Below are 56439 nucleotides of genomic sequence, written 5' to 3'. Positions count from 1 at the left end.
GGATCCGCGGCGCGCCGGTGGCCTCCTCGGACAGCAGATACGGCCAGGGGTGGCCGCAGTTGAGCGCGGTCGTCTCGCCGTCCGGCCCGACCTCGAGGAGCAGTACGGTCACGAACTCCTCCGCGACCGGGGTGCCGGGCTCCTCGCCGGCCGGGGGATCGCCCAGGGCGCGCTCGCGCAGATGCCGCTGGAGGGCGCGGTCCAGGCGGCGCAGTACGCCGGCGAGTTCGGGTTCGTCGTGGGCGGCCTCGCGGAAGCTGCCGAGCACGGCGGCGACGGTGCTGATGGCGGCGAGGCCGTGGCCGCGCGCATCGCCGATGATCACGCGCACGCCGTGGGGGGTGGCCAGCACCTCGTACAGGTCGCCGCCGACCACGGCGCCGCGGCTGGCCGACAGATAGCCGCCCGCCACCTCGATGCCCTCCAGGCGGGCGGGCAGCGGTCGCAGCACCGCGTCCTGCGCGGCGGTCGCCACCGCCCGCATCTGCTCCAGTTCCCGCACCAGGCGCAGCCTGCGGCCGCCTGTGAGGTAGCTGGCGACGGCGACCGCGAGGATGGCGCCGCAGCTGACCAGGCCGGCGTGCGGTTCCTCCGCGTCGCCGTCGGGTTCCAGGGCGGTGGGCGGGGCGAGGGCGAACAGCAGGCTCGCGCCGCCGAGCAGCAGGATGCATCTGCGGCGGCCGCTGCTGGCGCAGGCGATGGCGGGGGCGGCGGCGAGGAGCGGGACCACTTCGGTCTCGTGCGGGGTCAGCAGCTCCCAGCAGATCACGCCGAGCACCCACAGGCAGGGGACCGCGCGGTTGACGGCCTTCAGGCCCCGTGCTCTTTGTACGAACGCGCCGCCGACTACCCAGGTCCCGATCATGTGTCGCCCCCCAACGCCGGCCAATGAGGCGGTCGGCCGGGCCCCTGGACGGTCGGTGCTGCGTGGGCCGTGCGACCGGGACGATTCTGGCGACAGCTCCTGTCAAAATGAGTAGTCGGACTCCGATTCTCACCTGATCGGGTGAGCGTCACTCGGTCTTGTTGTCGAACGACGCGCCGAGGCGGCGGAAAGCGTTCCCCCGAACGCGGTGGGGCGCATCCCGCGCGACGGGATGCGCCCCACCTTCTCGGAGCACGCCTCAGGGCTCCACCGGTCCTCAGGCGCCGCGCAGTACGGCGCCGGTACGGGTCACCGCCGCCGCGACCGCGGCCTCGCGGGCCGCCGAGGCCTCCTCGGCGGTCAGCGTGCGGTCGGGGGCGCGGAAGCGGAGCGAGTAGGCCAGGGACTTCTTGCCCTCGCCGAGCTGTTCGCCGGTGAAGACGTCGAACAGCCGCAGCGACTCGAGGAGTTCGCCCGCGCCGGACCGCAGTGCCGCCTCGACGTCGGCCGCCGCGACCGAGGCGTCGACGACGAGCGCGACGTCCTGGGTGGCCACCGGGAAGGGGGACACGTGCGGGGCCTGGACCGGGCCCGGGGCCGCCTGCTCCAGGCGGTCCAGCTCGATCTCCATCGCGCAGGTGCGCTCGGGCAGGCCGAGCGCCTTGGTGACCCGGGGGTGCAGCTCGCCCGCGTTGCCGACGAGGATCTCCTGGCCGTCGACGAGGGCCAGCAGCGCGGCGCAGCGGCCCGGGTGCCAGGGGTCCTGCTGGTCCTGGCGGACGATCAGCTCCACCCCGGCCGCCCGCGCCACGGTCCGGCCGGCCTCGACGGCGTCGGCCCAGCTCGCCGGGGTGCCCTTGCCCCACCAGCCGGCCTGCTCGCGGGCGCCCGTCAGGACGACGGCGGCGCGTCGCGGCTGGCTGGGCAGCGCGGCGTCGAGCGCGGCGATCTCCTCGTCGGAGGGGCGGCGGTCGACGGGCAGGCTGAGCGCCGCCGGCTCGTCGCCGGTGGCGCGGAAGACCAGACCGGTCTCGAAGAGCGCGAGGTCGTGCGCCCCGCGGCCGTCGTTGCGCCGCAGCGCGGCGAGCAGCCCCGGCAGCAGGGTGGTGCGCAGCGCCGGCTCGGCGTCGGAGAGCGGGTTGACCAGGCGGACCGCGTCGCGCCGCGGGTCGTCCGCGGCCAGGCCCAGCTGGTCGAGCACCTCGTCGCCGATGAACGGGTAGTTCAGGACCTCGGTGTAGCCGGCGCCGGCCAGCGCCCGGCCGACCCGGCGGTGCAGCCGCTGCCGCTCGGTCAGCCCGCGGCCGGCGGGCGGCTGGGGCAGGGTCGAGGGGAGGTTCTCGTACCCCTCGAGCCGGATGACCTCCTCGGCGAGGTCGTTGGGGTCCCTGAGGTCGGGCCGCCAGCTGGGGACGGTGACGGTGAGGGTGTCGGCGCCGTAGACGTCGCAGCCGACCTGCTGGAGCCGGCGCACCACCGTCTCGCGGCCGTAGGCGAGGCCCGCGACCCGGTCCGGGTGGTCGGCGGGGAGCGTGATCGTGTGGGGCGCGCTGGGCGCAACGATCTCGGTGACGCCCGCCTCCGCGGTGCCGCCCGCCAGCAGCACCAGCAGGTCGACGGTGCGCTGGGCGGCCGCCGAGGCGGCCTCGGGGTCGACGCCGCGCTCGAACCGCCGGGACGCCTCCGAGGAGAGCTTGTGGCGGCGCGCGGTGCGGGCGATGGAGACCGGGTCGAAGTGCGCGGCCTCGATGACCACGTCGGTGGTGCCGCGGACGGCGCCGGTCTCCGGGTCGGCCTGGGCGTCGGCGATCTCGGTGTTGGCGCCGCCCATGACCCCGGCGAGCCCGATCGGGCCGTTGTCGTCGGTGATCACCAGGTCCTCGGCGTCCAGGACCCGCTTGGTGCCGTCGAGGGTGGTGAGCTTCTCGCCCGGCTCGGCGCGGCGCACCCCGATGGACCCGCTGAGCCGGGACCGGTCGTAGGCGTGCAGCGGCTGCCCGAGCTCGAGCATCACGTAGTTGGTGACGTCGACGGCGAGCGAGACCGGCCGCATCCCGGCCTTCTGGAGCCTGCGCTGCAGCCAGATCGGGGAGTGCGCCTCGGGGTCGAGGCCGGTGACGGTGCGCGCGGTGAAGCGGTCGCAGCCGATCCGGTCGGAGACCGTGACCGGGTAGCCGTGGGCGTTGGGCGTGGGCACGTCCAGCAGGGCCGGGTCGCGCAGCGGCAGCCCGTAGGCGGTCGCGACCTCGCGGGCCACGCCGCGCAGCGACAGGCAGTAGCCGCGGTCCGGGGTGACGGCGATGTCCAGGACCTCGTCGACGAGCTCCAGCAGCTCGATCGCGTCGGTGCCCACCTCGTACTCGGGGGGCAGCACGATGATGCCCGAGTGGTCGTCGGCCATGTCGAGCTCGGCGGCCGAGCAGATCATGCCCTCGGAGACCTTGCCGTACGTCTTGCGGGCCGAGATCGCGAAGCCGCCGGGCAGCACCGCGCCGGGCAGGGAGACGACGACCTTGTCGCCGACCGCGAAGTTGGTCGCGCCGCAGATGATGTTCTGCGGCTCGCCGCTGCCGTTCGCCTGCCCGACGTCGACCTGGCAGTAGCGGATGGGCTTCTTGAAGCCCTCCAGCGTCTCGATGGCCAGCACCCGGCCGACCACCAGGGGACCCTTGAGGCCGGCGCCGAGCTGCTCGACGGTCTCGACCTCCAGCCCGGCCGAGACGAGTTTGGCCTGCACGTCGCGGCCGGTCTCACCGGCCGGCAGGTCGACGTACTCCCGCAGCCAAGAAAGCGGGATCCGCATCAGATCTCCATCCCGAAGGGCCGGGTGAAGCGCACGTCACCCTCGACCATGTCTCGCATGTCTTCCACGTTGTGCCGGAACATCAGCATCCGCTCGATGCCGAAGCCGAAGGCGAACCCGCTGTACTTCTCCGGGTCCACGCCACAGGCGATCAGCACCCGGGGGTTGACCATCCCGCAGCCGCCCAGCTCGATCCAGCCCTCGCTGGAGCAGGTGCGGCAGGGCCGGTCGGGGTTGCCGACCGAGGCGCCGCGACACACGTAGCACTGCATGTCCATCTCGGCGGACGGCTCGGTGAACGGGAAGAAGTTCGGCCGCAGCCGGGTGGACATGCCCTCCCCGAACAGCGCCGTGACCATGTGGTCCAGGGTGCCCTTGAGGTCGGCCATGGTCAGGCCCTCGTCGATGGCCAGCAGCTCGACCTGGCTGAAGACGGGGGTGTGGGTGGCGTCCAGCTCGTCGGTGCGGTACGTCCGGCCGGGGCAGATCACATAGATGGGCGGCTTCCGCTCGAGCATCGAGCGGACCTGCACGGGCGAGGTGTGGGTGCGCAGCACCACCCCGGACCCGGCGCCGTCCCGCCCCTTCGCGCCCTGCACGAAGAAGGTGTCCTGCATCTCGCGGGCCGGGTGGTCCGGCGGGAAGTTGAGCGCGTCGAAGTTGAACCACTCCGCCTCGACCTCCGGCCCCTCGGCGACCTCGTAGCCCATGGCCACGAAGACGTCCTCGATGCGCTCGGAGAGCGTGGTGATGGGGTGGCGGGCGCCGGCCGGGACCCGGTCGTACGGCAGCGTGACGTCCACCGCCTCCTCGACCAGCACCCGGGCGTCCCGCTCCGCCTCCAGCTCCGCCTGCCGGGCCGCCAGCGCCTTGTTCACCGCGCCGCGCGCCTGGCCGACGCGCTTGCCCGCGTCGGCCTTGGCGTGCGGCGGCAGCGCGCCGATCTCGCGGTTGGCCAGCGCCAGCGGCGAGCGGTCGCCGGTGTGCGCGACCTTCACCTCGCGCAGCGCCTCGAGATCCCCGGCGGCGGCGACGGCGGCGAGCGCCTCGTCCCGCATCCGGGCGACCTCTTCTGGTTTCAGTACCTCGACCTCGACAGGGTCGTACGACTTATTCGGTGCCGACATCTCTTCCCGTGCTTCCGATTGGCTGTGCGCGGCCTGCCTCGACCACTGGCGCGCCAAAGGTGCCAAAAGCCGAGTCTAGAGGGCGCTGGTCCGCGCTGTTCCGGGGGACGCCCCGGGCCCCGGGTGGCTGGTGTGGCCCGCGGGCTCCTCAGGCCAGGTAGGCCGGGGTACCCACGGGCAGGGTAAATCGGAACTCCGCGCCGCCGCCGTGGGCCCGGCCGACGGTGATCGTCCCGCCGTGTGCCTCGACGATGCCCTTGACGATGTACAGGCCCAGGCCGGTGCCGCCGCGCTTGCTGCCCCGCCAGAAGCGGGTGAAGACGCGGCTCATCGACTCCTCGGGGATACCGGGGCCCTCATCGCTCACGGTGACGGCGGTCCTTTCGACGGCGGGGCCTTCCGCGGCAGGCCTGGCCTGCTCGGGTGCCACCTCAATGGTGACGGTTCCCTCGCCGTGGCGCACCGCGTTTTCCAGGAGGTTCCCCAGCACCTGGTCGATCTTGTCCGGGTCGGCCCACAGGCCAGGCAGCGGTTCCCTGACCTTGATCAGGAAGCGCTCGGACGAGTGACCGGCGGCGGTCAGCGCCTGGACGTGGCGCCGCACCGCGGCCGCGATGTCGACCGGCTGGCGGCGCACCTCCAGGCGGCCGGAGTCGATCCGCGATATGTCGAGCAGCTCGGCGATCAGGCGGGTGACCCGGTTGGCGTCGGCGTCGACGGTCTCCAGCATCAGCCGCTTCTGGTCGTCGGTGAAGCGCTCCCATTTCGCCAGCAGCGTCGCCGTGAACCCCTTCACGGAGGTGAGCGGGGAGCGCAGCTCATGGGCGACGGTGGCGATCAGCTCGGCATGGCTGCGCTCGGTGCGGCGGCGGGCCTCGGTGCCGCGCAGCGAGACCACGACCCGGCGCACCGGGCCCATCGGCCGCTCGCGCACATAGCGGGCGGAGACCAGCACCTCACGGCCGCCGGGGAGCAGGAGGTTCCGCTCGGGCTGGCCGACGCGGGTGGCCAGGCCCCCGTACGGGTCGGTCAGCGCCCACCAGCGGCGCCCCTCCAGGTCCTCTAACGGGAGCGCGCGCTCCAGCTTGCGCCCGAGCGCGTCGGCCTGGCGGGTCGCGGTGATCCGGGCCGCCGCGGCGTTGAAGCAGGTCACGCGGCCGGTCTCATCGGCGATGACCAGACCGTCGGGCAGGTCGTCCGGGTGCACGCCGAGGCCCGCGGCCTCGTCCGGCTCCCATCGCGCATATCCCTGGCCCGGCGCTCCCAGGCGCGTCCCGGGCGCACAGGCGTCACTCGACCTGGCGCCGGAGGTCCTGACGTCCATCCCCGCACCCCCTCTTCAAGCCTGTCGGCTCGCGGCCGGACGCCCCCTTTGACGACAGACCCTGGGCCCCCAGAGGGGGCAACCCTACTAGGTCGATGTGACGGAGCGGCACCCTCCGGGAGCGCGCTGCGCACGAGCGGAGGCATAGAGGCACACGGCGGCGGCCGTGGCGAGGTTGAGGCTTTCGGCTCTGCCGTGGATCGGAACGCGCACCACCTCGTCCGCGAGTGCGCGGGTCGCCTCCGGCAGCCCCCACGCCTCATTGCCGAAGATCCAGGCCGTGGGCGCGCCCAGAACCCCCTCGTCGAGCTCGGTGTCAAGGTCCCGCTCCCCCGCCCCGTCGGCGGCCACCACCCGCGCCCCGGCCTGCCGCAGCCCGCTCACGGCCCGCTCGACGGGCACGCCGACGGCGACGGGCAGATGGAAGAGGGAGCCGACGGAGGCCCGCACGGACTTGGGGTTGTACAGGTCGACGGAGGCGTCGGTGAGCACGACCGCGTCCGCCCCGGCGGCGTCCGCGCAGCGCAGCACGGTGCCGGCGTTGCCCGGGTCGCGGACGTGCGCCAGGACCGCGACCAGCCGGGGGCGGGCCGCGAGTATCTCCTCGAACGGCACGTCCAGGAAGCGGCACAGCCCGACGATGCCCTGCGGGGTGACGGTGTCCGACATGGCGGCGACGACCTCGTCGGTCGCGGTGAGCACGGGGGCGCCAGCGGCGCGGGCGGCGGCGACGATGTCCGCGTGGCGCGCGGCGGCCTCCACGGTCACGTACACCTCCACCAGGTGCGCCACCGCCTCACGGACGGCCTGGGGGCCCTCGACGAGGAATCGGCGCTCCCTGCCGCGGAAGCTGCGCTTGGCGAGCCGTCTCGCCGCGGTGACGCGCGGCGATTTCAGGGAGGTCAGCTCGGGGGTCGCCATCGGGTGTGCTCTCGCTTCTGTTGTCCGGTGCCCGCCGACACGCGCGGACCCGCAGGTGACAGGTCACCTGCGGGTCCGTTTGCCGGTCGGGCTCAGCGCCGCGGTCAGGCAGCCTTCGGGGCGTTGACGTCGCTCGGCAGCGCCTTCTGGGCCGCCTCGACCAGCGCGGCGAAGGCGTTCGCGTCGTTGACCGCGAGGTCGGCCAGGATCTTGCGGTCCACCTCGATGTTGGCGGCCTTCAGACCCTGGATGAAGCGGTTGTACGTGATGCCGTTGGCGCGGGCAGCGGCGTTGATCCGCTGGATCCACAGCTGACGGAAGTCGCCCTTGCGCTTCTTGCGGTCGTTGTAGTTGTAGACCAGGGAGTGGGTGACCTGCTCCTTGGCCTTGCGGTACAGGCGGGAGCGCTGGCCCCGGTAGCCGCTGGCCTGCTCGAGGATCGCCCGGCGCTTCTTGTGGGCGTTGACTGCCCGCTTGACGCGTGCCACTTGTTTAACTCCTTGTACGGGGCCGCGGCTGACTCACGCGGCCCGGAAACGAATAGGTCCCGGTCGGCTCGGCGCACGCCCCGCCGCAGCGGGGCGGGGCGTCACTTGCCGAGAAGCTTCTTGATCTTCTTGGCGTCGGCCGGGGCCATCTCGGTCTTGCCGGCCAGGCGGCGCGTCAACGTGGACGGCTTGTGCTCGAGAAGGTGGCGGCGACCGGCGCGCTGGCGCATCACCTTGCCGGAGCCGGTGAGCTTGAAGCGCTTGCTGGCACCACTGTGCGTCTTGTTCTTCGGCATGTCGCCGTTCTCTCCTCGTCGGGACGCCGTCCGGCCGCACAAGGGCAGGCTCAAGCGTCGGGATGTTTCTGGTTGTGTCCGGGGCGCGCGGCCCCGGGGCGAGGCTCGCGCCTCGACATCACGCCTCGGCGGGCTCCTCCGCGGGGCTGGTGCCCTGCTGGCGCTCCGCCTTGCGGGCGGCCTGCGCCTCGCGGGCTTCGGCCATCGCCTCGGTCTTCTTCTTGTGCGGACCGAGGACCATGATCATGTTTCGGCCGTCCTGCTTCGGGTTGGACTCCACGAAGCCGAGCTCCTGGACGTCCTCGGCCAGCCGCTGGAGCAGCCGGTACCCGAGCTCGGGCCGGGACTGCTCACGGCCGCGGAACATGATCGTGATCTTGACCTTGTCGCCCTGCTTGAGGAACCGGACGACGTGACCCTTCTTGGTGTCATAGTCGTGCGGGTCGATCTTCGGCCGGAGCTTCATCTCCTTGATGACCGTGTGCGCCTGGTTCTTGCGCGCCTCACGGGCCTTCATGGCCGACTCGTACTTGAACTTTCCATAGTCCATGAGCTTGCAGACCGGCGGGCGTGCGGTCGCCGCCACCTCGACGAGGTCGAGGTCGTACTCCTGCGCAAGCTCCAGGGCCTTGGCAAGCGGCACGATGCCGACCTGCTCGCCACTGGGACCGACGAGTCGCACCTCGGGGACGCGAATCCGGTCGTTGATGCGGGGCTCGGCGCTGATGGGGCCTCCTCGGTTGCACCACGCGACCGCCTGGCGGGCAGCCACGTAACGTCTGTTCTCTGTGGGACCACCGAGCCGTGACGTGGAAAACGCCCCGGACGGTACACAGGCGGGGCTCCTCATTGACCGGGAGCACCGCCGCGATATCACCGCGGGGCGCAGCCTGACCGATGACCTGCCGACCCGGGGGTCGGTCAGGTGGGAGTTCGGAGCCTCCACTTGCGGGCCGGACACGCGAGTGACCGGCCGGTCGTTTCTCTACGATACCAGGACCCGCGGCATACGCTCACCGGCCCGCCACGCGCCCCCTGGCGAAGGCCCGTCGCGCCCCCTGGCGAAGGCCCGCCGCGACCCCGCCTAGGCTGGGTCGCACCACCCATCAGGAAGTGAGCCTCCAGCACCATGAGTGACGCCAACGCCGGGCAGCAGCAGGCGCCCGACTTCGAACAGATGACCCGCGACATCGCGGACGTGCCCGCGGTCGAGGTGATCACGACGGTCGCGGTGCACCTGATGAGCGCGGCGGCGGTCAATCTGGGGCTGGCCGAGGAGGGCCCCCAGCACAAGGACCTGGACGAGGCGCGGAAGCTGATCAACGCCCTGGCCGGGCTGGTCACCGCCAGCGCCACGGAGATCAGCTCCTTCCACGCGGCGCCGCTGCGCGACGGGCTCAAGTCGCTGCAGCTCGCCTTCCGCGAGGCGTCGGTGGTGCCGGACGAGCCGGGCCAGGGTCCGGGCGAGAAGTTCACCGGGCCGGTCTTCGGGCGCTGAGCGCCTCACCTGAAGCCTTTGCCTGAAAGCTTTGGCTGAAGGCTTCGGGGGGCTTCCACCGGGGCTTCGGAGGGGCCGCGGGGCCCGGCTCACGCGGCCTCCGGCGGCTTGGTCTCCGGTCCGCCCGGCTCGGGTCCTCCGGCCTCCGGACCGCCCGCCCCGGGGCGCCTGCCGCCCAGCCGTCTGCCCCAGGGCATGTGCGGCCGGGGGCCGGTGACCTGCTCCCGCTCCTCCTCGGCGACCGGATGCCCCGGGTGGGTGAGCATGTGCAGGCCCGCCGCCAGCACCCCGCCGATCATCGGCGCCACCAGGAACAGCCACAGCTGCGAGAGCGCGCCGCCGCCCGCGAACAGCGCCGGGCCCAGGCTGCGCGCCGGGTTCACCGAGGTCCACGTCAGCGGGATGCCGACCAGGTTGACCGCCGTGAGGGCGAGGCCCACCGGCACCGGCTCGGCGGCGACCATCGTGACCTTGCCGGTCACCGTGAGGTAGATGAACACCAGCAGCAGGGTGAGCAGCACCTCGGCGAGGAAGGCCCCGCCGCCGCCGATGCCCACCGGCGACCGGCCCCCGTAGCCGTTGCTGCCGAACGCGTCGTCGGTCACCAGCCTCGGGACCTGCTTGGCCAGCAGGAAGAGCAGGGCCGCGCCGACGATCCCGCCGACCAGCTGGGCCACCCAGTACTCGATGGCCGCACGGATGTCCATCCGCCTGGCCAGCAGCATCCCCAGGGTGACCGCCGGGTTGATGTGACAGCCGGAGATCCGGCCGAAGGCGAAGGCGACCACGATCAGGGTGAAGCCGAAGGCGAACGAGATGCCGACCGCGTTGATGTAGTCGCCCGCGAGGACCAGGGAACCGACCCCGAAGAAGACCAGCATCGCGGTTCCGACGAATTCGGCTACGACCGTCCTCGTCTCCGTGGCTCTCGTCTCCGTCGTACTCGTATCCATTGGCGCTCTCCTCGATCGGATCGATCGCCAGTTGTCGTCCTAGCATTGTGGGACGAATGGGGAGATTTCGCCTGTCGGAGATCGCACAGAAGATCGGGGAAACGCGGGCCCGGCGGCTCGCGCGGGCTCAGGGTCCCCGGACGCTCAGCGGCTGAAGAGCGGCTCCCCGGGCACCGGCGTCCCGGGCGGCAGCAGCGCCAGGTCGAGACCGCGCACCAGCCGGGCCCGCAGCGTCTCGTCGGCGGCCAGGGCCTCGGCGACCCGCCGCACGGTCTCGGGCGCGGGGGCGCCGGATTCCAGGGTGAGCGCCAGCATCCCGTCCGCGTCCGCGGCGGGCGTCAGATGGGCGCGGAGCACCCCGGGCTCGGCGGCCAGCACGGTGCGCAGCGCCGTGGCGACCGCCGGGTCGGCGAGCGGGTCGGCGCTGGTCCGGCCCTCGGCGAGGGCGAGCAGGGCCGGCCCGGTCAGCTGGTACGGCACCGGCCCGGCCAGGTCGAGCACCACGGTGTCCGCCTTCTCGTGCGCGGCGGCCTCGAGCGCCTGGCGCAGCGGTACGGCCACCGGCCGGGCGTCCGGGCGCCAGCGGGCCAGGGTCTCCAGGGAGGTGAAGGCGGGCAGGGCGCGCCGGCCGTCGGGGGCCTGCAGCGTGGGCACCGCCATGTCGCTGGTCTTCTCCCGGCGCAGTCCCCCGGGGCCCTCCTCGACCTCGCCGAGGAGCGCGACCACCGGCACCAGCAGCCGTGCTCCGCTGAGCGCGCCGAGCACCTCGGGCTCGGTCGCGGGGTCGTCGGCCCAGGCGGCGAGCGCCGCGGTCAGGCGGGGGTCGGCTGAGCCGTCGTCGCCGGAGAAGCCGGGGTCGGGGATGTTCTTGAGCGCCACCCGACGAGGGTATCGGTGGCGGGGAGGAGACAACTGCGGCGGGGGCCCGGGAGGGAGCGGCATGGAACGGGTGAGCAGGAGGGACGACGCGCCAACGGGAGCGGGGCCGGCGTCGGAGGCACCGTCGGCCGCCGCGCTGGACGCGGCGCTGGCCGACGCGCTGAGCGCCCTCGCGGACGGCACCGACGCCCGGTTCTCGGTCGCGGTCCTCGACACCGGCTCCGCGGCGCGCGCGGTGTGCGGCGCCGACGCGTACGACACCGCGAGCATCGTCAAGGTGGACATCCTCGCCGCGCTGCTGCTGCGGGCGCAGGACGCCGGGCGGGAGCTCACCGCCCAGGAGCGCTCGCACGCCGCGGTGATGATCGAGCGGAGCGACAACGACGCCGCGACCACGCTGTGGCGGGAGATCGGCGGCGCGGAGGGTCTCCACGCCGCGAACGAGCGGCTCGGGCTGACGGACACGTACGGCGACGCCTCGGGGAGATGGGGGCTCACCCGGACCACCGCCGCCGATCAGCTCACGTTGCTGCGTCAGGTCTTCACCGAGGGACCACATGTCTTCACCGAGGGGCAGGCGGGCGGCGAGGCGACGCTCGGCGAACGGTCGCGGGCGTACATACGGCGGCTCATGGGGCAGGTGGTGCCGGAGCAGGCGTGGGGCGTCTCGGCCGCCGCCGACGACCCGGCGCTCACCCGGCTCAAGAACGGCTGGCTGCCGCGCACCGCCACCGGCCTGTGGGACGTCAACAGCATCGGCCAGGTCACGGCGAAGGGGCGCACGTACCTCGTGGCCGTGCTCTCCGATGGCCACCCGGACAAGGACAGCGGCGTCGCGCTGGTGGAGCGCGCCGCACGCGCCGCCCTAGGGGTCGCCCTTTCCTGAGGCGCGGGCAGTTCTTGAGGCCCGGGCACCTCCTGATGCCCGGGCAGTTCCTGAGGCGCGGGCACTTCCTGAGGCCCGGGCGCTTCTTGGGGCTCGGGTCAGTCGCCGAACGGGCGGCCGCGCCGGGGCCGGAGGAACGCCGGCGCGCGGAGCGGCCCCGCGCCGCGCCACAGCGTCACCGCGGCGGCCAGCAGGCCGGCGCCGGCGAAGGCGGCGGTGAGGGCCAGGCGGTTCGGGCCGCCGTCGTCGCCGCCGGCCGCGGAGGCGCGCTGCGGGCCCGGGCCGAAGTAGCGCTGCGGGGAGGCGCCCACGGCGGGCCGCTGCGCCCGGGGCTTCAGCTTCTCCCCCGCCTTGATCGCCGCCGCCGGGTCCACCAGGCCCGCGCCGAGCTCGTCGCTGCGGCCGCCCTTCGGGCGGTCCTGGGCGGTCTCGGTGAGCAGCTGCCGGATCTGGAGGGGGCTCAGCTCGGGGTGGGCGGCGCGGACGAGCGCGGCCGCCCCCGAGACGAACGCGGCGGCGGCGCTGGTCCCCCAGCCCGCGTAGTAGCGCCGGTCGGGGTCGGCGATGACGACATCGACGCCGGGCGCGCAGACCGTGGCGTACCAGCGGCGAGTGGAGAAGGAGGCGCGTGAGCCGTAGCGGTCCACGGCGGTCACGGCGATCACCCCGGGGTAGGCGGCCGGGTAGGAGGCCCGGTCGCCTTCCTTGCCGCCGTTGCCCGCCGAGGCCACCACGACCACGCCCTTGCGCAGCGCGTACTGCACGGCGGCGTCCTCGGCGGGCTCGGGGTGCGCGGACTCGCTGTCGTCGCCCAGCGACATGTTGATCACGTCGGCGCCGTGGTCGGCCGCCCAGCGGATGCCGTTCGCCAGCGCGCCGCCGCGTTCCTTGCGGGCCTTCTTGCGAGCCGGGTCGTCCTCTTCGAGGATCACCCGCACCGGCAGGATCCTGGCCTCGGGGGCCACGCCCACCACCCCGTCGCCGCCGGCGGCGCCGTGGCCGTGGCCCGCGATGATCCCGGCCATCGCGGTGCCGTGTCCGGCCCAGGCGGCGTCGCCGCGCCCGGCGCCGAAGCCGATCAGGTCCTTGCCCGGGAGCACCTGGCCCGCGAGGTCGGGGTGCCGGTCGTCCACCCCCGTGTCGAGCACGGCGACCGTGACGCCCGCGCCCTTGGTCGTCCGCCAGGCGGTCGGGGCGTGGATGGCGTCCAGCGCCCACTCCTGCGCCTGTATGCCGTCCGCCTGGGCGGGTACGGCGGGCAGCAGGGCCAGCCCCGCCGCGGCGAGACCGGCCCCCAGGGTGCGCCACAGCCGCCGGCACCGGGTCATCGCGGGGCCTCCGTCTTGGCCAGGGCGCGGTGGAAGGCGCGCTCGATCTCGTCGGCGATGCCGCGCGCGTCGTGGCCGAGGCCCGCCTGGGCCGGGGCCGTCGTGGCGCCGCGGCGGGTGGCCTCGCCGGCCGGCTGCGGGGCGGTGACCTTCCGGCCGTCGGCGAAGCCGGTCACGGTGTACACGACGGCCGGGGCGTCGGTCAGGACCTTGATCCGCCAGCTGGCGCGCTGGGCGTCGCCGAAGTCGGCGGCGGCGGTGCCCTTCGCCGCGTACGGGCGGGGCATCAGGTCGGCGCGTTCGCCGAGCCCCTCGGAGTCGAACCGCTCGCTGAGCCCGCGCATGGTCCCGGGCCCGGCCTTGGCCACCAGCAGGCCGACGGTGGTCACGCTGGTGCTGGTCGCGTCCGTGTAGGTGGCACGCAGCAGTCGCTTGCAGCCCACCGGGGACAGGGCCTTGGCGAGCAGCGGGTCGAAGGCGCCGCCGCAGCTGCTGTCCGGGGCGACCGCGATCCGGGTCCAGGTGCGGTCGGCGCCGCCGGGGCCGTGGCCGCGCAGGGTGCGCGGGAAGAGGTCGTCGACGGGGACGCTGTGCCAGGCGGTGCGGGCCCGTGCGTAGCCGTCCGCGGCCGCCGGGCGGGAGCCGGAGTCGCCGGTCAGCCAGGATCCGGCCGCCGCGCCGCCGAGCAGTCCGAGGCCGAGGACCAGGCACGCGGCGGCGGCCGCGACCCGGCCGGGGCCGCGCCGGCCGGCCGTCCCCCGGGAGCCGGTGCTGTCTCGCGGGCCCGTGCTGTCGTACGGGTCGTAAGCCGGGGCCGGGTCGGGGCGGCGCCAGGGGCCGAATCCGGCGGGCTGGGGGCCGCGCGGGGCCGGGGCTGCGGGCGGCGCGGTGGCGGGGCGCGGGGCTGCGGGCGGCGCGGTGGCGGAGCGCGGGGGGAGGCCGGTGGGGCGCGCCCGCGATATGCCCGCGCCGGCGCCCGGATTCGCGCGCGGCGTCCGCAGCGGCACGCCCAGGATCGGGGTGTCCGGGTCGATCGGCGGCGCGGCCTTGGCGGCGGCGCCCGGGGGCGCCGCGGGGCGCGGCGGGGGCGCGGTGTGCGGCGGGTGGGCGGGGCGGGGCGGGGGGATGCGGGGGATGTGTGTCTGTTCCGCTTCGGTGCTCACCTGCACCCCCTCGCACCCTCGGAAGACGTGTTCATCTGATCGCACCCGGCCGCGCGCCCTCCCGTCGGCCTTTCGGACAGGCGGGACGGTATGCGGACATCACGCCGCTGACCTGCCGGTCGTGGTGTGCGCGACACTTTACGGGTCGCCGGGCGCCATCCGCACCGGCTGCCCTCTACCCGGTGGTAACGGCCGTCTGGCAAGCTTCGCCCATGTCCGCGCATCCCGCTGCCCTCTCCGCCGACCGCGCCCGGTACGACCGGGCCACCGCCCATCTCGAGGCGCCGCTGGCGATCGTCGATCTGCGGGCCTTCGACGACAACGCCCGGGGCCTGGTGCGGCGGGCGAACGGCAAGCCGATCCGGGTGGCGAGCAAGTCGGTGCGGTGCCGCGCGCTGTTGGACCGGGCGCTGGCCAAGGAGGGCTTCGCCGGGGTCATGAGCTTCACGCTCGCCGAGTCGCTGTGGCTGGCGCGCGAGGGGTACGAGGACGTCCTGCTCGCCTATCCGTCCGCCGACCGGGAGGGGTTCGCGACGCTGACCGGCGATCCCGGGCTCGCGGCCGCCGTGACGGTGATGGTGGACGACATGAGCCAGATCGAGCTGATCGAGAGTGTTCGCGCGGGCTCCGAAGAGGTCCGGGTCTGTCTGGAGTTGGACACCTCCCTGCGGCTGCTCGGCGGCCGGGTGCGGATCGGCGCGCTGCGCTCGCCGCTGCGCGACCCGGCCCGGCTGGCGGAGCTGGCGGAGGCGGTCCAGCGCCGCCCGGGCTTCCGCGTGGTCGGGCTGATGGGCTACGAGGGCCATGTGGCGGGCGTGGGCGACTCGGTGGCCGGGCGGCCGCTGCGGTCCCGCGCGATCCGGCTGATGCAGTCCGCCGCGCGCCGGGAGCTGGCCGGGCGCCGGGCGGCGGCGGTGCGGGCCGTGCGGGCGGTGGCGGACCTGGAGTTCGTGAACGGGGGCGGCACGGGCAGCGTGCAGCACACCGCCGCCGAGGACGCGGTGACCGAGATCGCCGCCGGGTCCGGGCTCTACCAGCCGGGGCTGTTCGACCACTACACGTCCTTCCGCGGCCGCCCGGCGGCCCTCTTCGCCCAGCCGGTGGTGCGCCGGCCGGGCGTGGGCGTGGTGACGGTGCTCGGCGGCGGCTATCCGGCCTCGGGCGCGGCGGGCCGGGACCGGCTGCCGGTGCCGTATCTGCCGCAGGGGCTGGCCTACGACCCGATGGAGGGCCCGGGCGAGGTGCAGACCCCGCTGCTGGGCTCGCCCGCGGACGACCTGCTGATCGGCGACAAGGTGTGGTTCCGGCACGCCAAGGCCGGGGAGCTGTGCGAGCGCTTCGAGGTGCTGCATCTGGTCGACGGCGACCGGGCGGTGGACTCGGTGCCCACCTACCGGGGCGAGGGCCGCACGTACCTGTGAGCTCGTACCCGTGAGTCCCTCCCCATGAGCGCGAACGCGGGCCGGACGGTACGCGCGGCCGCCGGGCTCAGACGGACTGGCCGTCGCCGTTGTCGCCGAGCGCCTTGATCCCCTTCACGATCTTGTCCATCTCGGACAGCGTCGGCGCCTTGTCGCTGACGTCGAAGCCGAAGCGCACCACGACCATGGTGTCGTGCAGGAGGGGGGACGGGAAGGCCACCGTCTGGACATAGCCGTCCGGGCCCTTCTCCGTGATCACCTTCCAGCGCACCAGGTAGCCCTTCTGCCCGGCGACGGTGACCGCCTCCGACTTGAGCTGCTTGTGCGAGGTGATCCCGCCGTACGACTCCCGCTTGTTCTGCGGGTTGGTGCCGTAGGAGCTCTCGGCGGCCTGCTCGATGTCCTCCTTGGCGATGCCCTTGGCGGTCTTGGCCTTGTAGCCCGACGCCGGCATGGAGAAGACACCGCCGCGCAGGCACTGGCTGCCCGGGTCGTTGGGGCAGGGGTAGCGGTCCTCGGTGGTGATGCCCGCGCCGCCCGAGCTGCTGCGGGTCTCCTCCCAGCCGTCCGGGACCGGCAGGCCGATGCCGTTCAGGGCGTCCTCGGCGACGGTCGGGTCGTCGGTGGGCGCGGGGGCGCTGGGGGTCTCGGAGGGGCCGGTCGGCGAGGCGCCGTCGTCGCCGCCGAAGCCGCCCCCGTCGCCGCTTCCGCCGTCGTCCCCGTCCGGAGCGGGCGCGGTGGCGGTCGGCCGGGGCTTGGCCCGGTCGCCGCCGTCGCCGGACCCGCCGTCGTCGCCCAGCAGCGCGACGCCGCCCGCGATGGCGGCGGCCACGACGGCCGCCACGACGACGGCCGCCGCGATCTTCGGGCCGCGGCCCCGCCCCGCCGGGCCGCCGGGCTCCCCCGGCGGGTAGACGGGGACGGGCGGGCCGAACGTCTGGCTCGTCGGCCCCGGGGCCTCACGGGTGTGCTCGGTCCAGGCGAACCCGTCCCACCAGCGTTCAGGGGCGGGGCCGGGGCCGGTGTAGCCGGGGTCCGGGTACCAGCCCGGGGGTGTCGTCATGCTCACGGCGTCACCTTATGACCACACGTCGTCCCCGTACACCGCCCCTGCCTGGCCGGCCCCCGCCCGCCCGGTCACACCGGGGTGACGTACGCCCCCGCGATACCGCCGTCCACGAGGAACTCCGCCGCGTTGACGAAGGAGGAGTCGTCGCTGGCGAGGAAGGCGACCGCGGCCGCGATCTCCTCCGGCTCGGCGAAGCGCCCCACCGGCACGTGCACCAGGCGGCGGGCGGCGCGCTCGGGGTCCTTGGCGAACAGCTCCTTCAGCAGCGGGGTGTTGACCGGCCCGGGGCACAGCGCGTTGACCCGGATGCCCTCGCGGGCGAACTGCACGCCCAGCTCGCGCGACATGGCCAGCACCCCGCCCTTGGACGCCGTGTAGCTGATCTGCGAGGTCGCGGCGCCCATGACGGCCACGAAGGAGGCCGTGTTGATGATCGACCCCCTGCCCTGCCGCTGCATGTAGGGGAGCGCGGCCTTGCAGCACAGGTAGACGGAGGTGAGGTTGACCTCCTGGACCCGCTTCCAGGCGTCCAGCCCGGTGATGAGGATCGAGTCGTCGTCGGGCGGCGAGATGCCCGCGTTGTTGAAGGCGATGTCGACCGAGCCATAGGTGTCGTACGCGGTCCTGAACAGCGCCTCGACCTGCTCGGGGTCGGTGACGTCCACCCGGACGTACAGCCCGCCGACCTCGTCGGCGGCGGCCTTGCCCGCGCTCTCGTCGATGTCGGCGCACACGACCCGCGCGCCCTCGGCGGCCAGGCGGCGCGCGGTGGCCAGGCCGATGCCGCTGCCCGCGCCGGTGATGACGGCGGTACGGCCCACCAGGCGGCGGCACACCGGGGCCTCGGGGGTGTTGGGGGTCTCGGTCATGTCACTGCTCCTCGGTGCTGATGAAGACGTTCTTGGTCTCGGTGAAGGCGGCCAGCGCGCCGGGGCCCAGCTCCCGCCCGAGCCCGGACTGCTTGTAGCCCCCGAACGGGGTCCAGTAGCGCACGCTGCTGTGCGAGTTGACGGACAGGTTCCCGGCGGCCACGGCCCGCGAGACGCGCACCGCGCGGCCCACGTCGCGGGTCCAGATGGAGCCGGACAGGCCGTACTCGGTGGCGTTGGCCAGGCGTACGGCGTCGGCCTCGTCCTCGAAGGGCAGCACGACGGCGACCGGGCCGAAGATCTCCTCCACGGCGGCGCGGTGGGTGGGCCCGACGCCCTCCAGGACGGTGGCCGGGTACCAGAAGCCCTTGCCCGCCGGGGCCTCGCCGCGGATCGCGACGCGCGCGTCCTCGGTGACGTAGGACCGCACGCGCTCGCGCTGGGCGGCGGAGATCAGCGGGCCCATGGCGGTGTCCGGCTCGGCCGGGTCGCCCACCACGACGGACCGCACGGCCGGCTCCAGCAGCTCCATGAACCGGTCGTAGACGCCGCGCTGGACCAGGATGCGGCTGCGGGCGCAGCAGTCCTGGCCGGTGTTGTCCAGGAACGAGCCGGGGGCCGAGCGCGCGGCGAGTTCGATGTCGGCGTCGGCGAAGACGATGTTGGGGCTCTTGCCGCCGAGTTCGAGGGTCACGCGCTTCACGCCCGCCGCGCACTTGGCCATGATCCGCTTGCCGACGGCCGTGGACCCGGTGAAGACCACCTTGACCACGCCGGGGTGCTCGACCAGCGCCTCGCCCGCGACCGGGCCGGCCCCGGGCAGCACCTGGAAGAGGTCCTCGGGGAGCCCGGCCTCCAGGGCGAGTTCGGCCAGCCGGAGGGCGGTGAGCGGGGTGGTCTCGGCGGGCTTGAGGAGGACGGCGTTGCCGGCCGCCAGGGCGGGGGCGGTGCCCCAGGCGGCGATCGGCATGGGGAAGTTCCACGGCGCGATGACGGCGACGACGCCGAGCGGCTCCTGGAAGGTGACGTTCAGTCCGCCGGGGACGGGGATCTGGCTGCCGCCGAGCCGCTCCACTCCCCCGGCCGCGTACTCCAGCAGGTCGCGGACGTTGCCCGCTTCCCAGCGGGCGTTGCCGAGGGGGTGTCCGGCCTCGCGGACCTCCAGGAGGGCCAGCTCCTCGAGGTGGTCGTCGACGGCGGCGGCGAAGCGGCGCAGCAGCCGCGCCCGGTCGCCGGGTGCCAGGGCGGCCCAGCCGGCCTGGGCCCGGGCGGCCCGGGTGACGGCGGCGTCGACGTCGGCGGGGCCGGCGGCGGGGACGGTGGCGACGACCTCTTCGGTCGCCGGGTTGAGTACCTGGTGCTCGTGCGGGTGCTCGTTGCTCACGGGGTGGTTCCTCACATGCGCTCGAAGGACCGGAAGCGCTCCCAGTCCGTGACGGCGGTGTCGTAGGCCTCCTGCTCGACACGCGCCATGTTGAGGTAGTGCTCGACGACCTCCTCGCCGAAGGCGGCCCGCGCTATGGGGCTGGTCCGCCACAGCTCGGCGGCGTCGCGCAGGGTGGCCGGGACGTGTTCGGCGTCGCCGTTGTAGGCGTTTCCGGTGCACACCTCGGGGAGCTCCAGCTCCTCCTCGATCCCGTACAGTCCGGCCGCGACCATGCCGGCGACGGCGAGGTACGGGTTGACGTCGCCGCCGGGGAGGCGGTTCTCCAGCCGGTGGGAGGGGCCGTGGCCGATGACGCGCAGCGCGCAGGTGCGGTTGTCCGGGCCCCAGGCGACGGCGGTGGGCGCGAAGGAGCCGGGGCGGAAGCGCTTGTAGGAGTTGATGTTCGGCGCGTAGAGGAGGGTGAAGTCGCGCATCGCGGCGAGCTGTCCGGCGAGGAAGTGGCGCATCGTCTTGGACATGCCGTACGGGCCGTCGTCGTCGGCGAGCACGGGGGCGCCCGACTCGTCGCGGAGGGAGAGGTGGATGTGACAGGAGTTGCCCTCGCGCTCGTCGTACTTGGCCATGAAGGTCAGCGCCATGCCCTCCTGGGCGGCGATCTCCTTGGCGCCGGTCTTGTAGACGGTGTGCTGGTCGCAAGTGGTCAGGGCGTCGTCGTAGCGGAAGGCGATCTCGTGCTGGCCGAGGTTGCACTCGCCCTTGGCCGACTCGACGGTCATCCCGGCCGCGCCCATCTCGTTGCGGATGCGGCGCAGCAGGGGCTCGACGCGTCCGGTGCCGAGGACGGAGTAGTCGATGTTGTACTGGTTGGCGGGGGTCAGCCCGCGGTAGCCGGCGCCCCAGGCCTGCTCGTAGGTGTCCTTGAAGACCATGAACTCCAGCTCGGTGCCCGCGTAGGCGGTCCAGCCGCGCTCGGCGAGCCGGTCGAGCTGGCGGCGCAGGATCTGGCGCGGGGAGGCGAGCACCGGCGAGCCGTCGTGCCAGGCCAGGTCGGCGGTGATGAGGGCGGTGCCGGGGTTCCAGGGGGTGCGGCGCAGGGTGGCGGTGTCGCCGTGCATGGCGAAGTCGCCGTAGCCGCGCTCCCAGGAGGACATGGCGTAGCCGTCGACGGTGTTCATGTCGGCGTCGACGGCGAGGAGGTAGTTGCACCCCTCGGTGCCGTGCTCCAGGGCCTCGTCGAGGAAGAATCGGGCCGCGAACCGCTTGCCCTGGAGTCTGCCCTGCATGTCGGTGAAGGCGAGGACGACGGTGTCGATCTCTCCGGTGTCGACGAGTCTCCTCAACTCGTCGACGGAGAGCGGGGGCGTACGGTCAGCCACGGTGGTGCCTCCTGTCGGGTACGACTCGGTGCCGCGGGAGCCATAAGGTATTCCGGTAGACCATTGATTGGGAAGTGGGGGCGGAAGTTTCCATGAACGGCGACGGAAGCGGCGGCGGCGCCGCGGGCACCACCACCGACGGCGGCACGGGCGGAACCGGGGGCGGCGGCGCGGGCGACCGGCTGGCTCCGGTGCTGCGGCCGGTGCGGGCCGGCAACGGCTTCGAGGAGGCGCTGGAGCAGATACTCCGGATCCTGCGTCTCGGCCTGGTCCCCGAGGGCGAGCGGCTCCCGGCCGAGCGGGAGCTGGCCGAGCGGCTGAGCATCAGCCGGGTGACGCTGCGCGAGGTGCTGAAGGTGCTGGCGGACCAGGGGCTGGTGGAGAGCCGGCGCGGCCGCTACGGCGGCACCTTCGTACGGGCCCGCCCCGAACCGGCCGCCGCCGGCGGGGACGCGCTGCTGCGCCGGGTCCGGGAGGTGGACGTCGAGGACACCCTGCGCTTCCGCGAGGTCCTGGAGGTGGGCGCGGCCGGGCTGTGCGCCGCCCACGGGCTGACCGCCGAGCAGGCCGACCGGCTGCGGGCCGCCCTCGACGCGACCCGGGACGCCCCGCTCGCCGACTACCGGCGGCTGGACACGCTGCTCCATCTGACGCTCGCCGAGCTGGCGGGCTCCCCGTCGCTCGCCGCCCAGTACGCGGCCGTCCGCGCCACCGTCAACGACCTGCTGGACCGCATCCCGCTGCTGGTGCGCAACCTGGAGCACTCGCAGGCCCAGCACACGGCGCTGGTCGAGGCGGTGCTCGACGGGGACGCGGACGGGGCGCGCGAGGTGATGCGGGAGCACTGCGAGGGCACGGCGGCGCTGCTGCGCGGCTTCCTGACCGACGCGCGGGAGGGCACGCGCCCGGCGGATCGAACGACGGATCGAACGACGGATTGACCCACGTTTTACGCAGAGGTCTTGCGCGGGGACACCGACCACGGCAAAGGTATGCGTCCAAACCTTTGCCCTCGCCTCTCGTGTGGACCAGGAGCACCCATGGCCGACGGAACCGAGTCCCCGCGCCTCTCCCCCAGCCCGCCCGGCGCCGCCGCCGGCGCCCCGCCGGGGAGCGGCCCCGCCTCCGGTGAGGACGCCTACCTGGAGCGCCGCACCCTGCGCCGGGGCAGCGCGGGCCCCCTGCTGCTGACCGGCCTCGGCGTCGCCTACGTCGTCTCCGGCGACTTCTCCGGCTGGAACTTCGGCCTGGCGGAGGGCGGCTTCGGCGGCCTGGCCATCGCCGCCGTGCTGATGGGCCTGATGTACACCTGCATGGTCTTCGCCCTCGCCGAGCTGGCCGCCATCCTGCCCACGGCGGGCGGCGGCTACGGCTTCGCCCGGCGCGCCCTGGGCACCTGGGGCGGCTTCCTGACCGGCACGGCCATCCTCATCGAGTACGTCCTGGCGCCCGCCGCAATCTCCATCTTCATCGGCGACTACGTCGAATCGCTCGGGCTCTTCGGCCTGGAGTCCGGCTGGCCCGTCTACCTGGCCTGCTTCGTCATCTTCATCGGCATCCACCTGTGGGGCGTCGGCGAGGCCCTGCGCTTCAGCCTGATCGTCACCGCCGTCGCCGTCGCCGCGCTCCTGATCTTCGCGTTCGGCGCCCTCACCGACTTCCACTCGGGCTCCCTCGACGACATCCCCGTGGACCACTCGGCCCTCGGCTCCAGCTCCTGGCTGCCGTTCGGGCTGCTCGGCATCTGGTCGGCGTTCCCCTTCGGCATGTGGTTCTTCCTCGGTGTGGAGGGCGTACCGCTCGCCGCCGAGGAGACCCGCGACCCGGCGCGCACCCTGCCGAAGGCCATGGCCTGGTCGGTGGGCATCCTGCTGGTGCTGGCCCTGCTCACCTTCCTCGCCGCGACCGGCGCGCGCGGCGCCCACGCGGTCCAGGGCGCGGGCAACCCCCTCGTCGAGGCGCTCCAGCCGGACGGCCACGCGACCACGCTGTCCCGCATCGTCAACTACGCAGGCCTGGCCGGCCTCGTCGCCTCCTTCTTCTCCCTCATCTACGCCGGCTCCCGGCAGCTGTTCGCCCTCTCCCGCGCCGGCTATCTGCCCCGCTTCCTCTCCCTCACCAGCCGCCGCAAGGCCCCCTACCTGGGCCTCCTGGTCCCCGGCGCCCTCGGCTTCGCCCTGGCCGCGGCCACCGGCGACGGCGCCCGGATGCTCAACGTCGCGGTCTTCGGCGCCACGATCTCCTACGCCCTGATGTCGCTCTCCCACATCGTGCTCCGCCGCCGCGAGCCCGGCCTGCACCGCCCCTACCGCACCCCGGGCGGGGTGCTGACCTCGTCCGTCGCCTTCGTCCTGGCCTGCTCCGCCCTGGTGGCCACCTTCCTGGTGGACAAGGACGCCGCCTTCATCGCGCTGGGCGTCTACGCCGTGGCCCTCGCCTACTTCGCCCTCTACAGCCGGCACCGTCTGGTGGCGGCGGCCCCCGAGGAGGAGTTCGCGGCGCTCGCGGAGGCGGAGGCGGAGCTGTCCCGCGACTGAGCTGCCCCGCGACTGAGACCACCCGGACCGGCGACAGCACCCGGTCGGCGAAAGATTGGACCCCCGTTGTCGAAGCCCCTCATCGGCATCAGCACCTACCTGGAGTCATCCGTCCGCTGGGGCGTCTGGCACCAGCCCGCGGCTCTGCTCCCGGCCGGATACCACCGCCTCGTCCAGCGCGCGGGCGGCCTGGCCGCCCTGCTGCCCCCCGACGACGCCCCCACCTCGGCCGCCTCCGTGGTCTCCCGCCTCGACGCCCTGGTCATCGCGGGCGGCCCCGACGTCGAGCCCCTCCGCTACGGCGCCGAACCCCACGAACGCACGGGCCCGCCCGCGCGGGAACGGGACGCCTGGGAGCTGGCACTCATCGATGCGGCCCTGGCGGCGGGCCTGCCCCTGCTGGGCATCTGCCGCGGCATGCAACTCCTGAACGTCGCCCTCGGCGGCACGCTCGTCCAGCACCTGGAGGGCCACGTGGGCCCGCCGGGCGTCTTCGAACACCACGAGATCAAGCCCGTCCCGGGCACCCTCCTGGCCCGGATCACGCCGGACGCGGTGTCCGTGCCGACCTACCACCACCAGGCGGTGGACCGCCTCGGCGAGGGGCTGGTGGTCTCGGCGCACGCGACGGTGGACGGGACGGTGGAGGCGGTGGAGCTGCCGGGCTCGGGGTTCACTCTCGGGGTGCAGTGGCATCCGGAGGCGGATTCCGGGGAGGACGTGCGGGTCATGCGGGCGCTGGTCGACGCGGCGGCCGCGGCAAGGGACTGAACGTCCAGCACCTCGCCGATCCCCGGCTATGGGCGATCGGGCCCGCCGGAGCAGCTCCGGCGGGCCCGATCAGAAGAGAAAAGAGGACGCCGACTACGCCCAGAACACGGCCGAGTCTTCGTACTCGTAGGGGTGGCCGGACTTGCTGAGGTAAATCTTGATGGAGTAGCCCGCGCCCTCCGTCAAGTCGTGGCCATTCGAGGCACTGTGAGTGACACAGTTTCCGTTTCCGCCCACGGAAAACGCGTCGTAATAGTGGTAGCCAGAGACCTCCAGGTTGACCTTCCAACCGTCGGCCTCGATGTCGCACAGCTCCATGACGTCGCCGTTCGCCCTGAAGCGGACGCGACCGCCCGGGTCGCCGTCGTTGGTGTGCAGCTGATTGTCCCAGGTAGCGGTGGTGGCCGCCCCGGCGGTGGGTGCGCCGAGCAAGGGCACACCCGCCGCGGCAACGGCCACGGCAAACGCGCTGAGGGTCCTGCGGAACTTCATGTCACTCCCCAAAAGGAAACAAAGCAAAGCAGTGTGCCCGGGGATGTGCACTTTCAACGCCTTTGCCATTCACCGGAGTTGAGTGCGGCACATTTGCCTGCTGAGTGGTTGCCGCGAGGAATATAAGAGGCTGGCACAACCATGGTCAACTCCTGTGTCCGATGGTTGCGAGCACGGCCGGCCTCGATGACGAAATCCTGCAAGGGGGCATGGGCGATCGGCCCGCCGGAGGCAGCTCCGACGGGCCGATCGGCAAAGAGAAATCGGGAGACGAGGCGCCGGCTACGCGATCCAGTCCGACGAGTCGTCGTAGTCCAGCGGGGTGCCGTCCTTGCTGAGGTAGATCTGGAAGTAGTAGTGCTGCCCCTCGGTCAGGTTGTGACCGTTGGAGGCGCTGTGGGTGACGCAGTTGCCGTTGCCGCCCACGTCCATGCGGTCGACCACGTTGCCGGTGAAGCCGTGAACGATCGTCAGCTTGACCTTCCAGCCGTCCGCCTCGATGTCGCACAGCTCAACGACGTCGCCGTTCATCTTGAAGCGGACACGGCCGCCCGGGTCGCTGTCGTTGGTGTGCATCTGGTAGTCCCACCAGTCGGCGGCGCTGGCGGAGGGGGCGGTGAGCAGGGACGCTCCTGCCGCGGCGACGGCCACGGCGAACGCGCTGAGGGTCTTGCGGAACTTCATGTCACTTCCCAAGAAGAAACACAGCGAAGCAGTGTGCCCGGGGGCTCACGCCAACGCCCTGTTCCGACAGGGAGTTGAGCGCCGCACGGCTGCGTGCTGCGTGGTTGTCGCCGTGAATATAGGAGGAGGTAACAACGATGGTCAATGTGTAAAAGTCGTGGTGCCCACGTGATGCTCCGCACGTCGCGACCGCCTCGGCGCGCCCTTCAACTCGCCGCTCGCCCGTCCACACTTGAGCGCCGGAGATCCGGGCGGCCTTGGCCGTCGTACCGCCCGGACCGAACGAGGCGGAGGGTCAGGAGTCGATCTGGTACGGGTCGCCGTACACCTTCCACTTCAGCGGGGGTTCGAGCCCGAGGTTGCCCTCGTTGAGGAACTTCCGCTGCTCGGTGTCCACCCGGCTGGTGTCGCTGTGCGCTTCCTCGCTCTGCATGGCCTTCTTGCGGGCGTCCAGGAAGGCGTGGAGGTACGTCTTCTCGTCGCCGCCCTGCGCCGGGGTCTTGGCCCGCGACATGGCGGTCTTGCGGATGCCGCCGAAGCTGTACTTGCTGTCACCGGGGCCGTGCATGACGATCGCGTCGTAGTAGATGAACTGGCCCAGCGTGCCCAGCCCGTCGGCCTTGCCCCGGCTGACCGACGGGTTGAAGTAGACCCGGTCGCGCTCGTGTTCCTGGGCGTCCTGGAACGCCTTGTCCTTGGCGGCGGTCTTCCAGTCCTTGGTGAAGTCCGGGTCGAGACCGGCGTGCGAGTCGCTGCCGTTGACCTTGCGCAGCGCCGGCAGGTACTTGGCCAGTACGTTTCCGGGCTTGACCTGCGTGTAGTACTCGACGAGTTCGAGCATGTCGCCGGTGCCCGAGCAGAAGCCTATGATCCCGGCGGTGTAGCCGCGCCCGTCGTCTATGTCCTCGATGTACTTGAACTGCGCCCGCCAGTCCAGCGAGGAGTTCTCGGCGCTGGAGACCAGCTTCATGGCGATCTCCTTCTTGGCGGGATCGTCCAGGTTCTTCACCGCGGCCGCCCGGCGCTCCGCCTTTCCGGCCGCCTGCTTCCCGGCGTGGTTCGCGGCCTGGTGGGAGACCGTCGGCGTCTGGTCGGCGGCCTGGCCGATTCCGACGCCGATGAGGACGAGCGCCGCCGGGATGGCGACGGCGGCGGCCGCGAGGGCGATCCTCTTGGGCATGTGGATCTCCGTTCCTTGTCGACTGTGGGGGAGGCGCGCGCGGGTCGTCGTCACAGTGACGATCCGTTAGGAACCTTTCCTAACCATTCAACCGAGCATGCCATGCCCGCGACAAGAGCCGGGACCAAAGAAGCGAGGACAGGGGCCGCGCCGTCGAGGGCGCGGCCCCCGGGGACCCTACGCCTGGGGGAGGGGGAGCGCGGCGCCGGGTCCCTCGGGCTGGTCGCCCGGGCCACCGCCCGGAGTCGGCGCGCCCCGGCCCGGCGCCTGGGGCGTGACCGCGGCAGCGGCCACCGCGCCCGTCGCCGGGCGGGCCGCGATCGACCGCCACCACGGGTCCAGCGGCAGGCCGGCCGCCGGCTCGAAGGGGGCCCCGGGGCGCGGGACGGCCACTCGTGTACCGGCCGCGCGCGCGGCGGTCACCGTGCCCTCGGCCGGCTCGTCCCACGGGTGGGGGGCGAGGTTGAAGGTGCCCCAGTGGATCGGGAGCATGATGCCCCGGCCGGGCTCGCCGCCCTGGAGGTCGGCGTGGGCCCGCACGCCCTCCTCGGGGAGCATGTGGATGTCGGGCCAGAACTCGCTGTAGGCACCGATCTGGATCATGGTCGCGTCGAAGGGGCCGTACGCCTCCCCGATGTCCGCGAAGCCGGGGAAGTATCCGGTGTCCCCGCTGTGGTAGACCCGGTGCTCCGGCCCGGCCACCACCCAGGAGGCCCACAGGGTGTGCTGGGTGTTGCGCAGGGCGCGGCCGCAGAAGTGGCGGGCCGGGGTGGCGGTGAGCCGCACCCCGGCCACCTCCGTCGACTCGTGCCAGTCCAGCTCGGTCATCCGCCGCTCGGGCACTCCCCAGCGCTCCAGGTGCGCGCCGACGCCCAGCGGCACCACGAAGTGCGTCTCCGTCCGCACCAGGGCCCGGATGGTCGGCATGTCCAGGTGGTCGTAGTGGTCGTGGGAGATCACCACCACGTCGACCGGCCCCAGGGCACGCAGCGGCACCGGCACCGGGTGGACCCGCTTGGGGCCGGCGAAGGAGAAGGGCGAGCAGCGCTCACCCCACACCGGGTCGAACAGCACCCGGCGCCCGTCGATCTCCGCCAGCACGGTCGAGTGCCCCATCCAGGTCAGCCGCAGCCCGGAGGCGGGCGGCACGGCGAGGTCGGCGACGGTGGTGGGGTGCACGGGCACGGGGGCGGCGGGGGCCCGGCGGACCCGCTCCTCCTTGCGGAAGTACGTGGGCAGGAACTTCAGCATGGAGCCGGACGGCGCGGTGCGGGCGCCCACCGGGTTCACGAACACGCCGCCCGAGAAGTTCGGCGACCGGCGGATGCGCTCCATCCGCTCCCCGGCCGGGTCCGCCCCGAAGGCGGCGGGGCGCAGGGCGGCGGCGAGCCGGGCGCGTTTGTGGCTGGAGCCGGTCACGGCACCTCCTGAGGAAGGGGCGGATCGCCCCGTACGGTCTGCGGTGTGGCAGCGCGGCGCCGCGCGCCGCGCTGCTTGGACAACTCGCGAGACCGGTGACGTTGTTCCGGGGGTCAGCAGCTCAGGTTGGATCCCGGGGTGGTTCCGAGGATCTGGACGAACCTCCGGTAGGCGTCGATGCGGCTCTGCACCTGGCCGGGGTTTCCGCCGTTGCACTCGATGCTGCCGTTGATGCTGCGGATGGTCTCGCCGAAGCCCCGCTGGTTGACCATCGCGGCGTGCGGGGTCATGGTGCCCGGGCCGGTCTGGGTGTTCCAGTACCACAGGGCGGTCTTCCAGGAGACCGCGGCGTCCCGCTCGACCAGCCAGGGGTTGTTCAGCAGGTCGATGCCGAGCGCGTCGCCCGCCGCCTTGTAGTTGAAGTTCCAGCTGAGCTGGATGGGCCCGCGCCCGTAGTACGCGGCCTGGCCCGCCGGGCAGCCGTAGGGCCGGTTCCAGTCGCAGTAGTGCGGGTAATTGGCCTGGTTCTGCTCCACGATGTGCACCAGGCCGCCGGTCTCGTGGCTGACGTTGGCCAGGAAGGCGGCCGCCTCCTGCTTCTTGACGGTGTCGCTGCCGGTGTTCGCGAAGCCGGGGTAGGCGCTCAGGGCGGCGGTCAGGCCCCGGTAGGTGTAGAACCCGTTGCGGTTCGGGAACATCTGGTTGAACTGGGCCTCGCTCACCACGAAGCCGGTGGGGTTCGGGTTTCCGGAGCCGCAGTCGTACGGGTCCCAGTACCAGGTGCTGATGGTCGGGTCGTAGCCCGGATTGTCGTGTTCGGCGCGGTAGTACCTGCCGTCGGTGTACCTCACGATGTCGCCCGCCACATACCACTTGCCGGCGACCCAGTCCGGATAGGAACAGGCCGCGGAGGCCGTGGGGGCCGCCGAGGCTGAAGCCATGGGCATGACAAACAGAAGAGCGCAGGCGGCCGCGGCGGCCGCGAGACAGGCCCGTATGCGTTTTCCTCTCAAGGCTCCTCCTTCAGGGGGGACTTGAGAACACTCAAGCGGCTTGGTCTATACCAGTCAAGGTCCAGACCAAGCCTTGTAGGGGAGTGACCAGTTTCATCCGGCCGCTCCCCCACCGCCCCTGCCCCCCGGGGCCTTGAACCGCCGACCGACGCCGGCCGGCCGACGCCGGCCGACCGACGCCAACCGCCCGCCGTCGGCCCCCCGCCGCTGGCCGCCGGTGGATCAGGTCTCGCGCTCCGGGGCGTATCCGTCCGCCTCCAGGCCGAAGGTCCAGGCGACGCCCTCCCGGGCGGTACGGGTGCGCGGCGGCACGCGCAGCCAGTACGTGCGGTGGGTCCCGTCCGGCTCGGGCGTGGAGTTGACCACCTCCACCATCGTCACCGGCTCGTCCCCGGCCATCGCGATGCGCCACAGCACCCCGGTCTCGTCGCGGTGCACCGGCCGCGCCCCGGACTCCTCGAGATAGCGGTCGTAGCCGTAGTGCTCCAGCATGACGCGGCGCAGCTCCGCGTTCTCCTCGGTGCGGATGCGCTCGGGGGTGAGCTGGGACAGCTGCTCCAGGAAGGCGGCGGGCACCGGCATGCCCCGCCACGCGTACAGCGCGAAGCCGTCGGGGTAGGCCAGGGCGGGTCCGTCGCCGCGGTCGAGGCGGCCCGCCTCGTCGCGGTGGAGCTCCAGCGGCCGCTCGGCGATGACCACGGCCGTCTCGTACGGCCACCACCAGCCGGCGGCCCGCGCCACCGCGGCCGGTCCGGCCGGCTCCCCGGCGTCCGCGGCGGCGTCGCCTTCCCCGGCCACGGCCGCGAGCCACGGGGCGTCGTGCTGGCCCAGCACCGCGTCCAGCATGGCGAGCCGGACGGCCGCCTCCCGGTCCCGCGCCCGGCTCCTGTCCCGGTCCTGGTCCTGATCCCGGCCCCGGTCCTGCTCCCCGCCCTGGTCCGGCTGTGCCGTCAATGCCTCGACGACTCCGGTCCGGACGCGCTCGGTGAGGGAGCGGGTGGTGTCCCACAGCGGCGCCCCCATCAGGGCCCACCGCTCGGCCCAGCCGGAGCCGCCGAGCGCGGCGTGCAGCCGCTGTCGGGCCGCCGCCCACGGCAGGGTGCGCACCGCCTCGCGCACGGACGCGCCCGCCGCGCCCGCCACCGGCTCGACCCCGGCCGCGCGCAGCGCGCCGGCCGCCCGGTCGGCGATCTCCCCCGGCAGGATGTCGCCCTGGCCGGCCAGCAGCAGGGCGGCCGCCGTGCCCTCCAGCGGGGAGCCGACCCACACGATCCGCTCCGGCCGCGGCAGCCCGGCCGCGTCATAGGCCAGCCGCACCCCGGCCTCCGCAGCCCCGCGGTCGGCCGGGCCCGTGGCCGCGGCCACCGCCCGCCACCGCTCGACGACACCCGTGGTGCCGGTGGGTGGGACGTCGGTGCTCATGGCGCCGGTGCTCGCGGTGCCGGTGTTCGCGGTGTCCGTGCTCACGATGTCCCCGGTGTCTTTCCTGGTGTCCGATGCCGTCGTCATGCTGTCCGCCCCCGGTCTCAGTCCGCCACGACGCGCACGGCGCCCGGCACGTACTCCCGCTGCCGCACCACGCGGTACCACCCCTTGGGCAGCGGTATCGCCGCGTGTTCCTCGTGGACCACCCGCCCGCCGTCCGGCAGATGCAGGTACGAGACGCCGAACGGCCCCGACTCGCGCACCAGCGTGCCCGGCCCGACCACCGCGTGGGCGTGTCCGGTGACCTCCCCCAGCGCCAGCACCAGCCGCCCCCGCGCGTCCCTCGGCTGCCGCGGCAGCGCCTCGGTGTTCGGCGGCAGCGCCTCCTCGGCCACCGGCACGATCAGGACGTCCCCCTGTCGGTACATGTGCCTTCCCCTTTCACGGCATTTCACGGAATTTCACGGCATGGCGCGTCGGGCCCGCCGTTCGCACGGGGGCCGGTCTCGATGTCCACGACGTTAGGGGCGGGGTCTGACAACAACGCCCGCCGACGCCGTCCGACAACGCCCGCCGACACCGCTGTCGGTGGCGCTTGGTAGAACTCTTCGCACGCCATTCGTCACCGGGCGGCTCCGCCCGAACGCATCTGGAGACCAGCGCCATGGACTACGCCGCACACCTCACGGAACTGCACGGCCTCCCGGCCTTCGACTTCCCCGCGCCCGGTGCGAAGGAGCAGCTGCCGGAGCCGGAGGCCGTGGCCTGGCGGATCTCCCACGACCCGTACGCCGGGGAGGAGGAGAAGAGCTTCGCCGAGCGCTTCCAGCGGTTCCTGGACACGGTGGACACCTCCCGCGTACGGGCGCTGATCTTCGGCATCTGGGGCGAGTCGTACGGGTGCGACTCCAGCACGGTCATCGAGCCGCTCGTCGCCGCCAAGGACCGGCTGGCCGCCCTGGAGGCCCTGTTCATCGGCGACATCGAAGCGGAGGAGGCCGAGATCTCCTGGATCGAGCAGTCCGACGTCACCCCGGTGCTCCACGCCTTCCCCGGGCTGCGGGAACTCGGCATACGCGGCGGCACGAAGCTCGCCTTCCCCGCCGTCCGCCATGAGCACCTGCGCACGCTCCGCTTCGAGACCGGCGGCCTGCCGGGCCGGGTGGTGCGCGGCGTCGGCGAGAGCGAGCTGCCGGCGCTGGAGCGGCTGGAGATGTGGCTGGGGGTGGAGGAGTACGGGGGCGACGCCACCGTGGCGGACCTCGGCGGGCTCCTCGCGGGCAGCCGCTTCCCCGCACTGCGCCACCTGGGCCTGCAGAACAGCGAGATCCAGGACGAGATCGCCGCCGCCGTCGCCACCGCGCCCGTCGTCGCCCAGCTCACCTCCCTCAGCCTGGCCATGGGCCTGCTGACCGACGCGGGCGCCGAAGCCCTGCTCGCGGGCCAGCCGCTGACCCACCTGGCCTCGCTCGACCTGCACTACAACTTCCTCTCCGAGGCGATGGAGCAGCGGCTGCGGGAGGCCCTGGAGCCGTCGGGCGTGGAGCTCGACCTCTCCGAGAAGGGCGAAGAGGAGGAGGACGAGGACGAGGACGGAGACGGCGAGACATGGCGTTACACCGCGGTCGCCGAGTGACGGCCCCGCGCCCCGGGGCCAGGACCGCCGCCCGCCACGACCACGGAAAGGACCACATCGCCTCATGATCAGCGAAAACCTGGAGTCCTTCGCGGGTCTCCCCGTCGCCGACTTCGCCACCTCCGGGACCGACGCCACCGATCTGCCGCCCGCCGACGCCGTCGCCTGGCGACTGGCCTGCGGCTGGGACGACGAGCGGCCCTTCGACCAGCTCTGGCGGGAATTCCTGGAGACCGTCCCGGCGGACCGGGTCCGCGCGATCGTCATCGGCTCCTGGTGGGGCGACGGCGAGTACGACACGGTGCGCCCGGTGTTCGACCTGCTGGTGGAGTCGGCCGGGCGGCTGCCGGCGCTGCGGTCGCTGTTCCTCGGCGATGTGGTGGCCGAGGAGTGCGAGGTGTCCTGGTTGCAGATGAGTGACGTCACGCCCGTGGTCGAGGCGTATCCGCTGCTCGAGGAGTTGGTGGTGCGCGGCTGCGGCTACGGTTCCGGCGAGGACGACCCGCTGACGCTCCGCCCGGTGCGCCACGAGCGGTTGCGGACGCTGCGGTTCGAGTCCGGCGGTCTGCCCGCCGACATCGTCCGGGCCGTCTGCGAGAGCGAACTCCCCCGGCTGGAACACCTCTCGTTGTGGCTGGGGGTCGAGCACTACGGCGGCGACACGACCCTCGCCGACCTCGCCCCGCTGCTGGCCGGCGGCCGCCTCCCCGAGCTGCGCCATCTGGGCCTGCAGAACAGCGAGATGCAGGACGAGATCGCCGCCGCCGTGGCCGCCGCCCCCGTGGTCGCCCAGCTCACCTCCCTCGCCCTGTCCCTGGGCACGCTGACCGACGCGGGCGCCGAAGCCCTGCTCGCGGGCCAGCCGCTGACCCACCTCGAGGCGCTCGACCTCCACCACCACTACCTGAGCGAGAAGCTGGCGCAGCGGGTGCGTGAGGAGCTGGAGCCCAGCGGGGTCGAGGTGGACCTCTCGGAGCCGCAGGAGGTGCGCCGGTGGGGCAACAGTGACGAGGAGTTCCGCTATGTCGCCGTCTCCGAATGAGGTGAGCCCGGAGGCGGGGCGCGGGGTGCGCTTCGCGGTGGTCGGCAATCCGGGGGGCCGCCGGGTGGAGATGTTCTCCGACGCCGTGCGGGCGGCGGGCCTGCCCGAGCCCCGGGTGCTGCCCTGGCGCGAGGTGCTGGTGGACAGCAGCCCCCGGTTCGAGCCGGGCGAGGTCGTGCGGCTGGACTCGCCGGGCGAGGACGACGAGGTGGAGCTGCTGCTGCGCGGCACCGCCGACCCGACCCGCGTCGAGGGCACCGCGCGCTGGTACGCCCGGTTCACCGGCGCCGCGCGCCAGGTGGCCGAGGCCGCCCGCGCGGCGGGCGCGACGGTGCTGGACGACCCGGACGAGCTGGCCGTGGTGTTCGACAAGCGGCTGTGCCACGGCGTGCTGAGCGAGGCGGGGGTGTCGGTGCCGCCGTCGCCGACCTCCGGGCCAACGGCGCCGCCGGTCCGCGGCTGGGATGACGTACGGGCGCTGCTGGCCGGCTCCGGAGGACTGCGCCGCGCCTTCGTGAAGCTCGCGCACGGCTCGTCCGCCTCCGGGGTGCTCGCCGTGGAGGCGGGGGCCCACGGCCGGGTGCGGGCGGCCACCTCGGTCGAGCGCACGGCCGACGGGCGGCTGTTCAACTCCCTGCGGGTGCGCCGGTACGAGACGGAGGCGGAGATCGCCGCGATCGTCGACACGCTCGCCCCCGACGGGCTGCACATCGAGCGCTGGGTGCCCAAGGCCGCGCAGGACGGGCGCGCCGCCGACCTGCGGGTGGTGGTGGTCGGCGGGCGGGCGACCCACGCCGTGGTGCGCACCAGCCGCTCGCCCATGACCAATCTCCACCTCGGCGGCATCCGCGGGGACCTGGCCGCCGCGCGCGCCGCGGCGGAGGCGGCCGGGGTGCCGTGGCAGGAGGTGCTGGGTCTGGCGGAGCGGGCGGCGGCCTGTTTCCCGGGCACGCTGTGCGTGGGCGTCGATCTGCTGCCGGGCACCGGATGGCGGCGGTTCTCGGTCGGCGAGGTCAACGCCTTCGGCGATCTGCTGCCCCGGCTGACCGGCCTGCCCGGCAGCGGCGCGGAGGGCCTGGACACCTACGGCGCGCAGGTCGCGGCCGTGATCCGGCGGCGCGAGTCCGCCGCGGGCGGAACGACGGGAGGGGGTGGCACCGATGCCGTTGGCTGAGCCCGACATGAACGGGATCGTGGGAAGCCACGATCTGCTGCTGGTCACCTTGGACACGCTGCGCTACGACGTGGCGGCCCAGCTCGCCGCCGAGGGGCGGATCCCCCGTCTGGCGAGCCGGCTGCCCGGCGGGGTGTGGGACAGGCGGCACGCCCCCGGCAGCTTCACCTATGCCTCGCACCAGGCGATCTTCGCCGGGTTCCTGCCCACGCCGGCGGCGCCCGGCCCGCACCGGCGGCTGTTCGCCGCCCGGTTCGCGGGCAGTGAGACCACCGCCGGGGGCACCTATGTGTTCGACACCCCGGACCTGGTGTCCGGGCTCGCGGCCGCCGGGTACCACACGGTGTGCGTGGGCGGCGTGGGGTTCTTCAACAAGCGGGGCCCGCTGGGCTCGGTGCTGCCCGGCCTCTTCCAGGAGAGCCACTGGGAGCCGGAGTTCGGGGTGGCGTCCCCCACCTCCTTCGAGGCGCAGGTCGCGTGCGCCGAGAAGGTCATCGCCGGGCTGCCGCGGGACCGTCGGCTGTTCCTCTTCGTCAATGTCTCGGCGCTGCACCAGCCCAACTGGTTCCATCTGCCGGGCGCGACCCGCGAGGCGGGCGACTCGCGCGCCACCCACGCGGCCGCGCTGGAGTACGTCGACCGCCACATCGACCGGCTGTTCTCCGCGATGAGCGGCCGCGGCCCCGGCTTCGCGATCGTCTGCTCCGACCACGGCACGGCGTACGGAGACGACGGCTACACGGGCCACCGGCTCGGCCATGAAGTCGTCTGGACCGTGCCGTACACCCACTTCTTCCTCGAGGCCTCATGAGCACCAGCACTACCGGCACCATCAGCACCGCCGGCACCGGGACCACCGGCGGCGGCACCGCCGCGCCGGTCCGCCCCTACCAGTCGTACGTCTACGCGTACCCGCACAAGACCGCCTACCGGCCGCTGACCCCGCGCCCCGCGCTGCGCGACCTGTGGGCGGCCGAGCCCAAGGACTCGCTGTCGCTGTATCTGCACATCCCGTTCTGCGAGGTGCGCTGCGGCTTCTGCAATCTCTTCACACGCGTCGGCGCCCCCGAGGGGCTGGTGAGCGCCTATCTCGACGCCCTGGAGCGGCAGGCGGACACGGTCCGCGAGGCGCTCGGCGAGGGGGCCCGGTTCGCCACGGCGGCCTTCGGCGGCGGCACCCCGACCTTCCTGGAGGCGGCCGAGCTGGAGCGGCTGTGCGACATCGCGGTGCGGCGGATGGGGGCCGATCTGGCGGCCGTTCCGCTCTCGGTGGAGGCCTCGCCGGCCACCGCCACGGCCGACCGGCTGGCCGTGCTGGCCGAGCGCGGCGCCACCCGGCTGAGCCTGGGGGTGCAGAGCTTCGTGGACGCCGAGGCGCGCTCGGCGGTGCGGCCGCAGCGCCGGGCCGACGTCGAGGCCGCGCTGGGGCGGGTCCGGGACGCCGGCATCCCCGTCCTCAACATCGACCTGATCTACGGCATCGACGGGCAGACCGAGGACAGCTGGCGGCGGTCGCTGGACGCCGCTCTGGCCTGGCACCCCGAGGAGCTGTATCTCTACCCGCTGTACGTCCGCCCGCTGACCGGTCTGGGCCGCCTCGGCGGCGCGGCCGGCGAGGCGGAATGGGACGCCCAGCGGCTGCGGCTGTACCGGTCGGGCCGGGACCATCTGCTCGACCAGGGCTATGAGCAGGTGTCGATGCGCATGTTCCGCCGCCGCGGCACCCCCGGCACCGGTGGGGAGGACTACGCCTGCCAGACGGACGGCATGGTCGGTCTCGGCTGCGGGGCCCGCTCGTACACCTCCGCGCTGCACTACTCGTTCGACTACGCGGTGGACATGCGGGAGATCCGCGGGATCATCGACGACTACACCTCCCGGCCCGCCGCCGACTTCGCGCGCGCAGAGGTCGGCCGCGCGATGACCGCCGACGAGGCCCGCCGGCGCCATCTGCTCCAGTCGGTCCTCCAGGCGGAGGGCATGCGGGTCGCCGGCTACCGGGCCAGGTTCGGCACCGATCCGGCCGAGGACTTCCCCGCCGAGCTGGCGCGGTTCGCCGAGCGCGGCTGGCTGGACCCGGACGCCGCCCCCGGTGTGCTGCGGCTCTCCCCGGAGGGGCTGGCGCACTCCGACGCGGTCGGTCCCGAGCTGTTCTCCCCCGCGGTGCGCGCCGCCATGGCCGCGTACGAGCTGAAGTGAGGCGGTCGGCGTGGACCTGACGATCCTCTACCGGGGCCCGCTGGCCTCGTGCGACTACGACTGCCCGTACTGCCCGTTCGCCAAGCGGCGCGACAGCACCGAGCAGCTGCGCGCCGACCGGGCCGCGCTGGAGCGCTTCACGGCCTGGGCCGCGGCGAACACGGGTGACCGGCTCTCGGTGCTGTTCACCCCGTGGGGCGAGGGTCTTGTGCGCTCCTGGTACCGGCGCGCGCTGACCGAGCTCAGCCGGCTGCCGCACATCGCGCGGGTGGCGATCCAGACGAACCTGAGCTGCCGCGTCGACTGGACGGCGCAGGCCGACCTGGACACCCTGGCGCTGTGGTGCACCTACCACCCGGGCCAGACGCCGTACGACCGGTTCGTGGCCAAGAGCCGCGGGCTGGCGGCGCTCGGGGTGCGCCACAGCGTCGGCGTCGTGGGCCTGCCCGAGCACCTGGAGCCCGCCCGGCGGCTGCGCGCCGATCTGCCCGAGCACGTCTATCTGTGGGTGAACGCCGCCGAGGGGCGCTCCTACACGGATGAGGAGGCGGCCGAGTGGACCGCCCTGGACCCGCTGTTCGGCTACAGCCGCCATCCGCACCGAAGCGCCGGCCTTCCGTGCCGGACCGGCGCCTCGGTGATCTCCGTGGACGGCGACGGCACGGTGCGCCGCTGCCATTTCGTCCGTGCGGAGCTGGGCAACCTCTACGACGGCTCGTACCGCGCGGCCCTGGCGCCCCGCGCCTGCCCGCTCGCCGTCTGCGACTGCCACATCGGGTATGTGCACCTGGAGTCGCTGCCGCTGTACGACGTGTTCGCGGGCGGGGTGCTGGAGCGGATTCCGGCCGACGCGAGCGCGGGCCCGGGGTTCACGCCCCGCCCCGCCGTGGACGCCGCCGTCCTCACGCCTCCCCTCGTCCGTTGATCGTCCGGTGATCGTGGCGGTGATCGTGCGGTGTCAGGCGAGCAGGAAATCCGCTTCGCCGGCCTTCGCGCCCTGGATGAAGCGTTTCATCTCCAGGTGCGTATAGATGAGGGCCGGTCCGTCCGGATCCGTGGACTGGCGCAGCGCCACCCGTCCGTCCGTCAGCCTCATCGCCTCGACGCAACTTCCCCCGTTGCCACCGCTCCACGGCTTGTGCCAGCCCTCGGTACCGAGGTCTGTCGCCGGCATTCCGCTGTAGACACGGTCCCTGCGAATGCGATCCATTGGTCAGATCTCCTTGCGAATGCCACTCAGAATGGCCTGAGTGGTCTGTGCAGGCGCGGCCTGCGCACTCATCCGGTCCAAGGCCTCCAGGAACGACGACACATCATCGCGCTGGTCGAAGTAGGAGCCGCTGACGAGCGTCTCCGTATACGCGATATCCGGCAGCTCCTGGATCGGGAACCGGAAGATATGGAAGGGGCCGTACATCGCCGGGTGCGGCCCGGCGTCGAACGGCATGATCTGCAACCTGACGTTGGGCACCGTCACGGCTTCGATGAGCCGCGTGATCTGATCGCGCATGACCTCGGGCCCGCCGATGGGGCGGCGCAGCACCGTTTCGTCCATCACCACCCACAGCATGGGCGGGTTCTCGCGGGTGAGGAGGGACTGCCGCTCCATGCGCAGGGCGACATTGCGCTCGATCTCCGAGTCGGGGGCGTGGGGCATCCCGGCGCGCAGCACCGCACGGGCGTAGTCCTCGGTCTGCAAGAGGCCGGGGACGTAGTGCGGCTCATAGGCCCGGATGAGGTTCGCCTCGCCCTCCAGGGCGACGAAGGTGTTGAACCACTCGGGCAGCACGTCCCGGAAGCGGTGCCACCAGCCTGGCTTGTTGGCCTCGCGCGCGAGGGAGAGGAACCCCTCGACCTCCTCCGGGTCGGTGACCCCGTACGTGCGCAGCAGCTTCTCGACGTACGGGAGCTTCAGGCCGACCTCGGCCTTCTCCATGCGGCGGATCGTGGCATGGGTGACGTCGAGGGCACGGCCCGCCTGCTCGTACGACAGCCCGGCCTTCTCCCTGAGGTCCTGCAGCCGCTTGCCGAGCACGACTCTCAGGACGGTCGGGGCGCCGCCCGCCCGCGCATCCGCCACTACCGTCCCCCTCCAACTGCCTTCACATCGCAGCAGTCTGGCATGCGCTCAGCCTCAGCGACAGACTGTCTCTTCGATTCTGCAATTTACAGACTGAACCTTGCCATACGCGAGTGGCGCAGAGCATAGTGGCGCTGTGGCTCCTTCCTATGAGGCTCTCCGGTTAGAGCGCGGCGGCTCGCTCTCCGCTCCGTGCCTGCAGGACGCGTTTCGTCTTCCGGCACTGAGCACGTCCGTCGCGGAGGCGAGAAGGCTGGTCGTGCTGCGGCTGTGCTCATGGGGCGCCGGGCAGGAGATGTGCGACAACGCCGAGTTGGTGGTCTCCGAGCTGTTCACCAACGCCGTGCGCCACACCTCGAGCGAGGAGGTCCGGTGCATGATGCAGCTCAGGGGCAAGCGCTTGCGGCTTGAGGTCGCCGACCAGGGGTGCGCGCGCACGGAGCCGCAGGCCCGGTCGGTGAGCGTGGACCAGGAGGGCGGACGCGGGCTGATGCTGGTGGAGGCCCTGTCCGAGGCGTGGGGCGTCAGGCCGGACGCCCGCGGCACGGGCCGCGCCGTGTGGGCCTACCTGGTGTAGTCCCCCGCCGGCGCGGCCCCGCGGCGCTCTCGCCGTTCGCCGCGGTTCGCCGCCGTTCTTCGTTCCGGGAGCCCGCGCGGCGCTTCGCCCTCCGGGGCCCTCCAGGTCACAGCGGCAGCAGGTCCGGCCGCTTGGGTTCCACGTGGTCGCCGGAGGACTCCCCGCGCAGCCGCCGGCCGATCCAGGGCACCAGGTATTCGCGCGCCCAGTGCAGATTGTCCCGGCGCACCTCGGCGGCCGTGCGCGGGCCCTCCGCCGGCCAGGGTTGGTCCGGGTCGGCCGGCACCTCCAGGCCGAGCACCTGGGCGGCGCGCAGCGCGACCCGGGTGTGTCCGTCGGGTGACAGGTGCAGCCGGTCCTGGCTCCAGGCCCGCCGGTCCTGGACGGAGCGCAGCGACCACAGGTCGAGCACCGGGCACCCGTACCGGTCGGCGATCGCCCGCACATGGGCCGTGTAGGTGGCGATCTTGCCGCGCAGATGACGCAGCACCGGCACGCCGCGCGTGTCGAACCCGGTGCACAGCAGCACCGTGTCCACGCGGGCGGTGAGTTGGGCGACGGCCGCCTCGTACCGCTCGGCGACGTCGTCGGGGTCGCAGCCGGGCCGCAGGATGTCGTTGCCGCCCGCGCAGAAGGTCACCAGATCGGGCCCGAGTTCCCTGGCGCGCGGGACCTGCTCCTCGACGATCTGGTCGAGGAGCCGGCCCCGCACCGCGAGATTGGCGTAGCGGAACGGGGCCTGCTCCTCGCCGGGGGCGGGCCCGCCCCCGGCATGCCGGTCGGAGAGCAGGACGGCCAGCCGGTCCGCCCAGCCGACGAACGCGCCCTCGGGACCCGGATCGCCGACGCCCTCGGTGAAGCTGTCCCCGATGGCTGCGTACGACCCGATCACGCCACTCTTGAGTCTCTTCACATCGTCTGCCACGTCCGGACATCCTCCACCCTGACGAGTGACCTACGCCACCGTAGGCAGGGGTTGACGAGGGGTGATCTATCCCACCCGGTCAGATTCGCCGAAGGTGGAATACGGCGGCGTCCAGGTCGCGGCGCAGCCCGGTCGCCAGGCCGCGGTGGGTCAGCACGGCCCCCCGGTGGACCTCGCCGGTCGCCAGGTCCTCGTACCGGCCCTCGGGGTCGAGGCCGCGCAGCCGCAGCGGAGGCTGCCGGTCGCCGAGGCTCTGGGCGTGCAGCCAGGCCAGCACCACGGTCTCCTCGCCGCGCACGTACTGCACCGCGGTGAGCCCGCCGTCCCCCGGCGGCCGCAGCCGGTACAGCTCGCCGTGCTGGACGACGGGGCGGACGCTCTTGTAGAGCGCCACCCAGTCGCGGGCCTCGGCGAGTTCCGACTCGCTCCACCGGCTCAGGTCGCCGCCCACCCCCAGCACCCCGGCCATCGAGCTGATGAAACGGAAGCGCAGCGAGGTGACCCGCTCGCTGCCCAGGGAGTTGGGGGTGTCGGTGACCCAGGCGGCCATGACGCGGGCCGGGTGCAGCTGGCTGAAGCCGTGCTGGATGGCCAGCCGGTCCAGCGGGTCGGTGTTGTCCGAGGTCCACACCTGATCGGTGAGGCCGAGGACGCCCAGGTCGATCCGGCCGCCGCCGCCCGAGCAGGACTCGAAGGCGACGTTCGGGTGCGCGGCCCGCAGCCGCTCCAGGAGTCCGTAGAACCCCCGCACATGCTCGATCCACAGCCGCTGGGGGTACGGGTCGCCGGGCCACCCCGCGTCCGTGAACGACCGGTTGAAGTCCCATTTCACATAGTCGATGGGCGCGTCGGACAGCAGCGCGTCCAGCCGCTCGTACAGGTGCTCGCGAACCTCGGGGCGGGCGAGGTTGAGCACCAGCTGGTTGCGGAACTCGGTGCGGGTACGGCCGGGGTGGTGCTGCACCCAGTCGGGGTGGGCCCGGTAGAGGTCGCTGTCGGCGTTGACCATCTCCGGCTCGACCCAGATGCCGAACTGCATGCCCAGGGCGTGCACCTCGTCCGCGAGCGGCTTCAGCCCGCCGGGGAAGCGGTCCGGGTTGGGGGTCCAGTCGCCCAGCCCGGCGCGGTCGTCGGTGCGCGCCCCGAACCAGCCGTCGTCGACGACGAACAGCTCCACGCCCAGCTCGGCGGCGCGGCGGGCGAGCCCGCGCTGCTGCTCCTCGCCGACGTCGAAGAACGTCGCCTCCCAGGAGTTGTAGAGCACCGGCCGGTGCCGGTCGGCGCCGGGGATCACATGGGCCAGCTGCCAGGCGTGCCAGCCGCGGCTGGCGGCGCCGAAGCCGCCGTCGGTCCACAGCCCGGCGAAGACGGGCGTGGTGAAGGACTCGCCGGGCGCCAGGGTCAGCTGGCCCGAGTCGTCGTGGCCGACGCCGCCGACCGCCTGCACCTCGCCGGTGGCCAGCTGCTGGACGGCGATCCGCCAGGACCCGGACCAGGCGAGCGCGACGCTGCGCACCTCGCCGTGCTCCTCGGTGGCCTCGCCCTCGTCCAGGGCTATCCAGGGCAGGTGCTGGTGGCTGGTGTGGCCGCGGCGGCTGCCGAGCACCTTCTCGCCGGGCGTGAGGTCGGTGCGTGCCACCCGGCTCTCGGCGGCCCAGCGCCCGTACAGGTGCGTCAGCCGCCAGCGGTCGCGCGCCGGGAGGGACCAGGCGGCGGAGTCGACGCGCAGCAGCTCCAGCGGGGCGTCGTCCGGGCCGCCCGCGTGGGTGGCGGTGGTCCAGCGCTCGATCACGTCGTGGTCGTCGCGCATCCGGTAGTGGAGGGTGAGGGCGAGGTGGTGCAGGGGGTCGTGGAAGTGGAGCCGCAGTTCGTCCCCGGACTCGGTGACCACGCCCCGCTCGAAGCGCCACTCGGTGCCCCGGACGTCCTGCGACCGCACCGACAGGGCGGGGCGCGCGAAGCGGGGCCCGCCCTCCACCGGATACTCCTCGCGCCCGTCCAGGGGGGATTCAAAGCCCCAGGAGGGGGGCAAGGGGTCCAGCGCGAGCGCCTCCGCGTCCGGGAGCGCTATGCGCGGGCCCCAGTGGAGGTGAAGCAGTTCGTCCTGGTCCGTGAGGTGCAGCGCATAGCTGCTCCGCCGTCCCGACAGCAGCCAGACCCGACCGCTCCCACCGATTTCGATCATCACTCTCCCCAATTCCGCACAGACCGCAACATCATCGGGGCAGCGGACCCGGCGCGCAATGCCCGGGCGCCGCGAACCGGCCGACCGCCGCCCGACCGCTTCCGCCTACCCGTGTCGTATGGTCAGCACAGCCCGCCGCGCCGACGAGCGGCACCGGCGGCCGAGCCCGAAGGAGCGCCCGTGACGCAGCAGACGCCGCAGGTCCCGTCGACCGGGGAGCCCGAGCTGACGGGGGTGCGCAACTTCCGCGACGTGGGCGGCCTGCCGACCGTCGACGGACGGCGGGTGGGGCCCGGCGTGCTGTTCCGCAGCGGTCATCTGGCCCACGCCACCGACAGCGACACGGCCTTCCTCGACTCCCTGGGGCTGCACACCGTCTTCGACTTCCGCAACTCCGCCGACATCAAGCTGGAGGGGCCGGATGTGACGCTCACCGGCGTACGGACCGTCAATCTCCCGCTGTCCGACCCGGCCGACGGCGCCGGGTTCTGGACCATGGTCCGCGAGGGCGATCTGGCCACCCTGCGCGAGATGCTCGGCGAGGGCCGGGCGGAGCAGCGGATGACCGCCTCCTACCGGCTGATCATCACCACCCGGACCGCCGAGCACGGCCGGGTGCTCGACGAGCTCGCGGACGGCAGCGCGCCCGCGCTGATGCACTGTTCGGCCGGCAAGGACCGCGCCGGCCTGTCGATCGCGATCACCCTGCTGGCCCTCGGGGTGGAGCGGGACGCCATCGAGGCCGACTACCTGGAGTCGTCCGCCGTCCACCGCCGCTACAAGGTCTGGCGCGCCGCCCACGCGCAGGACGGCATGTCCCCCGAGGTGATGGCGCTGCTCACCCCGCTGTTCGACGCCCGCGCCGAGTATCTGGCGGCCGCCTTCACGGCCATCGAGGAGACCTGGGGCGACACCGACACGTATCTCAGGCGGGGGCTCGGGCTCGACCCGGCCAAGCGGGAGCGGCTGCGCGAGCGGCTGCTCGCCGGCTGAGCCGCCCGGGGCCGGCCCCGGGCGGGCCGCGTGCGCCGGTGGGCGCCGCGGCCGGCCGGGGCGGTCAGCGGCTCGCCATCGCCTGCTTGACGAGCGTCCGCCCGAAGTCCCACATCAGCCCGCCGCCCCCGTGGGCGTCCTCCATGACGGCCGTGAACGCCTCGACGAAGCGGTCCACCTCCCGCTCCCCGATGATCAGCGGCGGAATCAGCTTGATGACCTCCAGGTGATCGCCGGAGACCTGGGTGAGGATGCGGTGCCGCTGGAGCAGCGGCACCACCACCATCTGCGCGAACAGCCCCTTGCGCGCCGCCTGGAGCATCGTCCAGCGGCTGCGCAGCCCCAGCGAGACCGGCTTGCCGAACTCGATGCCGATCATCAGCCCGCGGCCGCGCACCTCGTGGAGCAGCTCATAGCGGTCCACCAGCGCGGCCAGGCGGGTGCGCAGCAGGTCGCCGGTCCGCCGCGCGTTCTCCACGACCTTCTCGTCCTCCATCACCGCGAGCACGGCCAGGCCCGCCGCCATCGCCTGAGCGTTGGCGCCGAAGCTCGCGGAGTGGACCAGCACCCGGTCCATCGACGAATAGACGCGCTTGAAGATCCAGTCCTTGCCGAGGGTCGCGCCGACGGGCACATATCCGCCCGACAGAGCCTTGGCCACGCACACCAGGTCCGGCTCCACGCCCGGCTCGTGCTGATAGGCGAAGAAGTCCCCGGTCCGGCCGAGCCCCGTCTGCACCTCGTCGGCGATCAGGAGCGCCTTGTGTGCGCGCAGCAGGTCCTGGGCGGCGCGCAGAAAGCCGGGCGGGGTCTCGTGGACGCCCTTGCCCTGGATCGGTTCGACGACGAAGCCGGCCACATCGCCGCGCCTCAGCTCCCGCTCCAGCGCCGCCAGGTCCCCCAGCGGGATCGCCGTGTCCGGCAGCAGCGGGGCGAACCCCTTGCGGAAGCTGTCCTCCCCGTTGACCGACAGCGAACCGGTCGTCAGGCCGTGGAAGGCGTGGGCGCAGTACAGCACGCGCGGCTTGCCCGTGGCGTACCGGGCGAACTTCAGGGCGGTCTCCACCGCCTCCGTGCCGCTGTTGCCGAAGAAGACCCGGTCCAGGTGGGGGGCGTGGCTCAGCAGCCGCTCGGCGAGCAGGCCGGGCAGCGGCTGGCAGTCGAAGCGGGTCAGGTCGGCCAGCTCGGCGTCCAGCACGTCGTGCAGCGCCTTGCGGACGACGGGGTGGTGGCGGCCCAGGCCCATCACCCCGAAGCCGGCGAGCATGTCGAGGTAGTCCCGGCCCTCGGCGTCCCAGAAGTACGCGCCCTCGGCACGCTCGTAGACCTTGTCGAAGCCGATGGTGCGCAGCATGCGGGGCAGCTGGTGGTTGAGGTACCGGGCGTGCAGCTCGTACCGCTCCGAGCCGCGCTCGGCCAGGAGCTTCCCGAGGTCGAAGCCCGATCGCTGCTCGGCTGCTGTCATGCGTCCTTCTCCTTGCGGGCCGCGGGCGGGGCCGGCCGGGCGGTGACCGCGGGCCGCTCGGCGCCCGGGGTGGTGACGATGGCGGGGACGGAGGCGTCGATACGGGCCAGGGCCGCCCCGATCCGGCCCGCTATCTCCGCCGGGGTGAGCCCGATGTCGGCCAGCACCTCCCCGCGCTTGGCGTGCGGCAGGAACGCCTCGGGGATCCCGAAGGCGCGCACCGGCAGATCCACCTCGGCGTCGCGCAGCGCCTGCGCGACCGCCGTCCCCACCCCGCCGGTGCGGCTGTTGTCCTCGACGACGGCCACCGCGCGGTGGCGGGCCGCGAGCCCGGGCAGGGCGGGGTCGACGGGCTTGACCCAGCGCGGGTCGACGACCGTGGCGCCGATGCCGCGCTCGGCCAGCAGCTCGGCGGCCTCCAGGCCGACCCGCGCCATCGCCCCGGCCACCACGAGCAGCACATCACCGCCGCCGCCCCGGTCCGCCGGCTCGGGCCCGCCGTGCCGCAGCACGTCCATGCCGCCGACGCGGGCGAGCGCCGGGACGGGCTCGCCCACCGACTCCTTGGGGAAGCGGACCACGGTGGGCGCGTCGTCCACGTCGAGGGCCTCGCGCAGCTGGGCGCGGAGCTGGTCCGCGTCGCGCGGGGCGGCGATCCGCAGGCCCGGCACCACCTGCAGCACGGACATGTCCCACATGCCGTTGTGGCTGGGCCCGTCGGTGCCGGTGACACCCGCCCGGTCCAGGACGAAGGTCACCCCGCACTTGTGCAGCGCGACGTCCATCAGCACCTGGTCGAAGGCCCGGTTGAGAAAGGTGGCGTAGACGGCGACGACCGGGTGCAGCCCGCCGGTCGCGAGCCCCGCGGCGCAGACCGCGGCGTGCTGTTCGGCGATGCCGACGTCCCACACCCGCTCCGGATACGCCCGGGCGAACCCGGTGAGCCCGACCGGGCCCAGCATCGCCGCGGTGAGCGCGACCACGTCGGGGCGGTCGGCCCCGATCCGCACCATCTCCTCGCCGAACACCGAGGTCCACGAGCGGCCGCCGGAGGGTGCCAGCGGCGCGCAGGTGAGCGGGTCCATGGCGCCGACCGTGTGGAAGCGGTCGGCCTCGTCCTCCAGCGCGGGCCGGTAGCCGCGGCCCTTCTCGGTGAGGCAGTGGACCAGGACCGGGCCGCTGAAGCGCCGGGCGCGGCGCAGCGCCGACTCCACGGCCGCGATGTCGTGTCCGTCGATGGGGCCGAGGTACTTCAACCCCAGGTCCTCGAACATGCCCTGGGGCGCGAAGGCGTCCTTGAAGCCCTTCTTGGCGCCGTGCAGCGACTCGTACAGCGGCCGGCCGACCACGGGCGTGCGCTCCAGCACGTCCTTGCCCCAGGCCAGGAAGCGCTCGTAGCCGTCGGTGGTGCGGAGGGTGGCGAGGTGGTTGGCGAGGCCGCCGATGGTGGGCGCGTACGAGCGCTCGTTGTCGTTGACGACGATGATCAGCGGGCGGTCCCGGGCGGCGGCGATGTTGTTGAGCGCCTCCCAGGCCATGCCGCCGGTCAGCGCGCCGTCGCCGATGACGGCGACGACATGCCGGTCGGTGCGGCCGAGGACCTCGTTGGCCTTGGCCAGGCCGTCGGCCCAGCCGAGCACGGTGGAGGCGTGGCTGTTCTCGATGACGTCGTGCTCGGACTCGGCGCGCGAGGGATAGCCGGACAGGCCGCCCTTGCCGCGGAGCTTGGAGAAGTCCTGACGGCCGGTGAGCAGCTTGTGGACGTAGGACTGGTGGCCGGTGTCCCACAGGATGCGGTCCACGGGCGAGTCGAAGACGCGGTGCAGGGCTATGGACAGTTCGACGACGCCGAGGTTGGGACCGAGGTGGCCGCCGGTTCTGGCCACCGCGTGGATCAGGAACTCGCGGATCTCTCCGGCGAGTTCGGCGAGTTGCTCTTCGGTCAGCGGCTTGAGATCGCCCGGGCCCCGGACACTCTCCAGCAGTGGCATGCGCGGATCCCCTCCTTGTGTATCAGCTCACGGTGACCTGGGGGGTACCCGAGAGGGCCCCGTCGTCCTCCATCTGTTCGGCGATCTTCATGGCCTCGTCGATCAGGGTCTCCACGATCTTCGACTCGGGCACCGTCTTGATCACCTCACCCTTCACGAAGATCTGCCCCTTCCCATTGCCCGAGGCCACCCCCAGATCCGCCTCCCGCGCCTCACCAGGACCATTGACCACACACCCCATCACCGCGACCCGCAACGGCACCTCCATGCCCTGCAGACCCGCCGTCACCTCATCCGCCAGCTTGTACACATCCACCTGCGCCCGACCACACGACGGACACGACACGATCTCCAACCGCCGCTGCCGCAGATTCAACGACTCCAGAATCTGGATACCGACCTTCACCTCCTCCACCGGAGGCGCCGACAACGACACCCGGATCGTGTCCCCGATCCCCTCACTGAGCAGCGCACCGAACGCCACCGCCGACTTGATCGTCCCCTGGAACGCCGGCCCCGCCTCCGTCACCCCCAGATGCAACGGATAGTCACACCGGGCCGCCAACTGCCGGTACGCATTGATCATCACCACCGGGTCGTTGTGCTTCACCGAGATCTTGATGTCCCGGAACCCGTGCTCCTCGAACAGCGAGCACTCCCACAACGCCGACTCCACCAGCGCCTCCGGAGTCGCCTTCCCGTACTTCGCCAGAAGCCGCTTGTCCAGCGACCCCGCGTTCACCCCGATCCGGATCGGCACCCCCGCCTCCGAAGCCGCCTTCGCGATCTCCTTGACCTTGTCGTCGAACTGCCGGATGTTCCCCGGATTCACCCGCACCGCCGCACACCCGGCATCGATCGCCGCGAACACATACTTCGGCTGGAAATGAATATCCGCGATCACCGGAATCTGCGACTTCCGCGCGATCACCGGCAACGCGTCCGCGTCGTCCTGCGACGGACACGCCACCCGCACGATCTCACACCCCGAAGCCGTCAGCTCCGCGATCTGCTGCAGCGTCGCACCCACATCCGCCGTCACCGTCGTCGTCATCGACTGCACCGACACCGGCGCGTCCCCACCCACCGCCACCGACCCGACCTGGAGGCGCCGCGAGAGGCGGCGCGCCGCCAGAGGCCGGGCCGGCACCGCGGGCAGCCCCAGGGAAACGGGCTGCGTCGAACTCGTGGCGTTCACCCGCGGCCTCCGGTGGCGGTCTCGCGGGCCGCGCGCAGCGACTCCTTGAGAGAGCCCATCGTGGCCAGCACGGCGGTCGGCTCGTAGCCGCAGTGGGCCATGCAGTTGTCGCAGCGCGGGTCCTTGCCGCGGCCGTACTTCTCCCAGTCCGTCTCCTCGACGAGCTGACGGTACGTGGGGACGTATCCGTCCGCCATCAGATAGCAGGGGCGCTGCCAGCCGAAGAGCGAGTAGTTGGGGATGCCCCACGCGGTGCACGGGAAGTCGGTCCTGCCCTCCAGGAAGTCCAGGAAGAGCGGGCTGTGGTTCAAGCGCCAGCGCCGCCGGTTGCCGCCCGCGAAGGCCTTCTTGAACAGCTCGCGGGTCTGCTCGACCCCGAGGAAGTGTTCCTGGTCGGGCGCCTTCTCATAGGCGTAGGCGGGCGAAATCATCATCTCGTCCACCTTGAGCTCGTCATTGAGGAAGTTGAGCACCTCGACGACGGTCTGCGGGGTGTCGGTATTGAAGAAAGTGGAATTGGTGGTCACCCGGAAGCCGCGCCGCTGCGCTTCCTTGATCGCCGCGACGGCCTCGTCGAACACCCCCTCCTTGGCGACCGACTCGTCGTGCCGCTCGCGCAGCCCGTCGATGTGCACCGCGAACGCGAAATAGGGGGAGGGCTTGAACTTGTGGATCTTCTTGCGCAGCAGCATGGCATTGGTGCACAGGAAGACGTATTTGCGGCGCTCCACCAGCTGCCGCACGATCTCGTCGATCTGGGGGTGCATCAGGGGCTCGCCGCCCGCGATGGACACCATCGGCGCCCCGGACTCCAGCACCGCCCCCACCGCCTGGGCGACCGGCATCCGCTGCTTCAGCACCCCCGCGGGATGCTGGATCTTTCCGCATCCCTCGCACTTCAGATTGCAGGCGTACAGCGGCTCTAGCTCGACGATCAGCGGAAACTTGTCACGACGCTTGACCACCTTCTGGTCGAAGAGATACGTCGCGACCCGGATGGTCTGACGGAGCGGCATGGCCATCTAGCTCACCTCCTGGGAGCAGCGAAGAACGGTGCCAGGCAAAGAAAGCGGGAAGGACGGTGCGTAGAACACGGAAAGCAGATATTCCCCCGCGCAGAGTTCCGATACGGACGAGTTCATGTTCAGGAGCGTCCACGATCACTCGGACGGCCGCAACCGGGCCTGCCCCGGCCGCCACGGCGGTCCGCAGGGTCGCGGCGGATTCCATGTCCACCGCGATGGCGCCGGTGGCGTGCAGCCGGGCCCGCTCGGCGCCCCGTACGACATGGCCGGACCCGACGAGCGGGCCGGTGTGGACCGCGCGCCCGGGGCCGGCCCGGGCCGGCCGGGTGAGCGCGTCGGCGAGGACCGCCGTGCCGGTGCACGGGGTGGCGCCCGCGCCGTCCCGGGTCTCGTCGGCCACCACCAGGTCGCCCGGGTGCATCCCGGGGGCCAGGCCGGCGCAGAAGCCGGTGGCGATGACCGCGGTGCCGGGCGCGTGCCCGCCGCTCTCGGCGAGGGCGCGCGTCACCGCGCGCTCGGCGGCCTGCGGCCCCATGCCGGTGCGCAGGACGGTCACCGGCCCGGCGGCCGCGCCGAAGTCGCCGCCGCGCAGGGCGAACCGCTCGATGCCGAGCGCGCACGCGATCAGCAGCGGCGCCGGGCCCTCGCCCCGGTGCGGGGGCGGGGCCGGGCCGGCGGCCATCAGGATCCCCGTGGGCGGGTCAGGGCCGGCTCGCCGTTGACGTACCGTCCCAGCGCGGTGACCGGGAACACCTGCCGGTACAGGTGGTAGTTGATGGAGAAGTCCCAGGGGAAGCCGGTGCCGGTGAAGTGGGGCTCGTCCCAGGAGCCGTCCTCCTGTTGGGTCTCGGCGAGCCAGGTGACCCCGCGCTCGACCGCCTTGCCCTCCCGCTCCCCCGCCGCCAGCAGGGCCATCAGCGCCCATGCCGTCTGCGAGGCGGTGGAGGCGCCCCGCCCGGCCCACTGCCGGTCGGGGTAGGAGCGCTGGTCCTCGCCCCAGCCGCCGTCCTCGTTCTGGACGCTCTCCAGCCAGCGGACGGCCCGGCGGATCGCCGGGTGGGAGGCGGGGACCCCGGCGGCCACCAGGGCGGGGACGACGGAGCCGGTGCCGTAGACGTAGTTCGTCCCCCAGCGGCCGAACCACGAGCCGTCGGCCTCCTGCTCGGCCAGCAGCCAGGCGACGCCGCGCCGGGCGGCCGGGGTCTGGGCCCTGCCCTCGTGGGCGAGCATTTCGACCACGTGGGCGGTGACATCGGCGGACGGCGGGTCGATGACCTCCCCGAAGTCGCAGAACGGCAGCCGGTTGGGCAGCGGGCTGCTGTTGTCGACGTCGAAGGCGCCCCACCCGCCGTCCCTGGACTGCATGCCGAGCGTCCAGCGCGTCCCGCGCCGCACCGCCGCCTCGATCCGCTCGGGTTCGGGGTGGCGCACCCGGCGCAGCGCCAGGACGACCTCGGCGGTGTCGTCGATGTCGGGGTAGTTGTCGTTGTGGAATTCGAACGCCCAGCCGCCGGACGGGAGCGTGGGGCGGCGCACCGACCAGTCGCCGGGCCGGGTGATCTGCTCGCCGAGCATCCAGTCCGCGGCCTTGACCAGCGCGGGGTGGTCCGGGGGCAGCCCGGCGTCGGCGAGCGCGATGGTGGCCAGGCAGGTGTCCCACACCGGCGACTGACAGGCCTCGACCATCCGGCTGCCGTCCTCGCGCCACACCGCGAAGCGGTCCAGGGAGGCCAGCCCGGCGCGCATCACCGGGTGGTCGAGGTCGTAGCCGAGCAGGTGCAGGGCGATCAGGGAGTACACGGCGGGCGGCTGGATGCCGCCCCAGCAGCCGTCGTTCTCCTGGCGCTCGACGATCCAGCGCGCGCAGGATCTCAGCGCCGCCCGGCGCAGCGACCGGATCGCCACCTTGTGGTAGGCGTGCAGCGCCCGGTCCAGGCGCTGGAAGGCGCCGTCCCAGGAGGCCAGGGGCGCGGGTCCGGCGGGCGGGTTGGGCCGCCGGGGGTCGGTGTGGAGTTCGTCGAGGGGGAAGGGCGCGGGCCGCACCGGGCGCCTGGCGGAGACGATGGTGAGCGGCACGATGGTCTGCCGCGCCCAGCAGCCGAAGTCGTAGATGTTGAGCGGGAACCACTTCGGGAAGTAGATGATCTCGGGCGGCAGCTCGGGCAGGTCCTCCCACTTCCACCAGCCGAACAGGGCCAGCCAGATGCGGGTGAACACCCGGCTCTTCGCGATGCCGCCCCGCTCGCGCACCCACGCGGAGGCGGCGGCCATGTGGGGGGCGTCGGGCCGGTCGCCGGCCAGCCGCAGGCCGACGTACGCCTCGATGGTGGTGGACAGCTCCGGGGGGCCGCCGTGGAAGGTGGCCCAGGTGCCGTCCTCGCGCTGCTGGGAGCGCAGGTAGCGGGCGGCGGCCTGGAGCGTCGCCGGGTCCTGGATGTCCAGGAACTGGCGCAGCATCAGGTCTTCGGCGTCCATGGTGACGTTGGTCTCCAGGTCGCCCTTCCACCAGCCCTGCTCGTCCTGACGGTCCAGCAGGTGGCGGGTGGCCCGGGCCATGGCCTGCCGGGCAAGCGTTAACGTCGCGGGTTCGAGGGGCTCGGGCGGGTGGACGGTTGTCGCTGTCATGGCTTCCCCTTCTGCAGTGTGAGATCTCTGCCGTCGTGGGGCTTCCGTCGGCCGGCACCCCGGCTGGGTGCCGGCCGGCGACTGCGAGCTATATGCGGTCGATAGTGATCATCTCTTTCGTACGACGACGAAATCGGCGAGCGCCACGAGCTGCGCCCGGACCCGATCCGGCATGTCCACCTCGTCGAGCGCCGCCACCGCGGTGGTGTGCTGGCGGCGGGCCTCCTGGGAGGTCCAGTCGCGGCCGCCGGCCTGCTCGATCAGCGCCGCGCGGGCGGCGAACTCCTCTTCGTCGAAATCGGCGAATTCCGCCTCGGTCTTCTTGGCGTCGTCCGCGAGCAGCCGGGCGAGGCGCTCGGAGGCCTCGCCGCCCCCGGCGAGGGCGGCCACCACCGGCAGCGACTTCTTGCGCTGGCGCAGGTCGCTCCAGGTCTGCTTGCCCGTGGCCTCGGGGTCGCCCCAGATGCCGAGCAGGTCGTCCACGGCCTGGAAGGCGAGCCCGAGGTGGTGGCCGTACCGCTCCAGGGTGTCGGCGGTGCGGTCGTCGGCCCCGCCCAGGACGGCGCCGATGGAGGCGGCGCAGGCGAGCAGCGCGCCGGTCTTGTTGCCCTCCATCTCCAGGCACTCCGCGACGGTGACCCGCTCGCGGTGCTCATAGCTGATGTCCTGGGCCTGGCCGTCGATGAGTCTGCGGGTCGCGGAGGTGAGGCGGCGGGTGGCGCGCCCGGCGTCCACCGTGCCCAGTTCGAGCAGTATCTCGCCGGCCAGCGCGAACAGCGCGTCCCCGACGAGGATGGCCTGGGCCGGGCCGTGCACCTTCCAGACGGTGTCGCGGTGCCGGCGCTGCTCGTCCCCGTCCATCAGGTCGTCGTGCAGCAGGGAGAAGTTGTGCACCAGCTCCACCGCGACCGCGCCGGGCACGCCCACCTCGGGGGCCCGGCCCGCCACCTCGGCGGACAGCAGCGCGAGGGCGGGGCGGACGGCCTTGCCGCCGTCGCCCGCGGCCGGGCGGCCCTCGGCGTCGATCCAGCCGAAGTGGTAGGCGGCCACGGTGTCCATGGGCGGGGCCAGCCGGTCCACCGCGGCGCGCAGCACCGGCGTGGCAAGCGTGCGGCCGCGCTCGAGCAGCGCGGGGACGCCTGCGGTGTCGACTGCTGGGGTCGCCGGGGTCACGGTCTCTCCTTGGTTCTGTGTGATGGTGCTCATGCCGCCTCCTTGGGGCTCCCCCGGCCGGAGGCGGGGAAAGGGTCGCGGTGCGGGCGGCCGAGGTGGGTCAGGGCCGTACGGGCGGCGGACAGTCCGCTGCGCACGGCGCCCTCCATGGTCGCGGGCCAGCCGGTGGCGGTCCACGCTCCGGCCAGGTACAGGCCGGGCGCGTTCGTGGGGGCGCCGGGCCGCAGCCGTCCGACGCCGGGGGTGGGGGCGAACGTCGCGGTGCGCTCCCGGGTGACGAAGAAGTCGCGCACCGCGGCGCCGCGGGCGGCGGGCAGCAGCCGCTCCAGCTCGGGCAGGTAGCGGGCGCGCAGCTCGGCGGCGGGGAGGTCGATCTCCCGGTGCGCCGCGGACTGGGACAGGGCCAGGTACTGGCTGGCCCCCGCCCCGGGGAGCCTCGCCAGGCCCGAGGCGTCGGTGCGGTCGAAGACCCACTGGACCGGGCTGCCGATCGCGGCGAAGAAGGGGCGGCGCATCACTTTGCGATCGTAAACTACATGGATGTTGAGGATCGGCGCGTCGCCGATGCGCAGCAGCCGGTCCGGGTCCTCCAGGGCCCCGTCGGGGAGCAGCGCGTGGGCCTCCCGCTGCGGTACCGCCAGCACCACGGCCGCCGCCTCCAGCGGCTCGGCGGCGTGCGGCCCGGCCATCGTACGCACGGCCCAGCGGCCCTCGGCGGTGCGGGTGACGGCGGTCGCCTTGGTGCGCAGCGCGCAGCTCACGCCCGCCTTCTCCAGGGCCTCGCGGGCGAGGGTGTGGTGCAGCTCGCCGAGCGGGGTGCGGGCCCAGCCGATGTCGGCGGCGCCGGGGTGGGAGAGCAGCCCGGTCTTGAAGACCATGGCGGCCAGGCCGAGCGAGGCGTCACGGGCGGTGGCGTTGAGCGTGGCGACGCCGACCAGGTCCCACAGCGCCTCGACGGCGCGCGGCGACTGGCCGTGGCGGCGCAGCCAGCCGGCGAAGTCCACCCCGTCCAGGGCGGGATCGGCGGGGTCCAGCCGCCCCAGGGCGAGCGCGGCGCGGCCCACCTGGGCGCGCTCGGCGAGCGAGAGGTGGGGGTAGGTGGCCAGGCTCGCGGCGAGGTGCAGCGGCACCGGCAGGGCGGTGCGGCGCAGCCGGCCGAGCCGCCGTCCCGGCCGCCCGCCGGCGTCCAGGACGGGCACGTCCAGCCTGTCCTGCAGCGGGGCGAGCCCCACGGCCCCGACCCGGTCGAGAAACCACTGGTAGGCGGTGCAGCAGCGCAGGTACACATGCTGGCCGTTGTCGACGGTCAGCTCGCCGACGGGGGACGGGCGGCGGAAGGAGAAGGCGAGCCCGCCCAGCCGGGGGCGCCCCTCCAGCAGCGTCACGTCCAGTCCGGCGTCGGCGAGCGCGAGCGCCGCGGTGGTGCCCGCGAGCCCGCCGCCGACGACGGCCACGGGGCCCCGCCGCCCGCCGCGGCCGGTGCCGAGGGGGCGGCCCGCCGGGGCCCCTGGAAGGCTCATGGCCGCCCCCCGGCGGGGCGGCTGGCGGCGGCGCGGGCGTCGAGCCCGGCCAGGCCGCGGACGGCCACGTAGGCCTTCTCACGGCCGGGGAGCGAGACCCGGCCGCGCAGGACGGCCTCCGGGTCGCGGGCGATGCGCTCCAGGAGCCTGCGGTAGATGCCGGCCATGGCGGCCACGCAGGCGCCGCTGCGCCGGTCCAGCATCGGCAGCAGCCGGTAGCCCTCGGCGAACAGGGCTCTGGCCCGCCGGACCTCGAAGTGCACCAGTCCGGTGAAGTCGGCGTCCGGCGGGGCGGTGGAGGTGTGGATGCCCGCCGGGCAGCCGAACTTGGCGAGGTCGTCGGCGGGCAGGTAGGTGCGGCCGCCGGCGGCGTCCTCCCGGATGTCCCGCAGGATGTTGGTCAGCTGCAGGGCCAGGCCGAGCGTATCGGCGTACTCGGGGGCGCGCTCGATCTCGCGCGCGCCCACCCCGGGGGCGCTCACGGTCCCGAAGACACCGAGGGAGAGCCGCCCGATGGCGCCCGCGACACAGCGGCAGTAGGCCTTGAGGTCGTCCCAGGTCTCATAGGTCTGGCCGGCCACGTCCATCAGCACGCCGTCGATCAGCTCGTCGAGCCCGCCCAGCGGGATCGGGAAGCGGCGCGCGGCGTGGGCGAGCGCCACCGCGACCGGGTCGGTGTCGTCCTCCCGGATCCCGCCGTTCCTGATGCGGTCGAGGACGGCGCGGGTCTCGGCGAGTCGCGCCCGCTTGGCGTCGGCGTCCAGGCGGCCGTCGCCGATGTCGTCGACACGGCGCGAGAAGGCGTAGAGCGCCGACATGGCCCGGCGCTTCTCGGTGGGCAGCAGTCTGATGCCGTACGCGAAGTTGCGGGCCTGCTGTCCGGTCACGGCCTCGCAGTATCGGTACGCCGCGAGCACTGGCGCGGACGCGTGCGGAGATCCGTCCACGGTCCGGCTCACCCCTCTCTTCGCAGTGTCGCCCCCGCCTCGCGCAGCAGGCTGAGCTTGGTGGGCCTGGGCGGTCCAGGAAGTACGTCGTATCCCGTGGCGGCGACCGCCCTCAGGGCGGCCCGCCCCCCGGCCACGAACCCGGCGAGCAACCACTTGAGCCTGCCGTGGACGCTACCCACGAGGGGGGCACCTTCATTCAGCAGGGTTTCGGCGCGGGCCGCCTCATGGGCGATCAGGGCGCGCACCGGGGCGCCGGCCGAGGGCGCGGCGAGGTCGGCCTCGGTCACTCCGAAGCGCCTCATGTCCTCGGCGGGGAGGTAGACGCGGTCGCGGCGGAGGTCCTCGGCCACGTCCTGCAGGTGTTCGATGATCTGGAGTGCGGTGCAGATGGCGTCGGAGCGGCGGACCCGCTCGGGGCTGGTGGTGCCGGTGACCCCGAGCACCAGGCGGCCCACGGGGTTGGCGGACAGCTCGCAGTAGGCGAGGAGTTCCTCGTAGGTGGCGTAGCGGCGGACCCGCTGGTCCTGGCGGTTGGCCTCGATCAGGCCGAGGAACGGCTCGGGGGCCAGCCGGTGGTGGTGGACCGTGGGCCGCAGGGCGCGCAGCAGCGGGTGGCGGGGGGTCGCGGAGGGGGCCGCGGACACGCCACGCGCGCCTCCCGCGCCGTCGAACACGCGCCTGAGGTCGGCCTCGAACGCGTCGAGCATCGCCAGCGGGTCGTCGGCCCGCTCCGGGTCGACGCCCAGCAGCCGGGCGTCGGCGCCGCCGGGGGGCAGATCGCCGTCGCCGATGTCGTCGACCAGACGGGCGTACCCGTAGATGGCCATGAGGTCGGTCCGCCAGGCGCGGGGGAGGAAGAAGGGGGCGACGGGGAAGTTCTCGTGCGCGGCCTTGTCGAGCACGGCCCGGGCGGCTTCCTGCCCGTCGGAGGGACCGCTGGACGTGGTGTGCAACCCGCTGTGCTCGTCCTCCACGGTCACCATGGACAGCCAGGCGTACGGGCAAGGACCAGGTCTCCGCCGGAGCCCGGGTGACCGGGCCCTGTGGGAGAGCTGGAGATGGGCCGGGTAGCCAATGCCGTCACATCCCCCGTTCTACACCGGTTGTCAGGGTCGACACGATGCGGACACGCCGCGCCGCCAGGTCAAGGGCGCTCGACGCCGCGGCCCCGCTCACGCCCACTTCACAGGGGGCAGCGACACGTGTCCGGCGCGTGTCCGCTCGGGCGCCGCTCCAGCTTACGCCTCTCGGTGTACAAACGTGCGGAGATGTATCCCTGGCCGGCCCCCGGGCCATCCCTGGGCGATCCCCTAGATGAGTGAGTCCGATGTTTGTGCTGGCCGCAACCATGGCGAAGGGCGCCCGTTGGCTCGTGTGTGACTACCAGCCTGGACGCCCTTCTGGCGGCACTGTACGTGTTCATCGACGACCATGTGGCCCCCCGTCGTCGGATCGGGCGACCCCCGAAACTGACGGACGCCGAACTGCTGTGCCTCGCGGTCGCCCA

51 protein-coding genes and 1 pseudogene (1 of these 52 only partly in view) are annotated in these 56439 nt (G+C 73.2%); 15 read left to right on the top strand and 37 right to left on the bottom strand.

The features are described 5' to 3' along the window. The 8 genes from BBH68_RS26155 to infC all read right to left on the bottom strand — a co-directional run. Window positions 1–865, bottom strand: the 5' portion of a protein-coding gene (locus tag BBH68_RS26155) for a PP2C family protein-serine/threonine phosphatase (protein ID WP_065965963.1). It extends 350 nt beyond the left edge of the window; only the first 865 of its 1215 coding nucleotides appear in the window; it begins with the start codon at window positions 863–865; its stop codon lies beyond the left edge, outside the window. A gap of 277 nt (window positions 866–1142) precedes the next feature. Continuing rightward, window positions 1143–3668 (bottom strand): phenylalanine--tRNA ligase subunit beta, encoded by a 2526-nt coding sequence (pheT, locus tag BBH68_RS26150; protein WP_065965962.1) that lies wholly within the window; start codon window positions 3666–3668, stop codon window positions 1143–1145. Next, window positions 3668–4795, bottom strand: coding sequence for a phenylalanine--tRNA ligase subunit alpha (pheS, locus tag BBH68_RS26145; protein ID WP_065965961.1), 1128 nt, complete (start codon window positions 4793–4795; stop codon window positions 3668–3670). The genes pheT and pheS overlap by 1 nt, the downstream gene beginning before the upstream one ends. Window positions 4796–4943: 148 nt before the next feature. Then, window positions 4944–6119: a sensor histidine kinase gene (locus BBH68_RS26140; protein WP_065965960.1), complete on the bottom strand. Its 1176-nt coding sequence runs from the start codon at window positions 6117–6119 to the stop codon at window positions 4944–4946. 87 nt (window positions 6120–6206) lie between these two features. Next, entirely contained in the window at window positions 6207–7040 is an 834-nt protein-coding gene (locus tag BBH68_RS26135) for a TrmH family RNA methyltransferase (protein WP_065965959.1), read from the bottom strand. Between the two features lie 104 nt (window positions 7041–7144). After that, a complete protein-coding gene (gene rplT / locus BBH68_RS26130; RefSeq protein ID WP_014175141.1) occupies window positions 7145–7528 on the bottom strand; it encodes a 50S ribosomal protein L20 in 384 nt (127 codons plus the stop codon). 101 nt (window positions 7529–7629) lie between these two features. Further along, window positions 7630–7824: a 50S ribosomal protein L35 gene (rpmI, locus tag BBH68_RS26125; protein WP_014175142.1), complete on the bottom strand. Its 195-nt coding sequence runs from the start codon at window positions 7822–7824 to the stop codon at window positions 7630–7632. Between the two features lie 118 nt (window positions 7825–7942). After that, complete coding sequence (gene infC / locus BBH68_RS26120) at window positions 7943–8596, bottom strand: translation initiation factor IF-3 (RefSeq protein ID WP_076970622.1); 654 nt, start codon at window positions 8594–8596, stop codon at window positions 7943–7945. A gap of 357 nt (window positions 8597–8953) precedes the next feature. On the opposite strand from infC, the gene BBH68_RS26115 reads away from it, so the two are divergent. Next, window positions 8954–9322: a DUF1844 domain-containing protein gene (locus tag BBH68_RS26115; protein WP_065965957.1), complete on the top strand. Its 369-nt coding sequence runs from the start codon at window positions 8954–8956 to the stop codon at window positions 9320–9322. A gap of 89 nt (window positions 9323–9411) precedes the next feature. On the opposite strand, the gene BBH68_RS26110 is transcribed toward BBH68_RS26115, so the two are convergent. Further along, window positions 9412–10275 (bottom strand): aquaporin, encoded by an 864-nt coding sequence (locus tag BBH68_RS26110; protein WP_065965956.1) that lies wholly within the window; start codon window positions 10273–10275, stop codon window positions 9412–9414. Between the two features lie 144 nt (window positions 10276–10419). Continuing rightward, entirely contained in the window at window positions 10420–11154 is a 735-nt protein-coding gene (locus BBH68_RS26105) for an SseB family protein (protein WP_065965955.1), read from the bottom strand. Between the two features lie 61 nt (window positions 11155–11215). Here BBH68_RS26105 and BBH68_RS26100 point away from each other — a divergent pair, with 61 nt between their 5' ends. Further along, on the top strand, window positions 11216–12040 hold the full coding sequence (locus BBH68_RS26100; protein ID WP_065965954.1) for a serine hydrolase: 825 nt from the start codon (window positions 11216–11218) through the stop codon (window positions 12038–12040). Window positions 12041–12138: 98 nt separating this feature from the next. Here the strand turns inward: BBH68_RS26100 and mycP are convergent, their stop codons facing one another. Next, entirely contained in the window at window positions 12139–13368 is a 1230-nt protein-coding gene (mycP, locus tag BBH68_RS26095) for a type VII secretion-associated serine protease mycosin (protein WP_065965953.1), read from the bottom strand. Further along, window positions 13365–14531, bottom strand: a complete 1167-nt coding sequence (locus BBH68_RS43370) for a hypothetical protein (RefSeq protein WP_079151216.1) — start codon at window positions 14529–14531, stop codon at window positions 13365–13367. Before BBH68_RS43370 ends, mycP begins: the two co-directional genes overlap by 4 nt. A 212-nt stretch (window positions 14532–14743) precedes the next feature. On the opposite strand from BBH68_RS43370, the gene BBH68_RS26085 reads away from it, so the two are divergent. Further along, a complete protein-coding gene (locus BBH68_RS26085) occupies window positions 14744–15952 on the top strand; it encodes an alanine racemase (protein WP_065965952.1) in 1209 nt (402 codons plus the stop codon). A gap of 67 nt (window positions 15953–16019) precedes the next feature. On the opposite strand, the gene BBH68_RS26080 is transcribed toward BBH68_RS26085, so the two are convergent. The 4 genes from BBH68_RS26080 to BBH68_RS26065 form a co-directional block, all read right to left on the bottom strand. Beyond that, entirely contained in the window at window positions 16020–17015 is a 996-nt protein-coding gene (locus BBH68_RS26080) for a DUF2510 domain-containing protein (protein ID WP_065965991.1), read from the bottom strand. A 74-nt stretch (window positions 17016–17089) separates the two neighbouring features. Continuing rightward, on the bottom strand, window positions 17090–17890 hold the full coding sequence (locus BBH68_RS26075) for a 3-oxoacyl-ACP reductase (RefSeq protein ID WP_065965951.1): 801 nt from the start codon (window positions 17888–17890) through the stop codon (window positions 17090–17092). 1 nt (window position 17891) lies between these two features. Beyond that, window positions 17892–19274, bottom strand: a complete 1383-nt coding sequence (locus tag BBH68_RS26070) for an aldehyde dehydrogenase family protein (RefSeq protein WP_065965950.1) — start codon at window positions 19272–19274, stop codon at window positions 17892–17894. 11 nt (window positions 19275–19285) lie between these two features. Continuing rightward, window positions 19286–20653 carry a glutamine synthetase family protein gene (locus BBH68_RS26065; RefSeq protein ID WP_065965949.1) on the bottom strand — a complete coding sequence of 456 codons (1368 nt, stop codon included), beginning with the start codon at window positions 20651–20653 and terminating at the stop codon, window positions 19286–19288. A 92-nt stretch (window positions 20654–20745) separates the two neighbouring features. Between BBH68_RS26065 and BBH68_RS26060 the strand changes: the two genes are divergently transcribed. The 3 genes from BBH68_RS26060 to BBH68_RS26050 all read left to right on the top strand — a co-directional run bounded on the left by BBH68_RS26060 (window position 20746) and on the right by BBH68_RS26050 (window position 23961). Beyond that, window positions 20746–21594, top strand: a complete 849-nt coding sequence (locus tag BBH68_RS26060; protein ID WP_245738322.1) for a FadR/GntR family transcriptional regulator — start codon at window positions 20746–20748, stop codon at window positions 21592–21594. A gap of 99 nt (window positions 21595–21693) precedes the next feature. After that, on the top strand, window positions 21694–23190 hold the full coding sequence (gene eat / locus BBH68_RS26055; RefSeq protein WP_065965948.1) for an ethanolamine permease: 1497 nt from the start codon (window positions 21694–21696) through the stop codon (window positions 23188–23190). A gap of 66 nt (window positions 23191–23256) precedes the next feature. After that, on the top strand, window positions 23257–23961 hold the full coding sequence (locus BBH68_RS26050; RefSeq protein ID WP_065965947.1) for a gamma-glutamyl-gamma-aminobutyrate hydrolase family protein: 705 nt from the start codon (window positions 23257–23259) through the stop codon (window positions 23959–23961). A gap of 93 nt (window positions 23962–24054) precedes the next feature. On the opposite strand, the gene BBH68_RS26045 is transcribed toward BBH68_RS26050, so the two are convergent. From BBH68_RS26045 to BBH68_RS26015, 7 genes are all read right to left on the bottom strand, one after another. Further along, window positions 24055–24453, bottom strand: coding sequence for a hypothetical protein (locus BBH68_RS26045; protein WP_065965946.1), 399 nt, complete (start codon window positions 24451–24453; stop codon window positions 24055–24057). A 282-nt stretch (window positions 24454–24735) separates the two neighbouring features. Beyond that, window positions 24736–25137, bottom strand: a complete 402-nt coding sequence (locus BBH68_RS26040; protein ID WP_065965945.1) for a hypothetical protein — start codon at window positions 25135–25137, stop codon at window positions 24736–24738. A gap of 295 nt (window positions 25138–25432) precedes the next feature. Then, a complete protein-coding gene (locus BBH68_RS26035) occupies window positions 25433–26317 on the bottom strand; it encodes a chitosanase (protein ID WP_065965944.1) in 885 nt (294 codons plus the stop codon). A gap of 177 nt (window positions 26318–26494) precedes the next feature. Continuing rightward, window positions 26495–27736: an MBL fold metallo-hydrolase gene (locus BBH68_RS26030; RefSeq protein ID WP_065965943.1), complete on the bottom strand. Its 1242-nt coding sequence runs from the start codon at window positions 27734–27736 to the stop codon at window positions 26495–26497. A 113-nt stretch (window positions 27737–27849) separates the two neighbouring features. Beyond that, complete coding sequence (locus BBH68_RS26025) at window positions 27850–28683, bottom strand: glycoside hydrolase family 19 protein (RefSeq protein WP_245738320.1); 834 nt, start codon at window positions 28681–28683, stop codon at window positions 27850–27852. A gap of 288 nt (window positions 28684–28971) precedes the next feature. Next, the gene (locus tag BBH68_RS26020; RefSeq protein WP_065965989.1) at window positions 28972–30171 is read right to left on the bottom strand and encodes a DUF6745 domain-containing protein; all 1200 of its coding nucleotides are present in this window, start codon (window positions 30169–30171) and stop codon (window positions 28972–28974) included. 104 nt (window positions 30172–30275) lie between these two features. Next, window positions 30276–30602: a hypothetical protein gene (locus tag BBH68_RS26015; RefSeq protein WP_065965941.1), complete on the bottom strand. Its 327-nt coding sequence runs from the start codon at window positions 30600–30602 to the stop codon at window positions 30276–30278. 236 nt (window positions 30603–30838) lie between these two features. Here BBH68_RS26015 and BBH68_RS26010 point away from each other — a divergent pair, with 236 nt between their 5' ends. The 6 genes from BBH68_RS26010 (at window position 30839) to BBH68_RS25985 (ending at window position 37150) form a co-directional block, all read left to right on the top strand. Further along, window positions 30839–31810 (top strand): STM4015 family protein, encoded by a 972-nt coding sequence (locus BBH68_RS26010; protein ID WP_065965940.1) that lies wholly within the window; start codon window positions 30839–30841, stop codon window positions 31808–31810. A gap of 64 nt (window positions 31811–31874) precedes the next feature. After that, the gene (locus tag BBH68_RS26005; protein WP_065965939.1) at window positions 31875–32852 is read left to right on the top strand and encodes an STM4015 family protein; all 978 of its coding nucleotides are present in this window, start codon (window positions 31875–31877) and stop codon (window positions 32850–32852) included. After that, window positions 32833–34026 carry an STM4014 family protein gene (locus BBH68_RS26000; RefSeq protein WP_065965938.1) on the top strand — a complete coding sequence of 398 codons (1194 nt, stop codon included), beginning with the start codon at window positions 32833–32835 and terminating at the stop codon, window positions 34024–34026. The genes BBH68_RS26005 and BBH68_RS26000 overlap by 20 nt, the downstream gene beginning before the upstream one ends. A 7-nt stretch (window positions 34027–34033) precedes the next feature. After that, window positions 34034–34837: an STM4013/SEN3800 family hydrolase gene (locus BBH68_RS25995; RefSeq protein ID WP_065965937.1), complete on the top strand. Its 804-nt coding sequence runs from the start codon at window positions 34034–34036 to the stop codon at window positions 34835–34837. Further along, complete coding sequence (locus BBH68_RS25990) at window positions 34834–36225, top strand: STM4012 family radical SAM protein (protein ID WP_245738319.1); 1392 nt, start codon at window positions 34834–34836, stop codon at window positions 36223–36225. Before BBH68_RS25995 ends, BBH68_RS25990 begins: the two co-directional genes overlap by 4 nt. Before the next feature lie 10 nt (window positions 36226–36235). Further along, window positions 36236–37150 (top strand): STM4011 family radical SAM protein, encoded by a 915-nt coding sequence (locus BBH68_RS25985; RefSeq protein WP_065965936.1) that lies wholly within the window; start codon window positions 36236–36238, stop codon window positions 37148–37150. 33 nt (window positions 37151–37183) lie between these two features. Here the strand turns inward: BBH68_RS25985 and BBH68_RS25980 are convergent, their stop codons facing one another. Next, window positions 37184–37435: a DUF397 domain-containing protein gene (locus tag BBH68_RS25980; protein ID WP_065965935.1), complete on the bottom strand. Its 252-nt coding sequence runs from the start codon at window positions 37433–37435 to the stop codon at window positions 37184–37186. A 3-nt stretch (window positions 37436–37438) separates the two neighbouring features. After that, the gene (locus tag BBH68_RS25975; protein WP_065965934.1) at window positions 37439–38305 is read right to left on the bottom strand and encodes a helix-turn-helix domain-containing protein; all 867 of its coding nucleotides are present in this window, start codon (window positions 38303–38305) and stop codon (window positions 37439–37441) included. Window positions 38306–38441: 136 nt separating this feature from the next. Here BBH68_RS25975 and BBH68_RS25970 point away from each other — a divergent pair, with 136 nt between their 5' ends. Beyond that, the gene (locus BBH68_RS25970; protein ID WP_245738318.1) at window positions 38442–38882 is read left to right on the top strand and encodes an ATP-binding protein; all 441 of its coding nucleotides are present in this window, start codon (window positions 38442–38444) and stop codon (window positions 38880–38882) included. 106 nt (window positions 38883–38988) lie between these two features. Here BBH68_RS25970 and BBH68_RS25965 read toward each other — a convergent pair whose 3' ends face one another. Then, complete coding sequence (locus BBH68_RS25965; RefSeq protein ID WP_065965932.1) at window positions 38989–39807, bottom strand: SGNH/GDSL hydrolase family protein; 819 nt, start codon at window positions 39805–39807, stop codon at window positions 38989–38991. A gap of 79 nt (window positions 39808–39886) precedes the next feature. Continuing rightward, complete coding sequence (locus BBH68_RS25960) at window positions 39887–41992, bottom strand: alpha-galactosidase (protein WP_065965931.1); 2106 nt, start codon at window positions 41990–41992, stop codon at window positions 39887–39889. Window positions 41993–42172: 180 nt separating this feature from the next. Between BBH68_RS25960 and BBH68_RS25955 the strand changes: the two genes are divergently transcribed. Then, window positions 42173–42985: a tyrosine-protein phosphatase gene (locus BBH68_RS25955; RefSeq protein WP_065965930.1), complete on the top strand. Its 813-nt coding sequence runs from the start codon at window positions 42173–42175 to the stop codon at window positions 42983–42985. Between the two features lie 64 nt (window positions 42986–43049). Here the strand turns inward: BBH68_RS25955 and BBH68_RS25950 are convergent, their stop codons facing one another. The 10 genes from BBH68_RS25950 to hpnC form a co-directional block, all read right to left on the bottom strand. Beyond that, window positions 43050–44450: an aspartate aminotransferase family protein gene (locus tag BBH68_RS25950; RefSeq protein WP_065965929.1), complete on the bottom strand. Its 1401-nt coding sequence runs from the start codon at window positions 44448–44450 to the stop codon at window positions 43050–43052. Then, window positions 44447–46441 carry a 1-deoxy-D-xylulose-5-phosphate synthase gene (gene dxs / locus BBH68_RS25945; protein WP_065965928.1) on the bottom strand — a complete coding sequence of 665 codons (1995 nt, stop codon included), beginning with the start codon at window positions 46439–46441 and terminating at the stop codon, window positions 44447–44449. Before dxs ends, BBH68_RS25950 begins: the two co-directional genes overlap by 4 nt. Before the next feature lie 22 nt (window positions 46442–46463). Further along, the gene (gene ispG / locus BBH68_RS25940; protein ID WP_065965927.1) at window positions 46464–47639 is read right to left on the bottom strand and encodes a flavodoxin-dependent (E)-4-hydroxy-3-methylbut-2-enyl-diphosphate synthase; all 1176 of its coding nucleotides are present in this window, start codon (window positions 47637–47639) and stop codon (window positions 46464–46466) included. Continuing rightward, a complete protein-coding gene (hpnH, locus tag BBH68_RS25935) occupies window positions 47636–48661 on the bottom strand; it encodes an adenosyl-hopene transferase HpnH (protein ID WP_065965926.1) in 1026 nt (341 codons plus the stop codon). Before hpnH ends, ispG begins: the two co-directional genes overlap by 4 nt. Further along, complete coding sequence (locus BBH68_RS25930) at window positions 48588–49346, bottom strand: phosphorylase family protein (RefSeq protein ID WP_065965925.1); 759 nt, start codon at window positions 49344–49346, stop codon at window positions 48588–48590. The genes hpnH and BBH68_RS25930 overlap by 74 nt, the downstream gene beginning before the upstream one ends. Continuing rightward, complete coding sequence (gene shc, locus BBH68_RS25925; protein WP_065965924.1) at window positions 49346–51289, bottom strand: squalene--hopene cyclase; 1944 nt, start codon at window positions 51287–51289, stop codon at window positions 49346–49348. Before shc ends, BBH68_RS25930 begins: the two co-directional genes overlap by 1 nt. A 108-nt stretch (window positions 51290–51397) precedes the next feature. Then, window positions 51398–52495 carry a polyprenyl synthetase family protein gene (locus BBH68_RS25920; RefSeq protein WP_065965923.1) on the bottom strand — a complete coding sequence of 366 codons (1098 nt, stop codon included), beginning with the start codon at window positions 52493–52495 and terminating at the stop codon, window positions 51398–51400. After that, window positions 52492–53982 (bottom strand): hydroxysqualene dehydroxylase HpnE, encoded by a 1491-nt coding sequence (gene hpnE, locus BBH68_RS25915; protein WP_245738317.1) that lies wholly within the window; start codon window positions 53980–53982, stop codon window positions 52492–52494. The genes BBH68_RS25920 and hpnE overlap by 4 nt, the downstream gene beginning before the upstream one ends. Continuing rightward, the gene (gene hpnD, locus BBH68_RS25910; RefSeq protein ID WP_079151214.1) at window positions 53979–54941 is read right to left on the bottom strand and encodes a presqualene diphosphate synthase HpnD; all 963 of its coding nucleotides are present in this window, start codon (window positions 54939–54941) and stop codon (window positions 53979–53981) included. The genes hpnE and hpnD overlap by 4 nt, the downstream gene beginning before the upstream one ends. Then, complete coding sequence (gene hpnC, locus BBH68_RS25905) at window positions 54938–55834, bottom strand: squalene synthase HpnC (RefSeq protein WP_245738326.1); 897 nt, start codon at window positions 55832–55834, stop codon at window positions 54938–54940. The genes hpnD and hpnC overlap by 4 nt, the downstream gene beginning before the upstream one ends. Window positions 55835–56308: 474 nt before the next feature. Between hpnC and BBH68_RS44340 the strand changes: the two are divergent. After that, a pseudogene (locus tag BBH68_RS44340) lies at window positions 56309–56439 on the top strand (IS982 family transposase); the annotation flags it as partial.

It is taken from the genome of Streptomyces sparsogenes (assembly GCF_001704635.1).
In the GTDB taxonomy this organism is placed as follows: Bacteria; Actinomycetota; Actinomycetes; order Streptomycetales; family Streptomycetaceae; genus Streptomyces; species Streptomyces sparsogenes.
Note: the sequence above shows the minus strand (reverse complement) of the source record. Positions and strands in the feature narration are given on the sequence as shown.

Bases quoted from the DNA above. Each gene is read 5' to 3' on its own strand.
- BBH68_RS26015 (WP_065965941.1), bottom strand. From the start codon at position 30,602: ATGTACCGACAGGGGGACGTCCTGATCGTGCCGGTGGCCGAGGAGGCG.
- BBH68_RS25980 (WP_065965935.1), bottom strand. From the start codon at position 37,435: ATGGATCGCATTCGCAGGGACCGTGTCTACAGCGGAATGCCGGCGACA.
- BBH68_RS26085 (WP_065965952.1), top strand. From the start codon at position 14,744: ATGTCCGCGCATCCCGCTGCCCTCTCCGCCGACCGCGCCCGGTACGAC.
- eat (WP_065965948.1), top strand. From the start codon at position 21,694: ATGGCCGACGGAACCGAGTCCCCGCGCCTCTCCCCCAGCCCGCCCGGC.
- mycP (WP_065965953.1), bottom strand. From the start codon at position 13,368: ATGACCCGGTGCCGGCGGCTGTGGCGCACCCTGGGGGCCGGTCTCGCC.
- BBH68_RS26110 (WP_065965956.1), bottom strand. From the start codon at position 10,275: ATGGATACGAGTACGACGGAGACGAGAGCCACGGAGACGAGGACGGTC.
- BBH68_RS26010 (WP_065965940.1), top strand. From the start codon at position 30,839: ATGGACTACGCCGCACACCTCACGGAACTGCACGGCCTCCCGGCCTTC.
- BBH68_RS26005 (WP_065965939.1), top strand. From the start codon at position 31,875: ATGATCAGCGAAAACCTGGAGTCCTTCGCGGGTCTCCCCGTCGCCGAC.
- BBH68_RS26000 (WP_065965938.1), top strand. From the start codon at position 32,833: ATGTCGCCGTCTCCGAATGAGGTGAGCCCGGAGGCGGGGCGCGGGGTG.
- shc (WP_065965924.1), bottom strand. From the start codon at position 51,289: ATGACAGCGACAACCGTCCACCCGCCCGAGCCCCTCGAACCCGCGACG.
- BBH68_RS26020 (WP_065965989.1), bottom strand. From the start codon at position 30,171: ATGAGCACCGACGTCCCACCCACCGGCACCACGGGTGTCGTCGAGCGG.
- BBH68_RS26080 (WP_065965991.1), bottom strand. From the start codon at position 17,015: ATGACGACACCCCCGGGCTGGTACCCGGACCCCGGCTACACCGGCCCC.
- rpmI (WP_014175142.1), bottom strand. From the start codon at position 7,824: ATGCCGAAGAACAAGACGCACAGTGGTGCCAGCAAGCGCTTCAAGCTC.
- hpnE (WP_245738317.1), bottom strand. From the start codon at position 53,982: ATGAGCCTTCCAGGGGCCCCGGCGGGCCGCCCCCTCGGCACCGGCCGC.
- BBH68_RS25930 (WP_065965925.1), bottom strand. From the start codon at position 49,346: ATGGCCGCCGGCCCGGCCCCGCCCCCGCACCGGGGCGAGGGCCCGGCG.
- BBH68_RS26025 (WP_245738320.1), bottom strand. From the start codon at position 28,683: ATGCCCATGGCTTCAGCCTCGGCGGCCCCCACGGCCTCCGCGGCCTGT.
- BBH68_RS26115 (WP_065965957.1), top strand. From the start codon at position 8,954: ATGAGTGACGCCAACGCCGGGCAGCAGCAGGCGCCCGACTTCGAACAG.
- hpnH (WP_065965926.1), bottom strand. From the start codon at position 48,661: ATGGCCATGCCGCTCCGTCAGACCATCCGGGTCGCGACGTATCTCTTC.
- BBH68_RS26060 (WP_245738322.1), top strand. From the start codon at position 20,746: ATGAACGGCGACGGAAGCGGCGGCGGCGCCGCGGGCACCACCACCGAC.
- BBH68_RS26040 (WP_065965945.1), bottom strand. From the start codon at position 25,137: ATGAAGTTCCGCAAGACCCTCAGCGCGTTCGCCGTGGCCGTCGCCGCG.
- pheT (WP_065965962.1), bottom strand. From the start codon at position 3,668: ATGCGGATCCCGCTTTCTTGGCTGCGGGAGTACGTCGACCTGCCGGCC.
- BBH68_RS25920 (WP_065965923.1), bottom strand. From the start codon at position 52,495: ATGAGCACCATCACACAGAACCAAGGAGAGACCGTGACCCCGGCGACC.
- BBH68_RS25990 (WP_245738319.1), top strand. From the start codon at position 34,834: ATGAGCACCAGCACTACCGGCACCATCAGCACCGCCGGCACCGGGACC.
- BBH68_RS26075 (WP_065965951.1), bottom strand. From the start codon at position 17,890: ATGACCGAGACCCCCAACACCCCCGAGGCCCCGGTGTGCCGCCGCCTG.
- BBH68_RS26100 (WP_065965954.1), top strand. From the start codon at position 11,216: ATGGAACGGGTGAGCAGGAGGGACGACGCGCCAACGGGAGCGGGGCCG.
- dxs (WP_065965928.1), bottom strand. From the start codon at position 46,441: ATGCCACTGCTGGAGAGTGTCCGGGGCCCGGGCGATCTCAAGCCGCTG.
- BBH68_RS26135 (WP_065965959.1), bottom strand. From the start codon at position 7,040: ATGGCGACCCCCGAGCTGACCTCCCTGAAATCGCCGCGCGTCACCGCG.
- BBH68_RS25960 (WP_065965931.1), bottom strand. From the start codon at position 41,992: ATGATCGAAATCGGTGGGAGCGGTCGGGTCTGGCTGCTGTCGGGACGG.
- BBH68_RS26035 (WP_065965944.1), bottom strand. From the start codon at position 26,317: ATGCCCAAGAGGATCGCCCTCGCGGCCGCCGCCGTCGCCATCCCGGCG.
- BBH68_RS26140 (WP_065965960.1), bottom strand. From the start codon at position 6,119: ATGGACGTCAGGACCTCCGGCGCCAGGTCGAGTGACGCCTGTGCGCCC.
- BBH68_RS26045 (WP_065965946.1), bottom strand. From the start codon at position 24,453: ATGAAGTTCCGCAGGACCCTCAGCGCGTTTGCCGTGGCCGTTGCCGCG.
- BBH68_RS25950 (WP_065965929.1), bottom strand. From the start codon at position 44,450: ATGACAGCAGCCGAGCAGCGATCGGGCTTCGACCTCGGGAAGCTCCTG.
- pheS (WP_065965961.1), bottom strand. From the start codon at position 4,795: ATGTCGGCACCGAATAAGTCGTACGACCCTGTCGAGGTCGAGGTACTG.
- BBH68_RS25995 (WP_065965937.1), top strand. From the start codon at position 34,034: ATGAACGGGATCGTGGGAAGCCACGATCTGCTGCTGGTCACCTTGGAC.